The sequence below is a fragment of the Dongia sp. P2_B8 genome, from assembly GCF_056404715.1.
In genome coordinates, this window is sequence record NZ_JBFUDM010000004.1 from 112,528 (window position 1) to 170,198 (window position 57,671).

Sequence of the window (57,671 nt, forward strand, 5' to 3'; positions counted from 1 at the left end):
CGCCTTCGACCAGCAGCGCACGGATCTCCTCCGCCCCCTTGGTGCCACCGGGCTCGCGGGTCAGTTCGACCAGTTCGCCGGCCTGCCTGAGAACATCGGCCAGGAGCCGGATCTGGGTCGATTTTCCAGCGCCTTCGCCACCTTCAAACGTGATGAAGCGCAGCGGGGCTGCTGCCATGGCGGCTCAGTTCGACCCGAAGACGAAATGCTGCATGGCCGCGGCGATCCGGCCGCCGAAGCTGAGATCGCCGACGTCCTTGGCCGCCACGAGCTTGGCATGGGCCTGTGGCATGCCGGGGATATCGATCACCAACTCACCGATTTCCTGCCCTTTGGCGACTGGCGCTGCGATCGGGCCATTATAGACCGCCTTAGCGACGATTTTTTGCCGTTCCGAGCGCGGCAACGTGACCAGCAGATCGGATTCCACGGTCAGCGGCACGGTCTTCTCGGCGCCCATCCAGACCTCGGCTTCACCCAGCACGGTGCCCGGCGTCGCGATCGTGTAATTGCCGAACTCGCGGAAGGCCCAGTCGAGCAAACCGCCGGCTTCATCAGCACGTTCCTGCATGCCGTTGAGACCATGGACCACCATGATGATGCGGCGGCCATCGCGGATCGCCGAGGCGGTCAGGCCGAACCCGGCCTCTTCGGTATGGCCGGTCTTCAGCCCGTCAACACCCGAGCCGGTGCGATAGAGCAGCGGATTGCGGTTGCCCTGCTTGATGCCGTGCCAGACGAATTCATGCTCCGAGAAATATCGGTAATATTCGGGGAAATCATCCATCAGGCGCCGTGCCAGGGTGGCAAGATCCTTGGCGGTCATCAGATGGTTGGGGTCCGGGAGACCCGAGGCATTGACGAAATTGCTGTCAGTAAGGCCGATTTCCTTGGCCTTCTTGTTCATGCGCTCGGCAAAGGCCTCTTCAGAACCGGCAAGGCCCTCGGCCACGACCACGCAGGCGTCGTTACCCGACTGGATGATGATACCGCGCAGCAAATCCTCGACCTTGATCGAGGAATTGATCTCGACAAACATCTTTGAGCCCTGGGTCGACCAGGCTTTTTCGCTGACATGGAACGTGTCGGTCATCTTGACGTCGCCGCGCTTCAGCGCATCGAACAACATATAGATGGTCATCAGCTTGCTCATCGACGCCGGATGCAGCCGCTCCTCGGCCATCTTGTCGAACAGCACGGCCCCGGTCTGGTAATCGATGATGTAGGCATGCGCGGCATTGGTCGTGAGCGCCTCCGCCTGGGCCCCGCGGACGCCCAGTCCGGCGGTAGCAATGGCAAGACCGGCAGCGGCAATCACCGCGGCCATCATAAACTTCACCTGTCGACGCATATCCCGACCTCAGAATTCTTCATTGTATTCGCGCTGTTACGCGCTCGATATTGGAGTCGCGTGCCGCCGGCGCATCGGGCGGCAAATTGATCCTCAGACCCGGGGACGTCAAGCAACATCCAGCTCAATTGACGGCAATCCGGGCATCCGGATGACCGGTATCAATCAGTTTCTGAAGCAACTTGTCCGCTTCCTCGACTGAGGCGATCGGACCCAGCTGGACCCGGTAGAAGCGCTGCTGGTTGAGCATGAACTGGGTGATCCGGGTCTGCCCCAGGCTGCTCAGCTTCATTTGCAATTGCTGCGCATTCGCTTGGCGCAGAAAGGCGCCAGCCTGGATGAAAATGTTGGAGGCCTTGACCGGCACGACCGAAACCTGCCCGGTCACCTGCGGCGTCTGCAGGCTGCCGATGGCCGTCTGCGCAGCCGGCTTGACGGGGGCCGAGGGCGTTGCGGGAGCCGATGTCGCACCACCGCCCGGCGGCAGGGCCTGAGCCGTCACGGTGCCGGCCGGTGCAGCCGCCGGTGCCGGGCTGAAGGCATCACCGCCCTTTGACGAGGCCTTGGCAGCCAGCAGCATGCTCTCATCTTTCATGATCTCGACCCGGACCTTGGCGGTTCCGGTCTGCTCGAAGCCCAGCAACTGGGCACCGCGCCGCGACATGTCGATGATGCGATTGTTGACGAAGGGACCGCGATCGTTGATGCGCACCACGATCGAGCGGCCGTTTTCCAGATTGGTGACCCGCACCAGGGAGGGCATCGGCAGCGTCTTGTGGGCGGCGGTCAGGTCGTTTTCGTCATAAGTCTCGCCATTGGCGGTCGCCTGGGTGTGAAAACCCGGCCCATACCAGGAGGCGATCCCGGTCTCGTTGTAATTGTAATCGGCCTGGGGATAGTACCAGACACCCTTGACCTGGTAGGGCTTGCCGACCTTGTACGGTCCGGAAACGTCAGCGTCCTTGCGGGTCACAACCTTGGTCGTTTCGACCGCCAGATTGGTCTCGGCACAGGCCGTGATCAGGGTCAGCAGGCCCAAAACGGTCAAAAGACGTGAAAACCGACGAAACCGCTGCATCTGGACCGCCTGGACCCCTGAATCATCTAGATATTGTGGAGATTTGTGGGCCACAAGCTATCGGTCCAGGCTGTTTTAGGCAAGAACGTAAAGTGATTCCCTCAATCAAATCCAGGCGAGCCCGCTTGATTTAACAGGCGCCCCCCTTTATGCAGCGGGCTCCCGCCTCGAAAGATCGGGTCCGGAAGGGTGGCCGAGTGGTTTAAGGCTCCAGTCTTGAAAACTGGCGTGGGTGTAAGCTCACCGTGGGTTCGAATCCCACTCCTTCCGCCATCCTCCCCAATCGCAGCGCGGTTCAGCTTTCGAAATAGCGCGGGCGGTCGAGATCGGGAATGAGGCTTGGCTGCTTCGGTTGCCACCCCAGCAGTTCCCGCGTTTGCTGACTTGAGCTCGGGCAGTCGAGGGCTGCGAAATGGGCGAACCAGCCGAAATGGTTGGCTGCTTCCTCCGGCGCTTTGGCAACGACCGGCACATTCAAGCGCCGGCCGATCACGCCCGCGATATCCCGGAACGGCACGCCCTCCTCTGCAACCCCGTGGTATCGGGCTGCCGATCCTTTCTCCAGCACGAGCCTGTAAAGATGAGCGGCATCGAGCCGATGCACCGCGGGCCAGAGGTTGCGCCCGTCGCCTATATAGGCTGAAACGCCCTTCTCGCGCGCAAAGCCAATCAGCATCGGAACGAAGCCATGATCGCCGTCGCCGTGGACCGATGGCGGCAGGCGTACGACCGACACGCATCCGCCACGCCCCGCCACTGAAGCCGCGGCTTCTTCCGACGCTATGCGCGGAATCGAGGTCGCACTGGAAGCGGGCACATCGTCTTCGACCGCGAGACGCCCCAACGTCAGGAGCCCGGTCCCGGAGGTGACGATCAAGCGGCGTTTGGAGCCGGCGAGCGTGGCACCGAGAGTCTCGATTGCGCGCCTATCTGTCTCACAGCTTGCCTTGAACCTAGAGAAATCGTGGATGAAGCCCGTGTGAATGACGCCATCCGACATGGCAGCCCCGCTCTGCAGGCTTTCCAAATCTTCAAGATCACCACGGTGCGCCTTGGCGCCCGCCGCGATAAGAGACTTGGCGGCCATTTCAGAGCGCGCAAGACCGACCACCTCATGGCCCGCGTCAATAAGCTCCCGAACAATGGCAGAACCGATAAACCCCGTTGCACCAGTAACGAAGACGCGCATCACGACTTCTCCCTTGACGACCACGACCGCATTCGTGGGCCTGCTGCTATCGTGATAGGCGATTGGGAAAATACGATCTATGCTTTGCAGTCTGTATTTTCTTTGCAATCGTCCGGGATGGCTCATGGATCCGCTCTCTGATGTGCTGTCATTGCTGAAACCGCGCAGTCATATGTCTGCTGGCTTTGATGCTGCTGGGCCGTGGTCAATCCAATTCCCCGGCCAGCCGGAAAGCATCAAATGCGGTGCCGTTGTTTCTGGCTGCTGCTGGCTATCCGTAGAGGGTGTTTCCGAGGCCGTACGCTTGGAGACGGGAGACTGCTTCCTGTTGCCGAGCGGGCGACCTTTCCGCCTGGCAAGCGACATGAGCTTGACGCCCGTCGCCGCCACGACAATTTTCTCGGCGGCACGGGATGGCGGCATCGTTTCGCACAATGGCGGCGGCGATTTCTTTCTTGTCAGCAGTCGATTTGCCCTGACCGGCAATCACGCCGGCATCCTGCTGCGAATGCTGCCGCTCATCGTGCACATCAGGAAAGAAGCAGACCAGGCGGCGCTGCGCTGGTCCGTGGAGCGGATGATGCAGGAACTGCGCGACCGGCAGCCCGGCGCCTTTCTGGTCATACAACATCTCGCACATATGATGCTGGTTCAGGCCCTGCGGCTACATCTGGCAGAAGGGCCGCGAGGTGGCGTCGGATGGCTCTTCGCCCTGGCAGATAAGCAGATGGGCGCAGCCATCAACGCCATGCATGACGACCCGGCGCATCGCTGGACATTGCAGGAGCTGGCGGCGCGTGCCGGCATGTCGCGGTCGACCTTTGCTCTGAATTTCAAAGAGACGGTTGGGGCCTCGCCCATGGAATATCTAACAGGCTGGCGAATGCTGCTGGCTGGGGACAGGCTCACGAATACCGGTGATCCGATTTCCGTCATTTCCTTGTCACTCGGCTACGAATCTGAAAGCGCCTTTAGCACGGCTTTCAAGAGAGTCATGGGCTGTTCGCCACGGCAATACAGCCGTGGCCGCATGCCGGTTTCCATTTCACACGGCCCGGGGGAACCCACCCGCGCCAGCCGGCTCGAACCTAGCGCAGGTTGATGGGCCGCGTTGGCGGCTTCAGCTAAGGCCTCCCATGCGACGGGATGTCCGACGGCCTATTAGCTATTTACAAACCGTCTGGTCGGCTTTTATATTGTGGCAGCGCCGCGGACATTCTGCTTCCCGAGCGACTCCTCACCTGAAGGGAAACAATGTGTCCAAACGGCGCCTCCGCATCACCGTCCTCGATCTCGTCAGCAAGGGTCCGGCAAAGCGCGCTTTTCAACGGATCATGAATGCCAATCTCGCCAGCATCATGCCTCAAGCCATTGCGGCCTGGTGTGAAGAGCTCGGTCATGACGTGCGCTATGTTTGCTATACCGGCTTCGAGGACATCACTGGGGAACTGACCGACCCCTGCGACGTGCTCTTCGTCGGCGCTTTCAGTCGCTCTGCACAAACTGCTTATGCGATCAGCAACCTCTATCGTCAACGCGGTACCGTGACGGTGCTTGGTGGGCCGCACGCCCGCTGCTATCCGGAAGACGCGGCGCGGTACTTCGATTATGTCCTCGGCTTCACCGACAAGACGATGATTGATGACGTGTTGCATGATCTCGCACCGCATCATCGGGAAGGTCTTTGTCTCAGCGCCGACCGCCAACCGACCGAACTTCCGCCTCTGGCGCAGCGCTGGAAATTCGTCGCTTCCACACTGGCCAAGGCACCGTTCGTGAAATTCGTGCCAATGATCGGCAGCATGGGATGCCCCTATACCTGTAGCTTCTGCATCGATTCCACCGTCGACTACCAGCCGCTATCCTTCGAAGGGATCCGCAGCGACCTGCGATTTCTGCGACAGAAGATCCGGCGGCCGATCGTCGCTTGGCACGATCCGAATTTTGGCGTCCGCTTCAATGATTATATGACGGCAATCGAGGATGTGGTGCCAGCCGGCAGCATGCGCTTCGTGGCCGAAAGCAGCCTTTCGATCTTGTCGGAGCCGCACCTGAAGCGCATGCAACGGAACGGCTTCGTCGGCATTTTGCCGGGGATCGAATCCTGGCACGCGCTGGGCAACAAATCGAAGACCGGCACGGCCATCGGTCTCGACAAGGTCCGCCAAGTTGCAGACCACATCAACACGATCCTGCGATACATCCCCTATGTTCAGACCAATTTCGTGCTCGGGCTCGACTGCGACGAGGGGGATGGACCTTTCGAGTTGACCAAGCACTTCATTGATCTGGCACCTGGCGCGTATCCGGCCTTCTCCCTGCTGACCGCCTACGGTGCAGCGGCGCCACTCAATCTCGATCTTCAGCGCGCCGGCCGCGTCCTGCCCTTCCCCTTTCATTTCCTCGACGGCAATCATGCCATGAACGTGAGACCGCTCAACTATGGTTGGGAGGCGTTCTATGCCCGCGCCGAGGATTTGACACGCTATGCCTACGCACCAGCACGCCGACTGCGGCGTTTCGCTGCCAACGATGGTTGGGCGACCAAGGCGATGAACTTCATTCGAGCCTCATCCTCAGGGCGGGCCAAGTTCCAAGGAAAGGTCCGGACATTGCTGTGGGAGGATGACCAGGTCCGCCGTTTCTTCGCCGGCAGTACCGAAAGGCTGCCGGACTTTTACCGCAACCGGATCCGGCGCCAACTCGGGCCACTTTGGGACGCTTTGCCCGATGGTGCCCTGATGCATGACCAGAATGCCTATCTTAAGCGCCAGGGCTCCAACATGAGGTCGCTGGCAGCTGCCGTTTAGACCTGTCATTGACGATCTATTAGGTGGTGTAACGTTACCTGAGCAGTGTCATCCAAGTTTTTGATTTCGGCGCGTTTCTGCCGATCAATCGACGATGCCTCACCAACGCGTGGATTTTCCTGCATATGCCGCCAAACAAGGGCTGGGCCGCCATTGGCTGACGGGCGGCCAGTTGCTAAGCTGGTGCCAAGCACAACCTCAACAGGTGAGACGCTTTCATGGCTTGGACCACCTTGAAGCCGAACTGCGTCGGACGGCTTGCCGGAGCAATGCCGTATTATCGAACGGCCGGATGCCGGACCTTGGCAGCAGGTTATCTTGCCATGCAGGAGGCGGCGGGCGGCGCTATTCCCTCGAAGAACCATCTGGAGATGCAGACCTTCGTGCGCGCCATGCCGCATTTGGCACTGGTCGCAGTCACCAAGCCGGACAAATGCGTCTACCGCATCGCCGGCGAGCGGCTGAAGGAACGGGTCGGATTTAATCTGGTGGGTCGGAACTATTACGATTTCGTGCCGCCGGAACGACGTGCCTTCGCCGCACGTGCCATGCACATGGTCCTGGAAACACCCTGTGCTTTCCGCGCTGAGATTCAGCAGAGCTATACCGGCGGCGTGGGTATCATGATCGAGGCCACCGGCTTCCCGTTGCGCGCTGAAGAAAGCGGCGTCGATGGCTTCATCCTGTTCGCCGATCAGGCAATCGATCCTGCCGACGATTTCTTCGATGCCGATCCAAAGCTGCAAGGTGCAAATGTGACCCGCCGGGACCTGATCGATCTCGGTTTCGGTATCGACGAGGCCTTCGAAGATATGATTCAGACCACTTAGCGGGTCCTACGCAAGGCCGTGCAAGATATTGGCCAGCGGGACCTCGACATGAAGGTGGGCAAACTGGTTCCAGAACGGCTGGCCATCGCTCGACAGGAAGATGGCTCCTAAGATGCCCGTGAGCGTTTTGCCGTCTTCCGAAATCGGCAAGTTGAGCCGTGTGTAAGCCAGATAGTCCTTGGTATAGGACGTCATATGGTCGTGGCTGTATGTCACGATTCCCTTATCCACAATGCTGTAAGTCTCCGCGCTGGTGCGGTCGAACTCCGGATATCGTTCCGGGAGGACGTGGCGCTCACGGATTTGGGCCCGGGTAAGCCCGCCGGGTTCGAAGCCAAAGGCTTGCACGATCAAGCTGCCGGCAAGGCGATACCGCAGGTCGTCCGGCCCCTGTCCGGCATCCAGCAAATAGATATGCGACAGCATGGTTCGCAGTGCGACTGGGTCGATGTCCCGGCGGCGCGGCACGCAGCCATTATCCGACAAGCTACGCCAGTAACGGAATAAATTCTTGAGCGCCGGATGGAGGATAAACGTGTCGTCGCGCACAATCACTGTACCTGCGCCCCAAGAGGTGACCAAGGCACAGACAGTACACGCAATCCATTGCACGGCGAAACATGATCGACACTTCCGTCAAACAGCCTTGGTCTGACTTCCTGCCGGCAGTGGGCGGCGGCCGTTTTGCTTGCGCTTATTCCACAAACGATCAGCAGTTACCTGCAGCGGAATCATCGTCATCGTGACCAGCAGTACCCACCAAGCTGGACGGATATGTCCGAGATCGAAGGCCGCCCGCAAAACGCGCTCGCCACCGATCCCAGTTGCAAATTGATACCAGGCAGCTTCGCCGAGCATGGTCAGCACGCCAGCCGAGAACGCCAGACCAGCCAACTGCCATAAACTCAGAGCGCGTTCACCATTCCAGCGATAGGCCAGGCGGTAGAGCATCAGCCAGATGAACAGCCCGCTCATCAAGACCGGCTCTGACACGTTGATCTTCGACTGCATGAAGAAATGCGCCAGGCCCAACATCGTCAATGGATAGACGAGATAGTGCAGGCGCTGCCATTTTTTCCCGCCGAGGCGACGCATGGCGCTGTCGGTCGAGGTCAAGGCCAGCACCAGCAAACCCAACAGGGTGACAAAACCAATGGTGAGATAGATGCGCTGAATGATCTCGCTTGCCACGAAAAGGAACCGGTAATTCTGCTGCACAATGTAGAGAATGAAATGGATGGCGACATAGGAGAAGGCGGCAACGCCAATCATGCGCCGCAACGTCACCAGCCGCGGCCAGCCACCCAGGCGACGCAGTGGCGTGATCGCCAGCGTGATCAGCAGGAAGCGGACGGCCCAGAGGCCGATCTGATGCAAAGCCGCCGTCACCGGCATCGCATTCGTGCCGGAGGCGACAGCACCCAAAACGCCTTGCGCCGGCGCCACGGCGGGTTGCCCGAATGCCCACGCACAGGCGGCCCAGATGCCAGGCGCCAGGATCCCCAGAAAGATGCTCATCTTGAGCCAAGAAAACTGGCCGGCCCGATCTACCCATGGATACAAGATTGGCTCCCTCGCCGCCCGAAGGCGATCACAGCATGACAGTCTACGCCCATCCATTCGCGCGCTGGGCAAGATGTGTTACGGCGGTGTCGGCTGATTGGCCCACGATGCCAATCTACATTTTGTTATGTGAAATTAAAAAATAGAACAGCAGATTGACATTAAATCCAGCACAGCGCACAAGAAACCACCTTGAGCCAACCTATTGCAGATCATCATGAATCCGATCTTCGCGCAGACGGCCACCAGTGTTTTTGAGACCATGTCGCGCCTGGCGCGACAGTTCGATGCGGTCAATCTGGGGCAAGGTTTTCCAGATGATCCCGGCCCCGCCGATGTAAGGCAGAAGGCAGCGGACGCCGTCATCAACGGCTGGAACCAATATCCGCCGATGATGGGCATTCCCGAACTGCGCCAGTCCATCGCGCGGCACTATAAGCGCTTTCACCAGCTGGACCTCGATTGGGAAAACGAGGTGATGGTGACTTCAGGCGCGACCGAGGCATTGGCTGGCGCCCTTCTCGCCTTGATCGAACCGGGCGACGAGGTGGTGCTATTCCAACCGATGTATGACGCCTACCTGCCGTTGGTGCGACGCGCTGGCGGCATCCCTCGCTTCGTCACCCTGCGGCCGCCCCATTGGCGCATCGACGAGGATCAGCTGCGCGCCGTGTTCAACAAGAAGACCCGGGTGGTGCTGCTCAATAATCCACTTAATCCGACAGGCTCGGTATTCCTTCGCGAGGACCTCGAACTGCTGGCCCGTTACGTGGTCGAGCATGATTGCGTGGTGGTCTGCGACGAGGTCTGGGAGCATGTCTTGTTCGACAATGTCGAACATACGCCCCTTTTGACATTGCCCAATCTGCGCAATCGGGTGGTGAAAATTGGGTCTGCCGGCAAGATCTTCTCCCTGACCGGCTGGAAGGTCGGCTTCGTTTGTGCTGCGCCCGAAATCCTACGGGTGGTCGCCAAGGCGCACCAATACGTGACCTTCACAACGCCGCCGAACCTCCAGGCAGCAGTCGCCTATGGGCTGGATAAGGGCGACGACTATTTCCTGGGTTCACGCCGCGATTTCCAGGCCGCCCGCGATCGGTTTGCTGCCGGACTGGAAAAGCTCGGCCTGTCAGTCCTCCCCTCCTCCGCCACCTACTTCCTTAATGTCAATCTCACCCAAGGTCGCTTCAAGGGCATGAACGACAACGCCTTCAGCACCCGACTGGTCGAGGAAGCGCGCGTAGCCTCGATCCCGGTCAGTGCCTTTTATGCCGAAGAGTCCGTGACCTCGGTGGTGCGTTTCTGCTTTGCCAAAAGGTTCGAGACCCTGGACGAGGCGCTTAAGCGGCTCGGCGCCTTCATGGCCCGCCTGTAGCGGCGTCACTGCACTGATTCCTTTCAGGCGAATCGACTGTGCCTCTGCTAGGCTTTGATCATGTTCGAGATCGATCCTGCCCGGCTGGATTTAGCCAAGGAATTCAAGCGCAAGCCGTTCGGCCGCCACAGCGCTGATCTTCAGCGCGTGCTCAACCGGATGCGTTCCGAACCCTTTGAGGGTCACTATGTCCTGCTGCGCGACGGCCGCTTTGGCCCATGGAAGCTGGCGCAACTCGGGCGACGCCCACAGGACCCGATGACCCTGACCGGGCATGTGTTCGAAGATCGCCAGCAAGCTGAATGGACCGTTTTCAAGCTGCGCTGGCAGCGCCTCACGGGCCAAGAACTTCCCCTGGATTGATGGCCCCATGTTGACCGCATCATGTTGAAAATCGTCGGATACACCGACCGGCCCTCGGTGAGGCCCGGAGAACGGCTCGACTTCAGGGTCTCCTGCGAAGGTGGTGCGACATCTTTCGACGCTCGCATCGTGCGCCTGATCTGTGGCGACGACGGTCCCATTAGCCCCGGCTACAAGGCCCTGCCCATTGAGGCCAAGATCAACGGCACCTATCCTGGCCAGCAGCAGAAGATCGATATCGGATCCTATCTGTTGACCACCAAGCCAGTGAGCCTGTTGGCGTCGGCCGGTTTCACCATTGCCGCCATCGTCCAGGCGCATTGGATCGACAAACAGGCACCACAGACGGTGCTGGCTTGCCACCATCTGACGCAACCAGGCTCTTCCCGTGGCGTCGCCCTCGGCCTGGATCGCAGTGGCGCCGGGGCGGTGACCGTGGGCGACGGACGCGGCCAGATCACACTTGGCACAGGCCGGCCTCTGCTGCCCAAGCGATGGTATCTGCTGGCAGCAAGTTATGACGCCCGGGATCGACGGCTGATCGTCATTCAGCGGCCCCTGGACCGCCAGTTCGGCGAGCCTGAAATCAGCGACGGGTCTGCTGTCATCCCGTTCGCCTTGCCGGACATGATGGCCGCAACGGTGACGATCGGCGCCGCGTTGCAGCCCGGCCTCACTGGAAGGCGGCAATCGCAGCATCATTTCGACGGCAAGATCGAAGCACCGGCGATCTATGCCGGCTATCTCGACCCATCGAAGATCAGCCATCCCAGCTGGGCGCCCATTCCCTGCATCGCGCGCTGGGATTTCAGTCGCGACATGGCGGCCAAGATCGTCAAGGACCAGAGCGACAACGGCCATGATGGCGCGCTCATCAATCTGCCACACCGTGCCGTCACCGGGTCGAACTGGCACAGCGAAACCACCAATTGGCACGAGCGGCCGGATCTTTACGGCGCCATCCATTTCCATTGCGACGATCTCTATGACATGGGCTGGGCCACCGACTTTACCTGGGATCTGCCACCAGACCTGCCCAGCGGCATCTATGCCTGCGAGCTGACCACCAAGGATGGTGGCGAAGACATCCTGCCCTTCTTCGTGCTGCCGCCGCGCGGCAAGGTGACCGCGTCGGTCGCGTTCCTCGCTTCGACCTACACCTATCTTGCCTATGCCAATTCGCATCATGGCTATGAGGACGCGTTGTCCGAAGTCTGCTATGGGGCACTTCTGGAACTGGGTCCCACCGAGCAGTTCCTGAAAGAGCGACGTGATTTCGGCCTCTCGCTCTATGACCGCCATCGCGATGGGTCGGGCAGCTGCTATTCCTCCTGGCTGCGGCCGATCCTCAACACGCGCCCCAAACGCGCGATCTGGAATTTCAACGCCGATCTCCACATCGCCGACTGGCTGCAGGCGATCGGGCAGCCTTATGACATCATCACCGATGACCGGATACACGCCGAGGGCGTTGAGCTGTTGAAGGGCTATCGCTGCATCATCGCCGGGACACATCCCGAATATCACAGCACCGCGATGCTGGATGCGTTCGAGCGCTACCAGAGGGATGGCGGGCGACTGATGTATCTGGGTGGCAACGGCTTCTATTGGCGCATTGCCACCAATCCGGAATGGCCGGCGGCGATCGAACTGCGCCGGGGCGAGGCTGGCACACGCTGCTACGAGCTGCCACCGGGCGAGCGCTATCACGCCTTCACCGGCGAATTCGGCGGCCTGTGGCGCAGCCAGGGTCGGGCACCGCAGAAAATGCTCGGCGTCGGCTTCGTGACCGAGGGATTTGATGCAAGTTCCTATTACCTGCGTCTGGCCGACAGCTTCGATCCCCGCGCCGCGTTCATCTTCAATGGGATTGGACCTGACGAGCGGATTGGTGATTTCGGCATTCTGGGCGGCGCCGCGGGTCTTGAACTCGACGCCAGCGATCCGGAGCTGGGTACGCCATCACATGCCCTGATCCTAGCGTCATCGGTGGAGCATTCGAATACTTTCCTGCTGACGCCGGAGGAGTTGCTGGCCGGCTTTCCGGGCCTCGATGCCATCGAGAATGCGAAGTGCCGGGCGGAATTGGTATTCTTCGAAACCCCGTCCGGTGGCGCGGTCTTCTCGACCGGCTCGATCGGCTGGTCGAGTTCGCTCTGCCACAACAATTATGACAACAACGTGTCGCGGCTGACACTGAACGTACTGCGGCGGTTTTTGGATCCGAATCCGTTTGGGTGAGGTAGTGGTTCCCTTTCCATTTCGCCTCCCCCTCAAGGGGGGAGGGGAATTCTTCGTGGGCGTCTCGACCGCTCCACCCTTGCCATATCAGCCCCGGGCGAGGACAATATCGCCATGTTGCTGGAGATCTTCGCCGATACGGTCTGCCCCTGGTGCTATATCGGAAAGCGCCGGCTGATGCGCGCCTTGGCCAACCGGCCGCAGCCGGGCCTGGTGATCCGCTGGCGTGCCTTTCAGCTCAATCCGGGCATGCCGATGGCCGGCATCGACCGGGCGCAGTATATGACGGCAAAGTTCGGCAGCCTGGAGCGCGCGCAGCGGGTCTTTGACAGCGTGGCACGGGTCGGCCGCAATGAGGGCATTCATTTTGCGTTCGATCGCATCCAGCGGACGCCCAATACGCTGCGTTCGCATCGCCTGTTGCAGGCGGCAGCAAAGATCGGCCGCGAGGCAGCTCTCCTTGATCGGCTCTATGTCAGCTATTTCACGGAAGGCGTCGACATCGGTGATCCAGATAAGTTGATTGAGTTGGCCGCGGAAGCCGGCCTTTCCACCGAAACGGCCCACGCCGCAGTTGAGGGCATTCCGGAAATCGATTTGGCGCTTGCCGAGGATTTTCAGTCGCGCCGCCTCGGCATCACGGGCGTACCCTATTTCATCTTCAACGGCCGTTTCGGCCTCTCGGGGGCCCAGGAACCGGAAGTGCTTTATTCAATGTTCGATTTGGCCCGCGAGGATGACGGCGAACGCGCCGCCTCCTGAGCGTCACGCCGCCATGTCGGCGAGCTTGTCCATCAATTTCCGAACGCCGCTCACGCGCGCATCGGCATCCAGCCAATCCTGGCGGTAAACCAGTTTTTGATCCGGTCGTACCGACATGATGTCCGAGCGCTTTGAGATATAGTCGATCAGGCGGTCAGGCTTGGCATAACGGTTTTGCCGGAAGCTCAAGACGGCACCCTTGGGACCGGCTTCGATCCGTTCGATGCCGGCGGCACGGCACAGCCGCTTCACAGCCACGATCTTCAGCAAATTCTCGACTTCGTTCGGCAAAGGCCCGAAGCGGTCGATCATTTCCGCAGCAAAGGCTTCGGCCTCCTGATCGTTCTCCAACGTCGCGATGCGGCGATAGAGGCTGAGGCGGACTGAAAGATCCGTGACATAGGCTTCCGGGATGAGAACCGAAGTACCCAGATTGATCTGTGGCGCCCATTCCTGCTTCTGCTGGGCGCGCAGATCGCCGCGTGCTTCCGCGACCGCTTCTTCGAGCAGCTGCTGATAGAGCTCGACGCCCACTTCGCGCACCTGGCCGGATTGTTCTTCGCCCAGCAGGTTGCCGGCGCCTCGGATGTCAAGATCGTGGCTGGCCAACGTAAAGCCGGCGCCCAGCTGATCGAGCGTCTGCATGACATCAAGACGCTTCTGTGCCGTCTCTGTGAGGGTCTTGTTCGGTATCGTGGTGAGATAGCAATAGCCGCGCAGCTTGGAGCGTCCGATACGGCCGCGCAACTGATAGAGCTGCGACAAGCCGAGGATATCGGCACGGTGGATGATCATCGTATTGGCGCTGGGAATATCGAGACCCGATTCAATGATGTTGGTCGCCAGCAGCATGTCATAACTGCGGTCGTAGAAGGCCGTCATGGCCTTCTCCAAAGAAGTCGCCGACATCTGGCCATGGGCGGTAACGATCTTCACCTCCGGCACCAGCTTGCGGACCCGCTCTGCAACCGTCTCAAGATCCTCGATGCGCGGGCAGACATAGAATATCTGACCGCCACGGAACTGTTCCCGCAGGATCGCTTCCCGCACCACGACCGGATCGAAGGGCAGCACGAAGGTGCGCACAGCCAAGCGATCGACTGGCGGTGTGGTGATCAGGCTCATCTCGCGAATACCAGTCAGCGCCAATTGCAACGTGCGCGGGATCGGTGTTGCCGTCAGTGTCAGCACATGGATGTCGCCACGCAGCTCCTTCAGGCGCTCTTTCTGACTGACGCCGAAATGCTGCTCCTCATCAACGATCAGCAAGCCGAGATCGGCGAATTCGACCGATTTCGCCAGCAACGAATGAGTACCGATGACGATTTCGACCCGTCCGTCCTTGAGGTCGGCCTTGGTCTCCTTGGTTTCCTTGGCGCCCACCAGGCGCGACAACTGGCGCACCCGGACCGGGAAGCCGCGGAACCGCTCGGTAAAGGTCTTGAAATGCTGGCGGCAGAGCAAGGTCGTCGGCGTCACCACCGCAACCTGCTTACCGCTCATCGCCGCCACGAAGGCGGCACGCAAGGCAACCTCTGTCTTGCCGAAGCCGACATCCCCGCAGACCAGACGGTCCATCGGTTTGCCGGCTGCAAGATCGGTCAGCACGTCGTCGATGGCGCGCTGCTGGTCTTCGGTCTCGGCATAGGCGAAGCGGGCGCAGAATTCGTCGAAAGTGCCGGCAGGTGCTGACAGCGGATCGCTTTCGCGAATGGCACGCTGAGCGGCTACTTTGAGGAGATGCTGCGCGATGTCCTTGATGCGCTGCTTGACGCGAGCTTTCCGCGCCTGCCAGGCCGCACCGCCTAGTTTGTCGAGTTCGACCAGCGCATCCTCACCGCCATAGCGCGTGAGGACTTCGATATTCTCGACCGGCACATAGAGCTTGTCGTTGCCGGCATAGGTAAGGCGCAGACAGTCATGCGGCGCTCCACCGACATCAAGGGTTTCAAGCCCCTCGTACCGGCCGACGCCGTGATCGACATGGACGATGAAATCGCCGGCACTGAAATTGGCCAGTTCGGCGAGGAATGTTTCGGTCTTGCGCTTCCGGGTGACCGTCCGTGTCAGCCGGTCGCCCAAAATATCCTGTTCGGTGACGACCAGCAGGCCTTCGGCATTGTAGCCTTGATCCAGCCCAAGCACCGCGCGGCCCAACGTGTCACGCGGATAGGCCATAAACTCGGCCAGACTATCGACGGCAACCTGCTTCACCAAGCCATGTTCGTTAAGCAGATGGCCGATGCGCTCGACGGCACCTTGGCTGAAAGCGGTCAGCAGGACGCGCTTGCCGGCCTGCTGCTCAACGCGGATTGTCTTGGCCGCGGCGTCATAGACATTGATGTCAGGATTGATACGCGCTTCGGCGAAGTTGAGGCCGGGAGCACCCGTCGCCCGCAACGCGCCGTCCGTGCCCGCCCCGAAATGGTGGAAGGCGAAGATCGTATGGCGGCGCGCCAGGTTCTTCCAATCGGTATCGGTGAGATAGAGCTGATCGGGGGGTAGCGGCTTATAGACAGCAGCCCCTGATTCCCGCTCGGCCCGTTGCAGATCTTTGCGGGCACTGTAGAAATCAGTGATCGTGTCGAGGCGCGCGCGCTTGGCCTCGTCCGCCTGATGATCGAGCGTGATCACCGCCTGCGGCATGTAGCCATCGAGCGCCACCAGAGGTGCTCCGAACAACGGCAGCCAGTGCTCCATGCCGGGATAGTGGCGGCCGGCACTGATGGCCTCATAGAGCGGATCATCCAGACCACTCGCGCCGAATATCTCGCGGTATCCGGTGCGGAAGGCTTCGATTGCTGCCGGCGTCAGCGTGATCTCATTCACCGGCTTGATCTGGAATTGATCGAGTTTTTCCTGGCTGCGCTGGGTCAGAGGGTCAAACTGGCGGATGTCCTCGATCTCGTCGCCGAAGAAGTCGACCCGCAGCGGCTGCGGCGTTCCCGGCGGATAGAGATCGATGATTCCACCGCGGAGCGCGAATTCACCGGATTCAGTCACTGTCGCGTTGCGCAAATAGCCGTTGCCCAAAAGGTAGGTCACAACCTCCTCTTGGCTCAGCGTCTTGCCGCGCGCGAGGTCGAGGCCGCTGTTCTTAAAGGCCGCCGCCGCCGGAACCTTCTGCAGCAGAGCCGCCACCGTGGTAACGACAATCGGCAATGGCCGGCCGCTGGCACCCGCCTTGGCAAGCTCCGTCAGCGTTTCGATGCGTGCCGCCAGAATGTCCCGGTGCGGGGAGGAACGGTCATAGGGCAGGCAATCCCAGGCCGGGAAGGCCAGCACCTCAAGTTCGGGGGCCACGAAGCGCAGCGCGTCGATCATCCGGGCCATGCGCAGATCGTCGCGGGCAACATGGAGCAGGCCGTTGAGGGTGCGCACCCGCGCGATACCGGCGACCAATTGGGCATCATGCCCGTCCGGTACGCCGCCCACATCATGGCGGCCGGCCGCGGCCACGTCCTTTGGTAGGTCAAAAGGCAGGATCTGGCGCATCAGGGCTCACCCACTCCGGAAAGGCGCCGACGGCCAAAGGCCACCAGCCGGGCGGTCACAGGACTGCGCAACCTGTCCGGCAGGCTTTCGCGGCCGGACAGCCAATCATAGATATCGGGGTCGATTTCGCTCAGGAAGGCACTCAAATCGCGTAACTCGTCAGCATTCATGGTGGGCAGATTGGCTTCGGCAAAAGGCCCCAGAACCAGGTCAAGTTCCTTGGTCCCACGGTGGCGGCACTGGAACATCAGCCTTTTGCGCTGTCGCTCCACCTCCTCCATGCCGATACCCTTCCCTCTTTTACGTTTGGCGCATAGAGTCCCCCCGTTTCCAGCAGCAGCCGGACCCGGAATCCCTTGCGACCGCAAATCCTTTACCCGCTCTTTGCCCCGGTGACCAGCCTGCCCGGCATCGGGCCTAGGCTCGGCAAGCTGTTCGAGAAATTGACCGGCCCCAATGTGGCCGGCCTGCTGTGGCATTTGCCCACGGGATTGCTGGAACGCCAGCAGGAACCCCCCATCGATACAGTTGCGGACGGTGCCACGGTGACCTTGAAGGTCCAGGTAACGATCCATCTGCCGCCGCAGCGGCCGCGCCAACCCTACCGTGTTTCCTGCGTGAACGATTCCGGGGCGGTGGACCTGGTGTTTTTCAACCCAAGGGTCGACTACATCCAGAATTTGCTGCCGCCGGGCGAATGGCGCGCCGTCTCCGGGAAGGTCGAGCGCTATGCCGGCACCCTCAACATGGTGCATCCCGATTACATCCTGCCGCCGGAGCGCATGGATGAGATCAAGGGCCTTGAGCCGACCTATGGCCTGACTGCGGGCCTGACACCGCGCCTGGTTCTCAAGGCGGTCGCCGCGGCGCTCGACCGCGCGCCGGACATGCCGGAATGGATCGACGGCCATGTCATGAAGCGGCACAATTGGCCGAAATGGAAGCCGGCCATCGAAACCGTGCACCGGCCGGCGGGGACAACCGATCTCGAACCCGGCACGGTCGCGCATCAGCGCCTGGCCTACGATGAATTGCTGGCCAGCCAAGTCGCCCTGGCGCTTGTGCGGCAACATAATCGGCGGCTGGCTGGACGGCCTTGCGTTGCAACCGGCGCGCTGACCTCCCGCGTCAAGGCGCGGCTGCCCTATGACCTCACTGCCTCGCAGCGCCAGGCAATCGAGGAAATTGCCAGCGACATGGCGTCCCCGCAACGCATGCTGCGCCTGCTCCAGGGCGATGTCGGCAGCGGCAAGACGGTGGTTGCACTCTTTGCCATGCTGATCGCGGCGGAGGCTGGCGGTCAGGCCGCCCTGCTCGCCCCCACGGATATTCTCGCGCGACAGCATTTTGCCACCCTGGAGCCGCTGTTGCGGGCGGCCGGGTTGGAACTGCGCCTGCTGACCGGGCGCGACAAGGGCAAGGCGCGCGACCGCATTCTGGCCGACCTCGCCTCCGGTGAAACCAAGCTGGTCGTCGGTACGCACGCGCTGGTGCAGGAAACCATCGTATTCGACGATCTGCGCCTTGCCGTTGTTGACGAGCAGCATCGCTTTGGCGTGCAGCAACGTGTCGCCCTTTCGGAGAAAGGCAAGGGCGTCGATTTGCTGGTCATGACCGCAACGCCGATCCCTCGCACGCTGACGCTCACCGCCTACGGCGATATCGACGTTTCGCGCCTGACCGAAAAGCCGCCAGGGCGGCAGCCGATCGATACGCGCATCATCCCGCTGGATCGTCTGAACGAGGTAGCCGAAGGGTTGCACCGGGCAACGGCACAAGGGTCGCGAGTCTATTGGGTCTGCCCGCTGGTAGATGAATCGGAACTCATCGACCTCGCCGCTGCCACCGAACGGCACGAGATGCTGAAGATGCTGTTTGGTGACCGCGTCGGGCTGGTGCATGGTCAGATGAAGGCAATCGAGCGCGACAAGACCATGGCAGAATTCCAGGCCGGTGAAATCGATATCCTGGTGGCGACGACGGTGATCGAGGTCGGGGTCGACGTCCCGCAGGCCACCGTGATGGTGATCGAACATGCCGAGCGCTTCGGCCTTGCCCAGCTGCATCAGCTGCGTGGGCGGGTCGGCCGCGGGTCAGGCAAGTCGAGCTGCCTGCTGCTCTACCAGACACCTTTGAGCGAGACCGCCAAGGCGCGTCTCAACATCATGCGCGAAACGGAAGACGGCTTCCGCATCGCGGAAGAAGATTTACGCCTCCGCGGCGCTGGTGAGCTGCTGGGCACGCGGCAGAGTGGTCTGCCGGAATTCCATCTGGCAGACCTCGTCGCCCATGCCGACCTCATCCAGATCGCCCGCGACGATGCCCGTCTGGTGCTGGAAAAGGACCCGGAACTGGTCAGCGAGCGTGGCCTTGCGCTGCGCGTCCTCCTCTATCTTTTCGAGAAGGACGCCGTCGTCAAAACCATCCGATCAGGTTGACGGTTTCGCCTTTGACGCGTTCTTCGGAACGGCCTTGCCGGGCGCCACGATACCGCCAGACACAACCAGCTTGATCCCGTCCTCGACCGACATATCGAGATATTTCACATCCGTGCGCGGTACGAAGATGAGATAGCCCGACGTCGGATTGGGTGTCGTCGGCACGAAGATGGTGAGCGCATCGCCGCCAATGGCCGCAGCAACTTCCGGCGGCGTCGTGCCGGTGACAAAGCCCAGGGTCCAGGCGCCAGCACGCGGGAACTCCACCAACACGCAGTCACGGAACGCAGCCGATTGGTTGGCAAGGACGGTTTCCACGATCTGCTTGATGGCGCTGTAGATGCTGCGGATGATTGGCAGGCGATTGAGCACGCTCTCCATCAACTGCCGCGTCAGGCGCCCGAACAAGCCGGCCGTCACAGCGCCGATAAGGGTGAGCACGATGAGGACGATGATGAGACCGATGCCGGGGATGGAGAACGGCAGGTAGTTTTCGGGGTTGTATTCCGGCGGCACCAGCGGCAGCACCGTCTGGTCAACCCAGTTGATGAACAGCCATGCGATATAGACCGTGAGGCCGACCGGTGCCGTGATCAGGATGCCGGCCAGGAAATAGTTGCGCAACCGTACGCCGAACCCGAGCCGAATCCGTTTCGGCAGCAGATCTTCGGACGACAGATGGGGCGGCGGGGAGTCGGGGCCCGGCTGTTGCGGGTTATCCGGCTGGCTCATGATCCAACGTACCTTTTTGTGACCAAAATCGGCCCTATCAAATAGCACTGGCACCGCTGACGCAACTCCGGCAGAATCAAGCACAATTAGGGCATTACCCGGGATATCGGCATTGCGCATGGGTGAATTGGACTGGATCGAAGGGCTGGTTTGCTTCGCTGATCGCACCCGGATGGAGTCCGACGTCATCGCCGGTGTCGAAACTATCTGGGAAGACCTGCGCGGCGAGCGCCTGTTCCCAAGACGTGCTGAAATTGACCCAATCGCTTTTCGCAGCTGGCTGCCTTACCTCTCAATTATGGAATTGCATGATCAACCCTTCCGGGTACGCTACCGCCTGGTCGGAACTGAAGTCGCCCGCTTTGCCGGTGAGGATTTCTCCGGCACTTGGTTGCATGAGACCGGATGGACCGATCAGCATCAGGCTCTCAATCTGATGCTCTATCAGCGCCTTTATGAGACCAGGCAGCCAGTCTTCGGTTTTTCAAAGGTTGATTGGCAGGGCCGCTCCGATCATGTTTTCAAATGGGCCTTGTATCCGCTGGGCGAGACGGACGGCACCCTTACACACTGCCTCAGCGTCGACGATTTTACGCCGATCGCCGAACCGAGCGGCCTGTTGCGCGAGAGCACGAAAGAGTCCGAACCACCACATGACAATGAGAAGAACTGAGACATGATGCGATCTCTTTTGCCGACACTCTCCCGTCACGTATTGCCACTCGGCGTCGCGGTTGTTCTTGCGTTCGCAGCGCCCGCCCTGGCGCAAAGCGAGATAGATCCCGGATCCGCAGCGTTCATGCACGGCGATTATGGGCTGGCTCTTCAGGAATGGTCGAAGAAGGCACAGGCTGGCGATGCTGAAGCCATGAACAATATCGGTGTTCTCTATAACAAGGGTCTCGGTGTCGAGCAGGACGCGACAATGGCCGCCGGCTGGTATCGCCGCTCGGCGGAACTCGGTTTTGCCAACGGACAATTCAATCTCGCCAACCTGCTTTATACCGGGAATGGCGTGAAGCAGGATTTGAAACAATCGGCAGCCTGGTATCACGAGGCCGCAGAACGCGGTCATCTCGGCGCACAATATTTCCTTGGCCTCATGTACGCCGATGGCGAAGGCGTGGCACAGGACAAGATCGAAGCTCTGAAGTGGATCGTGAAATCAGCCGATGGCGGCAATGCGGTCGCGCAATATGAGGTCGGGCGCATGCTGGTAGCAGGCGACGGTCTGCAACCGGACCCCGTCAAAGGCGCGGAATACACGCTGAAGGCCGCTCATGCCGGCAATGCCAAGGCTGCCTTGGCAATGGCACAGCTTTATGCAGCCGGCAACGGCGCCGAGCAGAACGATCTTGAAGCCTATGTCTGGGCTCGCATTGCCATTGATCGCCTGAAACCGGGGCAGGATTTCAAGAAGGCAGAGGCCCTGGTGGACGAATTGGAACATAAGCTGGAGCCAGGTGCCATCAAGGCGGCCGAAAAGGTCATCCATATCCGCAATCCCAAGCCGGAAGTGGAAGGCGAAGCCGCCCCCCAGTAGCCACCTACTGATAGGTCGACGTGGCGTACATTTTCTGTAGGCGCGCCACGGTCTCATCGACCGGCAGTATTTGATCGGTTGGCGCCGGCTGGGCCACCAGATCCACCGTCAACACGGCGATAGCCTTGCCCTTTGCGGAACGGTTTTCCGAGCAAAGATAATCACCCTGCCATCCATAGTAGTTCCGGTAGCCGTAACCATAGCCATATCCCGGATAACCCCAGAAACCCGGTGGCCCCCAAAAAGGTGCCGGCCGGCAACGTGGATAGGATTGCACGTCGATATCGCTGTCGGTCTTTTCATTGACGATGCGAATGGCCTTGATACCGCGTTCCTGCGCGATCTGGGCGGCGCGCAACAAAGCCAGATCACGGACCTTTTCTTTTTCCGCCGTGACCCTGGAATCCGCTCGCGGCTCGCGGGCGGAAACCTGAACGTTGGCGCCACGATAAGTCACCTCGATCGTATCGGCATCAACGTCCCGTTCGCTAAAGCCGAAATTGCCGGCGACCGACAGCGGTTGCATGGCAGGGCGCGGCGGCGCGGGTGTGGTGCAGGCGGCAAGCGCCAGGGCCGCGACCACCAACATGTTTTTGGGAAACGAAAGTATCTTCATTGCCTAAATATAACACCCAGCCCTAACCTCGGCTCCGGGCGGGATGGCGCATTCAAGAAAATGTGATCGGATTCTTATCGCCACTCTGCGTCAGGATTTGAGAGCACGGCGGGGCTGAGGACTAGGCAATATCCCTTGTCTGCCCAGATTTTTTTGCAGGCTTTGCCGGCTTCTCCTTGCTCCAAGCCGACCAGGAGGCCCGAATAGCGGGTCATGCCCTCCCAGGTCCGCTGGATAATGGCCGGACGGCCCTTTTTGATCGTGCCGGTCAGTTTCTTTTTCATCTCGGCAATGATCGCTTCAGCCCGGCTCCTTTGCGGGAAGGCACCGAACACGATGCCCCAGCCGGAAATGCGAGCGGTCGACGTGATGGTCGAGTTGCCTTCTTCGGCAATCCGCTGGCTGCAATCGCCACCTTTGAGCAAGGTCGGCGGCGGCCCCTGTTCGGCGGCCGACACTTGGATCGGCATGTCCTTCAGTTTCGGCGCTGCATCCGGCGACAGGGCAAATCCGGCATTGAGCAGTTGCGTCATGAGCGCTGCGCGTTCGCCACGGTTGCTGCCACCCAGCACAACGCCGATCAGACGCCGGCCGTTCCGCTTGGCGGACGCAACCAGATTGTAGCCGGAGCCGCAAGTAAACCCGGTCTTCATGCCGTCCGCCCCCTGGTAGGACGATAGAATTCCGTTAACCGAGGGTTGTGTGCGGCCGGCGATGGTGACGGAGCGTGACCCGAAGAAATGATAGTGTTCCGGATAGTTTTGCAGAATGCGCATGGCGAGTAGCGCCATGTCGTGGGCAGTCGTCACTTGGGCAGCATTGGGCAGCCCTGATGCATTGCGAAACTCACTGCGAGTCATGCCGATGGCATGCGCAGTATGAGTCATCATGCTGGCGAAACTTTCCTCGTTGCCGCCGATTGCTTCGGCAAGGGCCACGGCGGCATCATTGCCCGACACCACAATCATCGCTGTAAGGGCTTGTTCTACCGTAATCTTTTGACCAACCTTAAATCCGAACTTGGTTGGTGATTGGCCGGCAGCGGTAGCCGAAATGGTGATCTTGTCCGAAAAGTGAAGTTTGCCGACTTTGGCGGCCTCGAACACCATGTAGGCCGTCATCATTTTGGTCAGCGAGGCCGGATACCAGAGCGCGTTGGCGCCGTCGGCCCGCAGCACAGCCCCGTCCTTGGCGTCGACCAGAACACTGACATTGCGCGCCATCGCGGGGGTCGCACCGCCGACGGCCCAGAGCGCAATAAACAGGGCCAAAATTGCCCAAAACCGACGCCTGAATGCCTGCAGCAACATACTTCCCTCAAATCCCAAAATGGGGTTGGATGTTAAGACATGAGTCTGCGACAAGTCACAAGCGTTTTAGGCATTGTTCCGGGGTTTTACGACGGTAAGGTCCCGGAATTGGAAGAGTTTTGGGGGTATCTGTGATCCGAATCACGCGCAATCTCATAGTCGGTGGCTTTCTGAGCCTGGCTGTCCTGGCAGGGACCAGTGTCTTTGCCGCTCTGCCCACTTGGGCCGACTATCAGACCGGCGTCGATGCTTATTACAAGGGCGATTTCAAGGCTGCCTATGATGCGTGGCTGCCGCTCGCCGAAGCTGGCGACGCGGTGGCGCAAAACAGCCTTGGCGCCCTCTACGATCACGGGCTGGGCGTCACGGAAGACAATGCCGAGGCAGCACGCTGGTATGAGATGGCCGCCCAGCAAGGCCTGCCGCTCGCCATGCGCAACCTGGGCAATCAGTATGCGACGGGCCACGGTGTCGCATTCGACCTGGAGCTTGCCAAGCAATGGTATGAGAAGGGCGCAGCTGCCGGCGATCAGCAGTCGGCAGCGCTTCTCAATCATCTCCGCCCGGCCAGCCCGCCGCCTTCTGATACCGCCGCCGCGGCCGTCGTGCCGACCTTCACGACGCCGAGTGTCACCGGCAATCTCGCCGAGCCGGTCGAAGGTGCTGCCGCCGCCCCAACCGCAAATGCGGAATCTTCCGACGACAGCAATCTTGTTATTTCTGGCGAACCGGCTGCTGCACCTGCACCCGCGGCTCCCGCTTCCGATGCACCGATCGCTCTCGATCTCGGTGGGAACACCGTGACAATGCCGGCAACTGGCACCGCCGCTGCCGCGACTGCCCCTGCACAGCCGGTCGCCGCACAGCCGGCGGCCATCCAACAGGCGGCGGTAACACCAGCTGCGCCCGCGCCGGCCCGCACCGACGGCAATTGGCTGGTCGGCCAGTGGCAGGGCCCGTCTCTCGGCTGCCCCACCGGTGGCGGCGTCGAATTCACGGATGCGGAGACTTTGAGCTGGTTCGACGGACAAGTCGCTGTTCGTCTCAGCTCAACCTACAAGATTTCCGGTGACAACATTGTGGTGACGGCGACCGGCGGCGATGGTGTGCCGCAGGAATACACCTATCAGCGCAGTGGCCCCGACAAGATGATCATCGTCAGCATTCCGCCGACGATGCCAAAATCCTTGCTGGGCATTGCATATCGCCGTTGCGGCGCAGCACCCGCGCCCACGCAATCCGCTGCCGTTGCGCCCACCGCACCAGCGGCTGCACCAGCAGTTGCAGAACCCTCGACGGTGCCGGCCGCGACACCGATCATCGCCGCCGCGCCGAGCACGGCAGCCGCCGGGACAGCGGCACCCTCGGGTTCATCCTATTCAATCGCGGAAGAGCCTGCCGGCAATGCTACCGCGCAGGCAGGTTGGAAGGCCTTCGAACAAGGCCAGTATGAACAGGCTCTCGGCATTTTCAAATCACTGGGTGAAGCCGGCGACACCAACATGCAGGTGATCGTCGGCAACATCTACGATTACGGCCAGGGGATCCCGCAGGACGACATCCAGGCCCTGCAATGGTATCTGATGGCGGCTGAGCGCGGAAACCCCAAGGGACAATACCAGGCTGGCGCCCTCTATTATCGCAGCCAAGGTGTCCCGCAGGACCTTATCGAATCCTATCGTTGGTTGACCTTGGCTGCAGAAGGTCCGTCGGCCGGCCTTGCATCGGACCCCAGCCAATCGACGACCTTGCAAGCGCGCAATTTGCTCAATCAGGTTGGCAGCGAAATGAGTGCCGCCGACGTCGCCAAGGCCAAGGCGCTGGCTAAGAAGTCCAAGAAGAAAAGCTGACGCCCCGCCTCTTTCCGGAGTTCCCCATGTCGACCAATTTCGCGTTTGATGCGGCCGACCTCGCCGCCAAAGACCGTGCGCATCTCATTCATCCCTGGGTCGATCTGGGCCTGGTCAAGGATACCGATCCGCTGATCGTATCGGCAGCCGAAGGCGCCTATGTCTACAACGTCCAGGGCCAGAAGATGCTGGATGGCATTGGCGGTATGTGGTGCGTCAACGCCGGCTATGGTCGCGGTGAAATCGCCGACGCCATGGCGGAGCAGGCACGCCGGATGGCGTATTTTTCACCGTTCGGTGTCATCGGCAACCCGCCTGCCATCGAATTTGCCCATCGCCTGACGCAGCACACGCCCGGCGATCTCAAGCACGTCTTCTTCACGACGGGCGGATCGACTGCTGTCGATTCAGCTCTGCGTTTCGTCCATTTCTACAACAACTTCCACGGACGGCCGAAGAAGAAGCACATCATCACCCGGGAATACGCCTATCACGGCTCGACCTACCTCACCGCCTCGGTCTCCGGCAAGCCCGCGGATCGCGGCAACATGGATCTCGAGACCGGCTTCATCCACCACATCTCGGCGCCCAATCCCTATCGCCGTCCGGACGGCATGTCGATGGAGGCGTTCTGCGATGCCAAGGTGAAGGAGCTGGAGGATAAGATCCTGGCGCTGGGACCTGACAATGTTGCCTGCTTCATCGCCGAACCCCTGCTCGCTTCCGGCGGTGTCATCGTGCCGCCGCCCGGCTATCAGCGGCGAACGTGGGAAGTTTGCCGGAAATATGACGTGCTCTATATTTCCGACGAAGTCGTCACCGGTTTCGGCCGATTGGGCCATATCTTCGCCTCGAAGACAGTGTTCGACATCGAGCCCGACATAATCACCTGTGCCAAGGGGTTGACCTCAGGCTACATCCCGCTGGGCGCGATGATCGTCTCCGACAGGCTCTATTCCACTCTTACCGACAAGGCCGGCCGTGGGCAGACCTTTGCCAATGGCTATACCTATTCCGCGCACCCGGTTTCCTGTGCCGCTGGCATGGCCAATCTCGACATCTTCGAGCGCGAAGATATTTGCGGCCATGTGCGCAAGACCGGACCCTATTTCCGCGATCGGCTGGGCGAGCTCGCCGATCTCGAGATGGTCGGCGACGTGCGTGGCAGCCATTTCATGGTCTGCGTTGAATGCACCTCGGACAAGAAGAACAAGACCGTGCCTCCGGCTGATTGGAATGTCGGCAAGCGCATTTTCGAGAAGTGCCAGGAGAAAGGTTTGCTGGCGCGGCCGATCGGCCATCTTGTCGTCATGTCGCCGCCATTGATTATCAATCGCAGCCAAATCGACTTCGCGGTCGAGACATTGCGCCAGGGCATTGTCGAGGTGATGGATGATCTGAGACGCGAAGGCCTGTGGCGGGCCTGAGCTATTTCAACCAGATTTCGGCACTGGCGGATTTGCCCCCGGAATCGATGACGGTGACGCGCTGCGCGCCCTTCCCGTCCGGATCCCATTGCGCCTGACGGAGATAGGGCGGCGAGCTTACAGGCTTGCCATTGACCAGCCAGCGCAGGGGCAGATTGCCGCCCTCGGCCTTTAGGACCAGCGGCATCGGTGTTTCGCTTTCCGGCAGAGGCACCGTCGATCCATCCAAGGGAAAGGCGATCCGCAGCTTGTCCTGCTCCTTCCGCGAAGCGGCCAAGGCCGGACCAGAATCGAAGCGCCGCAAATTGGCCGGCAACGCGGTATTGCCGACTAGCAGGACGCCGGCGGGCGGTGTCCCGGGCAAGGCGCTGTCGCTCGGCGGCAGTTGGTCGAAAGCTTCGAACAACAAAGGTGCTGCCGCATCGCGCCCCATGCGGCCACCGGAGAAAGACCCATCGGGGCGCCCCACCCAGATGCCGATCGTGTAATCCTTCGTATAGCCAATGGCCCAGGCATCCCGATAGCCATAGGAGGTGCCGGTCTTGTAGGCGATCCGGCTCGCTTGCCGGCGGTTGGCCGACGCAAGCCACGAGGCCGGCGGCGGCGTGTCTTCCAGGATGCTGGTCACGTAATAGGCGCCAAGGGGACCGATAAGTGGTCGCGCCGCCGCCGCCGGGGTATCGGCCAGGAAATTCAGTGCCCGCACCTGCCCCTCTTCGGAGAAGGATGCATAGAGGGCCACCATCTGCTCCAGGGTCACACCAACACCGCCAAGCGCTATGGGAAGCCCTGCCCGTCCCCCGGCGTCTTTCGGCAGATAGAGTGGAAAACCGGCATCGGCGAGCTTCTGTGCAAAGGGCGGCGCGCCGATTGCATCCATCAGGCTGACGGCTGGCAGGTTGAGCGACAGCTGCAAGGCTTCACGTGCCGAAATTTCGCCACGGAACAGATGATCGAAATTCTCTGGCGCCCAATCGCCAAAGCGCATGGGCTGATCGACCATGATCGTGTCCGGATGCACCACCAGTTGATCGAAGGCCATGCCATAGATGAAGGGCTTCAGTGCGGAGCCTGGTGAGCGCACCGCTTCCACCATGTCGATCGGCCCGAACTGGCGCCGATCGAAATAATTGGCTGACCCCAGATAGGCCAGCACCTTGCGTCCATCATTTGCAACGACAAGGGCGGCCGTGGTGGCGCCTGGCTCCAGATTGACTGAGCGGCGCATCAACAGGGATTGCAAGCTGCGCTGCAGATCGTGATCGATGGTCGTGTGAATCACGGCAAGGTCCGGCATGTCGCGCCGCAGACGCTCAGCAAGATGTGGCGCGTCGCTCAAAGCGGGCATGCGGCGGGTCGGAATCGGCTCTGCCAGGGCCGTGTCATAGGTGGATTGGTCGATGTCGCCGTCCGCCAGAAGGCGCGCAAGGACCTTGTCGCGGGCGCGCTTGGCGGCCTCAGGAAAGCGGTCTGGCCGCAGTCGTTCCGGGCTTTGCGGCAGGACCACGAGCAAGGCGGCCTCCGCCTCCGTCAAATGCAGGGGTTCCTTGCCGAAATAGCCAAGGCTTGCCGCACGGACGCCTTCGAGATTGCCGCCATAGGGTGCCAGCGTCAGATAGATGTCCAGAACACCATCCCGGCCCAGCCGCCAGGTCAGTTGCAGCGCCCGCAGCGTTTCGATCGCTTTGGCCTTCAGGCCGCGCGGTCGCGGCTCCAGCAACCGCGCTGTCTGCATGGTGAGGGTCGAGGCACCGGACACGACCTCCCCCGCCACCATCGCCTGGAAACCAGCGCGGACGATAGCCAGGGGATCAACACCGGGATGCCAGCCGAAACGGCCATCCTCGAAGGTCTCCAGATAGCGTAGGAATTTCGGATCGACCGACCGGGTATCCGCTGGAAAACGCCAAGCACCATCCGGCGTCGCAAAGGCGCGGAGGACACTGTCATCCGCCGCCAGGACCAAGGTCGAATGATCGCGCAGGCGGCCCATGAAGGGCGGATACAGCGCATCGGCCACCCAGCCGGCAACCATCGCCAGCAGGACGAGCCCACTGGCGACGGCAGCAATCCGGGTGACGCGATGGCGTAGAACCTTCACGGCCGCTCCGTCAGTAGGCCAACACCGTCAGCTGATCGCGGCCACCGCGACCGCGGACTTCCGGCGCATACATGTCCTCGATCTGCACGGCCGGCACGGCATAATCGCCCGGCGTCACCGCGCGGACCATATAGGCCAGGGCGAAATTGCCGCTCTCGGTATCGGCGTCAACATCGAGCGCCCCAATGTAACGATCATCCAGGAACTCGCTGTAGTTGACGTTCGCCAGCGGTGGCAGCCACGAGAGATCGCCCGTCCGGCGCGTGTCGGTCAGGCGTTCGTTCTCGATCTCCAGTCCTGCCGGCAACAGATCGACCACGAGGGCGCGGCGATAGTCCGCTGCCTTCACCGTCCCTTTGATAACGGCGACCAGGACATCATTCTGTCGCACCTTGGTGAGGTCAATGGGGTCACCGGTCAGCGTGAAGAAGGTCCGGGTGATCTCGAAACCGCTCTGCTCCGGCGGCAGATCGGCAATCGGCACGCCACTCACCGTCGCCTTGGCATAAACCGGTTCCGATCCCTTGTTGGTGAAGATCGAGCCACTGCCGATTTGATCGGCCACCAGATGCAGGAAATAGGGCTTCGTCTGCTTGACGTCCGCCTCGGCATCGCGGGCGATGTTGACTTCGGACGCTGACGAAGCCGTCGTCGCCTTCGCCGCCATCAGGATCCAGGCCTCTTCCTGGGTGCTGAGATAGCTGCGGCCGGACTGCAGATTGGCCAAGGTATCGAGATAGATCGTCGGGTCGCGACCCGGCAGCTTGGCTTCAGTCAGCAAGGTGATGATCGCGGCCAGATCCCGGAGATCCGAGCCGTAATCGAGCATATGCCGGCGCGCCCGATTCACCGCCAGAAGGGCAGCATCAAACGCGCTGTTGGCGCGGGCGATATCACCATTGAGGGCGAGAGCCGTACCAAGTTGGGCCAAAGCGAGGCCTGTCGGCATGCGGTCGAGGTAATTGTCGGCGAGATAGCGCAGCTCGCTGAGCTTTGCCTGCTTCGCCTTTGCCAGCACATAGACCGCATAGGCGCGGGCTGCGAGATTGTCGGCACTGTCATTGTTGTAGTCGGTCGCTACATATCGCAAGCCGTCGAGGCCATGATTATAGGCCACGTCCGACACCTCGTAGCCACGCTCCCGTGCCTGGGTCAGGAAATCCATGGCAAAGCCCGACAGCCAGTTTTCCGGTGAACTGAAGCTGGTCCACAGGCCAAAGAGGCCGTCACTGCGTTGGCGTTCCAACGCCCGGCCGATCGCCTTCTGCACTTCTTTCGGATCGCTGGTGGCGTATTTGTTTTCCAGCGACCAGATTTCCGCCACCTCATTGGTGAAGAGAAGCGGAAACGCAACGCTCGTGGTCTGTTCCAGACAGCCATAGGGATAGTGATAGAGGTTGGCCAGCACGCTCTGTACGTCCAGGTTCGGGTGCTGGCTGAAGGACAGGCGCAGATCCGCCGTCTCGGGCAGGAAATCAGCCAGGGCATTGGCTGAGACCTTGAGCGGTGCGCCAGGCAACAGGCGCTCTGTCAAGGTCTGGCTGATGGCTGCCTGTGCCGGCCGTACCGGCAGATTGACCTTGCGCGTGAGGGCAAAGCCGTCCGGTCCCTTCATGGCGATATCCACACTGCCCTCGCCCACCGCCAGACCCTGAATGCCGACGCGCCAATCGTGACTGGCGCCCTTGGCAAGATCGACGCTGAGATGCGTGTCACCTGTTAGCCGCAGATTGTCGCTGGCCGTGAGGTCGATCTCATAGGTGCCAGCAGCTCCTTCCACGTTCTGCATCGAGAGCGAAACCGCACTATTGTCGCCAGGTGCCAGGAAGCGGGCAGCCGAAGCCAGGGCCACGACCGGATCGCGGACGATCAGGCCAGCCTCCGCAGCGCCGACATTCTGGTCGTCCCACGCAATCGCCATCAGCCGCAGGCGACCGTTATAGTCCGGCACCTCAAACTTGATGACCGCCTTGCCGGCCGCATCCAGCTTCACGATGCCGGAGAACAGCGCCACCAGCTTGATCTCCTTTGGCGCACCGCGCTTGGCCAGGCCCTCGCCATCGCCACCGGAGCGGATGGTGCCGCGCTTGCCTTCCTTGCCATCGATCAATTGGCCATAGAGATCGCGGATCTCGACGCCCAGACGCCGCTTGCCGAAATAATGATCGAGCGGGTCGGGTGTCGCGAAATCGGTCAGTTGCAGAATGCCTTCGTCGACGGCCGCCAAGGTAATATAGGCGTCCTTGCCGGCGAGATTGGTGACGGTCATGGGGATTTCCACCGATTGCCGCGGCTTCATCGTTTCCGGCACGGTCATCGAGACCTGCAGCGCACGCGGCTTCGGATCAATCGCGAGCCAGGTCAGGCCGATGGCACGGCCCGGGCCATGCTCGTTGCCCTTGCCGGCGCGGAAGGCGTTCACCAGCACATAGGCGCCGGCACCCCATTTCTTGTCGATATCGATCTTGATCGTTTTGCCATCCTTCGGCACCGAGACAGGATAGCTGTCGATCACATGATCGGTCGCGATCGTGACCTGGGCTTCGCCGGCGAAGGGTGCACTCAGGCGGATTTCAGCCGTGTCCTTGACGCCATAGAGTTCCTTGTCGGCAACGACCTGCATCTTGTCAGGTGTGCCGCCGGTACCCGGTGCCGACCACCAGCCGGCATAGAAGCGCACGGAGCTCGCCGTGCCGCTGGCCGGGTCGAAGACCTCGAGGCGATAGCGGCCCCAACCGACCGGCAAGCTCAGCTTGGCCGGCTGGTCCGCAGCCACGGTGACGGCTCCAGTCGAGGATTCCGCGTCGCGGACGACATAATCATAGTCCCAGCGATTGTCGCGGTAGTACCAGACATAGTCCCAATCTTCCCGCACCAGACGATAGGACAGGTTCGACTGCGCCTTGGTCTTGCCGTCGCGGCCCACAGCCAGAACTTCGAACTCGGCCGGCGAGCCCTCCTGCGCCTGATCGTCGGAGAAGAGCGGCTTGATGCCGAGATAGAGGTCCTTGTTGCGGATCGGCCTGGTGATCGTCTCGATCACCGGGCGGCCACCAAATTCATAGACCTCGACCCGCAACGTTGCCGCCAGCGGCACTTGCGCGTCCGGGACCGCGTCAAACGACATATCCAGTTCGAGATGTCCCTGATCGTCGGTCGTCGTATCGTCATAGGCGAGGCGCTCTGCTTCGACCTTTTCATCGGCAAGGCCAAAACGATAGCCATTGAGGTCGGCAAACGGCTTGGGGTCAGCCGCGATGACCACTTCGGCCTTGACCGCCAGATTGGCGGCCGGCGCGCCGTAGAGATATTTGGCGTCGATCTGGACCGGCAGCGGTTCCGGCGGGGTCAGTACGTCGGCTGCCGCCGTGAGTTTGGCTTCGATGCGTGCCGGAACGACATCTTCGACAAGGAACTGCGTTGAACTCAACGCATCGCCTTCCGGATCGAGATAGGCTTCCAGCGTCCAGGGACCGGTCCGTGCCGAGCTGGGCAAATCAACATCGACGCTGTACCCGCCGCCGATATCTGCCACATCAACAAAGCGCTTGGCCTCGATACCGTCCGGCCGCAACAGGCGGAAGGTCAGCTTCTGGCCTTGGAGGGCATTGGCCGACGGGTCGCGCGACAGTGCCATGACATGGGCCGTCTCACCGGGACGATATACGCCGCGGTCGGTATAGAAGAAGATGTCGAGATCGTCCGGCATGGTCCGGCCGCCGACGCCCCGGTCAGAGAGATCGAAGGCCGGGCCACTGACATCCAGGAAGCTGAAATCGCCATCGCGGCGGAAAGCCATGACCGCCGTCGCCGTGCGGCCACCGGCGCCGCGCAACAGGCCGGGATCAAAATGCGCCATGCCCGCGGTATCGGTGAGCGCCTTGGCCAGCACCTCGTTATTGCGCGCAATGAGGCGCAGCTCCAGCCGGTGCATCGGCCGGCCGGTCTCCAGGGAGCGGGCCTGCACATTGAGCCCGTCGGTCCCGTTGAAAGCGGTCAGGCCGACGTCGGACACCACCAGCCATTGCGTCGATTGCGGCTGCCAGCGCCAGGAGTAATCGTCCTGGGATTCTTCGTCGGCGGCATTGTGGGCGATCAGGATGTAGATGCCTGGCTTGGTATCCGGCACCACTTCATCAATCGGAAAGGCCGTGACGACGCGCTTGTTGCGGTCGTTCGCGATGTCCATTTCGCCGGTCCAGATTTCCTCGCCCGACTTTTCGGCAATGCTCTCGCGGTCATACTCCTCGAGATTATTGAGGAAACGCCCCTGATAGAGCTCGTTGATCAGGTTACGGTCGTTGATGCGCATCAGGCGCATCTTGGCCTTGTCGACATTGACGGTGATCAGCGGCACGCCCGTGCTGCCGATCTTGGGCAGCACATAAGCTTGGTTGCGGAAGCCGATGCTGGGTGCGCGGTCGCCCACGGAGAACGCCCATTCCTCGTTCTCCGTCAGCTTCTGGCCATCGAGTGCCGGCAGACCTTTGAGCACCGTAATCTTGTAGGATTCACCAAAGCCCAGATTGCCGACACAGAGCTGCGGGCCGGAAACGCGATAGGTCGCCTTCACATCCGGCTCGATGCGGACATAATCCTGGTAGTTAACGGCGTCCGGCGTGGTGAGATCGCCGCGGAATTCGAGGCAGGCTTCCGGCGTCTCGCCTTCGGTGTTGAGCTTGGTAGTCGTCAGCGAAAAAGCCAGCATCTGCCGGATCTGTTCGGCTCTTGCCGACGCTTGATCATCGTAATTGTAGCGCTGCGCCGCTTCATAAGCGGCGAGTGCCAGACGTTTCTCATCGAGATTATCGAATTGCTTCGCCACCATGTTGAGCGACGCAGCCTGCAATTCATACTGGCTGGTTTCGGTGAAGGCACGATAGGCGGCCAATGCCGCCTGGCGCTTTTCGCCAGCACCTTCCAACAGGCTGGCCAGCGTGATCCAGCTGTCATAGCCCTCGTCGCCCAGACCAATGGCCCGGGCACGCAGGGCCGCGGCCTCGCGGAAGCGGCGCGCATCGGCTTCCGATTTCGATTGGCTCACAATGAGGTCGATGCGCCGTGGATCATCGCCCTTGGCCGCAGCCTGCAGTTCGGCGCGGTAGGCAGCCGCCTCGCGTGCCACGTCCGTGAGATCGGCGGCGCTGGCAGACTGTGGGATCAGGAATTGGCAAACGAGAAGGAGGAGCAGGCCGAGACGGCAGATGGGCGCACGCATGTCAATTTTCCCGCATGAACGAGTTTGTCTGGAATTTGGTATCGGTGTCTTCGCGTCGCAGCGTGTCCCGTACTTGCCCGTCCCGCAAATACACGCCGCGACCAATTATAGCGCCGACAGATTGATTTGATACCCGATGATTGCGACAGGATTTGGGCGTCCCGCCATGTCGCTCAAATATTTTCGTCGCCTTGGCGCTTGGCGATTCGATTGCTAATGTCCGCCGGCCATGACCGACCCGCAGACAAATGCCACCACGCCGCCCCAAGCGTCGGCACCCCAGGCCTCCTCGCCGCGGGCCTCTGTCCCTCTGACATGGCTCCTTCTCGGCGAGCGCACAGGCGACAACGCCCAGGTCCTGGCGCTGGGCCGCGCCCTCGGCTGGCCCGGCACGCCAAAGCAGATCCGCTATGACGAGGCTTGTCCTGTCGACTTCAAGGACCGCGGCGCCAGTCTGACCGGTATCGACATCGCCGGCAGCGATCCTCTGGGCCCGCCCTGGCCGGATGCGATCATCGCGATCGGCCGTCGCTCTGTCCCTGTGGCGCGCTGGATTCGCGCGCAGTCGGAACGCCCTATCCTGCACATTCATCTCGGTCGGCCACGGGTCGATCTGGGGTTGTTCGATCTTGTCGTCACCACCCCTCAATACAATCTGCCGGCCGCGGCGAATGTGATAGAAATCACCCTACCCTTCGTTTTCGTTGATGGGGACGAATTGGGCCGGGCCACGGCACTCTGGCACGAGCGTTTTGCCGCCCTGCCACGGCCCTGGACAGCCGTCATGGTCGGCGGGCCGACGCCGCAATTGGCGTTCGGGCAACCGGAAGCGGACCGGATGCTGGCTGAACTCCGCCAGTTTCAGGATAAGGTTGGGGGCAGCCTGCTGGTCACCACCTCGCCCCGCACCGAGCCTGACACAACCGACACTCTCAAAAGAGGATTGCTCGACCTGGCGCCAGGCAGCCACTTGTTCGCCCCCTTCGACGCCGCTGGCGACAATCCCTATAAGGCCATGTTGGCGCTGGCCGACCATTTTGTGGTGTCGGTCGACAGCGCATCGATGGTGGCGGAAGCCGCTACGCGGCAGAAGCCGATCTATCTTTTCCACTTGCCCAAGATCCCACCCAAGATCAAGCCGGGCCTCAAATCAGCCTTGTCGCGCAACTGGCGCCTGAGGCGGAAGGCCCGCCAGGATGCCGAGCAGCCCGCCGATCCCCTGGACAAGCTCTATGATTTCTGGACGCGGCGCGGCAAGGCGCGACCGCGACGCGATATCGACCAGCTGGAAAACCGGCTGATTGCCTTGGGTGTCGCGCGGCCGCTGGGCGACGTGCCGGCCGGCACCCAGCCATCATTCACGGAATTGCGGCAGGAGATCGACGGCGTACTTGCCCGAATCCAAGACCTTTGGCGACAGCGCCAATTGAAGTAGGGGATTATTATCCTATATCTGCGTCGCTGTGGCCGAATGAGCCAGGGCACAACGCTTGAGGGGGGCGCAACCCGCGTGATATGACGCCCCATGAAAATTCCGCAGGAATCCCGATAACATGCTGGTTTGGATAGATGCTGCCCTGTGCGGGCGGATTCCGAAGATCTTTGGCCTGACGCTGGTTGAACGGCACCTCCAGGCCTTGAAGCGCTCCCTACCGCGACCCACCCGGATTGTCGTCGATCTCGGCCCGGACGGGGTAAAGCCCAAGATCGATAGTAGCCTGGATGCGGTGTTCCCGATCGAATGGCGCCAGGGACAGGGCGATTTCGCCGCCCGGCTACAGGCCTTCCTGGGCGAGGCCGGCAATGCGCCGGTCCTGCTGCTGGATGGCGCCACCCTGCCCGACGCCCGCCTCCATGCATCACTGACAGGCCTTGCCGATTCCGTCGCCGTGCTGGCACCCAAGGAGCAGGAGCGGGCCGCCATGATCCGTCTGGAGCCGGGCCGGCTCAGCGGCCAGACGATCATTGCCGACGATCTATATGCGTTGGCGGAAAAATGGGTCGCGGACAAGGTTGTGCGACCCTATGAACAGGGTGAGTTCAACGGCTTCATCCGCAAGCTGCGCCGAACGATCCCCTACTACATGTTCCGGGTCGAAACCGCCGACAAAGCGGCCAAGGTCGAGAAATTCATGTTCTGGTCGAACTACAAAGGGTCGACCGACTTCTTCACCCGCTATGTCTATCCACCACTGGTCTGGGTGTCGGTTGGGCCCCTGGCACGCGCCCGCGTACATCCCAATACAGTGACCATCTTCAGCATCATCCTGGCGCTTGGCGCCATCCCGATCTGGGCGATCGGCGAGCCCTGGTCCTTCTGGACCGGCTTTGCCATGGCCTACGGCATGAGCGTCCTTGATTCCGTCGACGGGAAGCTGGCACGTCTTACCTTCACCGATTCACGTCTGGGCAATTTCCTCGATCATGGTCTCGACATGGTCCACCCGCCCTTCTGGTATCTGTCCTGGGCCTATGGCATCGGCCTTGGCACGCTCGGCTGGGGATCTGCCTTAGGCATCGCCACCATTCTTGTGATGGTGTTCTACGTCGTCGACCGGTTGATCCTGAAGGTCTATCCGACCTTCTTTAAACGCGCCTTCCACACCCATTCGAAGCTCGATGGGCGCATGCGCACCTTCATCGCACGACGCAACATTACCTTGCCGATGTTTATCGCCGGCTATGCGTTGGGGCTGGCGACTGAAGCCTTTTACCTGATCGTCGCCTGGCAGATTTTGACGGCTGCCTATCACGGTGTCCGCACCTTCTGGATCATTGCCATTGACCGCGCCCATCTCAAAGACGGGCGGCCAACCGATGTCGCCAGCGCGTTGAAACAGGTCGACTAAAGAAAAAGGCGCTGCCTGTTGACTGAGGCAGCGCCTTCATTCTTTCAGCCGGACGGCTCTAGTATTTTTCGTCCTGGACAGCGTCGCGCACGTCGTTGGCATACCATAGGCGCTGCAGCCTATTCAGCTGCTTGGGCTCAAACGCTTTGAACGGCAGTTCGGCGATGAAGTTGATATAGCGGCGCGGCAACTCCGTGACGCCGCGCGGACTGACGCCATGCACCGCGCGCTGCGAGTTCACAAAGCAGGCATAGGAGTTGGCCGAATAAGGCAGCGTCTTCACCAATTCCACATCACGGTCCATCGAGCGATGCTTGATGAAGCGCGGATCACGGCGCCAACGATAGATGTCGAAATCACCGCCGTCGACCAGGTCCGCCGGATCACGGAAATAGAACAAGGCCGAAAAGATCTTGTCGCACAGATCGACATGCGGGGTCTTGACGCTGGTCATTTCCCGTACCGGCGTGTTCATGACGAATTGGCAGTCGAGACGAATGTCGGCATCGCCGGCAAAGCCGCGCGGCACCACGCGCCAGTCTTCGAACCGCTTACCAACGCGTTCCTCAAGTCCGGGAAATGCGTTGCGCAGATGGTCGCCAAACAAGCCCGTCACATCACGCCAATAGTCGCCCGATGTATGGTATTCAAAGAATTCGCGCCACAAGGGCGAAATGCGCCGATCGCCCAGGACCTGCTTGACCGTCAGCCGCACGGCGACATTGCTGCCGGTTTCTGGCCGGCCATTGAGGATCGTTTCCAGGCTGGGAAACTCAGCTTCCAACTGCTGATAGATTTCGGCCGGCACAGCGTTCTGACGGGCGTGATGAGCATAGGGCTCGGCGATGACCGCTGCCTTGGCGACGCCCTCAAGCATATGCGGCGCGCGCCGTTCGACCGAAACTGCCAACATTGACCTTCTCTCCGATTCTGCTTCGCCCACGATTTGTCCCCGGGCTTGCTGCAGTGTCCTACCATGGCCTTTTGGGCTCAATCCGGCATCCCGCCGCAGCGACGTTCGGTCGCCATCAACCTACGCCGCCAATCGGCGACAAAGGTCCAACGCATCGTGACGGACATGATTATTGGCCATTTCACGCTCAACCAGCGCCACGTCGATAATGCCCTTCTGCAGCATTTCCGCGAGCAGATTGAAGAACAGCCGTTCCTGGTTGGGGTCGGGATGCGGCTGATAGAAGCCATCCTTGACCGCCCGCGGCTTTGACACGCCAACGGATTTCTTCAACATCTTGACCAGACTTCCAGCCAAAGAGCCCGGCTTTTGGGGCTTTTCACGGATCGAGAAGTCAATCGGCAGGCCGGTTTTCCACGGCTGAGTCCGCCGATAGGTCGTGTGCAGAATCTTGGTGGCGGAGGTCAGCCGGTCAAAGTCGTTCCATTCCGGCTCCAGCAAGCCGACATTGGAATCATCCTCGTATTCCAGCTTGATCCACTTCAGATAGTCCTTCTTGAACTCGAACAGTTCATTGAAGGTCTGCTCGGCATCCCAATGCCGCAGCTTGGCATTATCGAGCAGCATGACACTGGACGCACGATAGGGCGGCATCTCTTTGAGGCCCGGGCGCATCCGGCACATGACCCCAGTTCCCTGCATGTCGCGCGTGAACAAATCCATGATATCGGCGGTCGCAAAGCAATCGGGGTCGATGACGACGGCGCGCCCCTCATAACCCATGGTTTTGGGCGGTGTGAAGCGCACCGGGGTAAAGGACTGCAAATCCTCATCCGTCCAGACCCGGTGCTCAAGCCCGCGCAGGAATTTCTGGCCAACCTTGGCCCGCAGCCAAGGAAAATCGCGGAAATGCATGATCTCCACGTCGAAGGCATCCGGCTGACGACTATTGCGTTTGGCCGCATAACTCGCGACCAAGGCCCCCAGATACTGCTCGTCGTTGGACTGGATAAAGAGCTTGTAAGCCACGAATCTGCCCCCTCGCACCAAACTGCGGCGTCCCGATCCACCGCCCTACCTGTCGCCGCAGATGATAGACATCTTGGGCCGGACCAGCAACCGAACCTATTGATAATGCGCCGATTTGCCGCAAACTGTGCAGGGTTAATATAGGACAGTAAATGCTTGGCGGGAATTGACTTCCCGCGCCCGAATGTTATCACAACGAAGCTGTCGATCCCCATCCGGTCGACCCGCCCAGAAAAGACGGCATAGCGAAGGCTTACCCATTGGTTGCACCCGATAGCATGGTCAAAATCCACAACGACCCCAAGCAGACACCCTCGCCGCTCGCCAACGCGTTTCGGGTCATCCGTAAGCATGGCCTGTGGCGCCAGGTACCGGTCATGATCGGCGTGATGGCCGCCAGCCTCCTTGAAGGCCTCAGCGTCGCCAGCCTGTTTCCAATCCTCACGATTGTTTCGGGCGATCCCACCGAAAAGCCGAACAAGGTCGAGCGGGCCATTTTGGCGGCACTGGAGTTCCTCAATCTTCACCCCAGCCTCGGTTTCCTGATCCTGCTATTGAGCGGATTTGCCATTTTGAAGGCAGTCATTTCGCTCAATGTCAGTCGCTATGTCGGCTTCCTGGTCGCCGAAATCGCCACCGAAATGCGCTCTCGCATGATCGATGCCATGTTGGGCGCGCGATGGTCTTATTACACGGTCAATCCGATTGGCCGGTTCGCCGGCGCCATCACGACCGAGGCCAATTGGGGCGCCGCCATCTACCGCACCTCGCTCAATCTGATGATCGCCGCGATGCAGGCCTTCGTTTTTTCGATCGTCGTCTTCGTGGTCGATTGGCAGGTTGCCCTCATCGGTTCGGCCATGGCGGTCGTCGTCGGCATGATGATGCGTTTCCTGACCCGCCGCTCGCGCCTGTTTTCGCGCCAGATGCTGATGACGAGCCGGACCATTGTGACCGACCTCAACGATGTCGTCGTCAGTTTCAAGCCGATGAAGGCAATGCACCGGCACGAGGCCTTGATCAAGGAGCTGCAGCATGAAACCAAATCGCTGCGGCAGTCGTTGCGCGAGTTGGTGCTGCTGGAGCAGTTCGCCGGACAATTGCCTGACCTCCTGATCATCATGATGCTGACCGCCGTCGCCTATGTGGCCGTCAGCATCCTGCACCTGGATTTGTCCAGCATGCTGGTGTCCGGACTCCTCATTCTCGGACTCACGCGATCGGTGGTCAAAGTCCATCGATCGGTACGTGAATCGGTCAATGCCGAGGTCGGCTACTGGTCGTTCATGGATACTTTGCGGGAAACCGAAGCTGCCGCCGAAACGTTCAAAGGTCGGTTGACACCCAGCTTGACCGTCGCTTGCCGGCTCGAAAACGTGACCTTCTCATACGGCCGTGCGCCCGTATTGAAGAATGTCTCTATCGAGCTCCCGGCCGGCACCATCACGACACTGGTCGGCGAATCCGGTTCCGGCAAGACCACAATGGCGGACTTGATCCTCGGTCTCTTCGAGCCGCAGCAAGGCCGCGTCACGTTGGATGGCGTTGCCATGCAGGAAATCGATATCGGTCGGTGGCGCAGCCAGGTTGGCTATGTGCCGCAGGAGATTCTTCTCTTCAATGATACGATCCTGGCCAATGTCACATTGGGCGATCCAGGCATCAGCGAAGCAGCAGCTGTGCAGGCGCTGGAAACGGCGGGAGCAATGCGTTTCGTGGCTGAACTGCCGAAGGGCTTGTTCACGACGGTGGGCGACCGTGGCGTGCTGCTCTCTGGCGGTCAGCGGCAACGGATCGCGTTGGCGCGCGCGCTGGTGACAGAGCCCACTCTTTTGATTCTGGACGAGGCAACCAGTGCCTTGGATCCAGAGACGGAAGCCGAGATTTGTGCTGCAGTTGCCCGGCAGCGCGGCAAGCTTACGGTCCTTGCCATCACCCATCAACCAGCGTGGGTGGATATGGCCGACCGGGTCTATCGCATTGATCAGGGAAATGTCGTCAACGATAACAACCAGACGGCCGGTGAGCCTCAGGCAGGCCCGGCTTCAGTGACTGGCGCAGTGGTCACCTTTCCATCACGAATCTCGTAAACTCTGTCCGCCGCGTCAACCCAAAGGGCCTGGTGCGTGATCGCCAGGATCGTTCGGCTGCCGCGCAACGCCTTTGCAGCCCGGCTGATCTCTCGTGCCGTCTTGTGATCGAGTGCGCTGGTCGCTTCATCAAGGATGAGAAACTTCGGATCGCCAATCAGGGCACGTGCAATCGCAAGGCGTTGGCGCTGTCCGCCAGAGAGCAGGCCGCCTCGCACACCGATGGTGAACTGCATCAGCCCTGGCAGTTTCGCGACGAACCCCCAGGCGTCTGCAGCCTTGAGAGCAGCCTCAACTTGGGCCGGCGTGATGGTCGGATCGCCAAGGGTGACATTGTTGTGAATGCTGTCATTGAACAGAATGCTGTCTTGCGGAATATAGCCGAGCTGCCGCCGCCAAGCGGCCATATCCAAATCCGCAAGCGGCGTACCGCCAACGCGGATCGTGCCTTCGGACGCGGTGTGGAGACCGGCCACAAGATCGGCGATAGTCGTCTTACCGGCACCTGAAGGACCGATAACGGTCGTCAGTTCACCGGCTTGCAGCGATATGTCCGCGTTTTTCATCACACGCTTGCCGGGATACGAAAAACCAACCCGATCAAATTCGATCGCGGCCGGGAGGGACGGCAACGCACCGGTTGCCAGGATCTCCCGGTTGTCTCTCACCTCGGCGAGCAGGTTCTGCAGCTGCCAGTAAGCAGGGCGCTCAAGAATGATCCTTTGATAGTTCGAACGAACGCTGCCGATGGCATCGGCAACGCGCTTTAAGAGCAACGTGGACCCCAACATGACCCGAAGGTCCATGCCGAGGACCGAGTGGCCAATGTAGAGCCCACCCAGGATCAGCACGGTAAACATCGGCTCCTGAACCGCTCTGACGGCGCTGGTACTATAGGTTTCCGCCTGGGTGGCGCGGCGCAGCCGATCGACATGCACAGCGAAGGTGTGACCGATGAAGCCGTGGCGATTCATCGCCTTCAGGGCTTTGACATTGGTCAATGCGTCGGTCACGGAATGGAGCAAAGCGAGATTGTGCTTTGATTTGCCACGCCCAGCTTTCTTGGCCATGCGCATATAGCGGCCGACACCCAACCACAACACCACAGATACGCCGACGGCGCCGAGGAAAAATGGCCACGACACAAACAACGCCATCACCATCAGCACGACCGTCTGCATCAACCCCGCCAGGCACAACCCCGCGGACTTAAACGCCATGGCCGCGCGGTCAGCATCTGAGTTGATCGCCGCTGTGTAGCGAGCGACCGGCTGCGCCACGAAGTAGCTCCACTTCGCATGTACGATGGCGTCGATCAGCTGCAGGCGGACATTGATGCCAAAATTGGCGACCGACCGGCCGACAAAGATCGAACCTGCGGTCCCGAAAATGAAGGACACGGTCGCTGCGCAAATGATCACCAGCAGCAATGTCTCGATGGTCAGCGGCAGACCGACCTCCATCAGTCCCCAACGGACATATTCATCGATGACATGCGACTTGGCATGGCTTTCCCCGCCGATCAGGCCGACAATCGGCCACAGCGTCGCAATGCCGATGATCTCCACAATACCGGAGACCAACAATGCCACCAGAATCAGGACCGGCTGGCGCCAGCCGGTATCAAAGAAGATTCGAAATACGTCTCGCACTGGGTTAACTCGTCGCTTCTTTTATGGCGCGGATCAAGGCGCCGGGGACGTCACCGCCGACAGCGACCGCACGCTGGGCAAAGGCCAAGTCGATATGGGTAATCCGTGCCGAAACACTTGGCAACTCAAGTATTTGGGCGGCGGCCATGCGGTGCGTGCCGCGCCGGACGTGGATAATCTCCCCGTCTTCGCCGATACCCAGGCAGATTTCATCATCACCGCTGTACCGATACCCATCCCGCTGCATCGACCGGTAAAGCTCCAGATAGACCCGGCAGTAGGCGTCGATGCTGGAATCGCTGTCAAAGACTTGCCCGCGACCCGCGACCGGTCGTCCGGCCGACCGGCTGGCCTGCAGCCACTTGTATAGACGAGTAGACGGCAAATCGTCGCCATATCGTGCGATATCGGCCATGTCCATGTAGGTATAAAGATCCTCAATCCGCTCCGACGGCAGGCTGCCCAATGCCGGCACCAGAAAGCGGTCCTTGATCGGCGCCACCGCCGGTGCGGCCAGCTTCCGCAGCACCCGCTTCGGATTGACCGAAACCTGGAGTGCGCCTCCCAACGCAGCTGTGGCGGCATCGGCATAGGACCAGGCCGGATTGCCGAGCCCCGGCCACAGCCTGATAGCAATCGGCGCGAGAGCCCGACCGATCCCTTCCCCCCATTTACCCATGCCGGCTCAGTATCCCCAGAGATGCTGAACGCCAACGGCACCTTGAGGCGACAGGCCGATGACATGCGCGGTCAGGTCGGCATCCGCCGATTTCACCTGCAAGGCTGCGATGCCGGTTTCGCCTACATGCTCTTTCAGCGTCGGCAATACGTCGTCCAGCCAGACGATCTCGGCACCGAAGGGCGGCAGGGTGAGCATATGGCTCAGGCGATCGCCAGCATGATTGATGGCCGAAATCTCGATACGGGCCTTCATGCCATAATTGAGATTGCCGCTGGCATTAGCGACGAAGACGCCGGTCCGGAAACCGCCCCGTGTCCGCACACGGCCGATCACATTGGTACGTCCCATGATGCCGATCGAAGGATGCAGCCAGTGCGGCAAAGTCGGAATATCTGCACCCACATTGCGCCAGGACGATTGGAACTCCGTGAAATCCTGATCACCTGTCACGCGATGCCGGACCGCCATATCTGAGGTGGTCACCAAGCGCTGCGGTGCCAGGCCGGTCTTAAGGTGGTCCGGGCACACAAGTGCCATGGTGATTTCGCCTTTGCGCGGATGCGCGAAACCCACCAGCACGTCGTCAAGGAAGGCCGGGCCGACAAAATCCTTGTGATAGCGCATCTCTCCCACAAAGCCGCCGTCGCGGTCATAGAAGCGCAGCCAGTAATCGTCGAACGGCGGGTTCGAAGCATCGAAATTGAAGCCGAAGGACAAGGGGTGGTTGGCGTTGGTCACCGGCAGGCAGCATGGATGGATCATGAAGCCGGCCTTGATCGCCGTTTCGACGATCACACGCTCCTCCGGCTTGAACAGGATATCGTCGCGGTTATCGACGCCGACGCGACACAGATGGTTGGCGGCGATCGAGGCGATCTTGCCTGGCTGCTGCGAGAAACCCTGATCAAGCGCATACCAGAAGGATGTGCCGTATCCCGCATAGGATGCGRCAAAATAAGTGCGGTCCGTGGAAGGCTGGCCACTACGCTTGAAATGTACTTCTTCGACCGGCCGTTGCCGCGACCGCTTGACACTGGTCTTCGCGCTTCCCGTGCCGATCTTCACCTCGTCATCACTGCCCATATCGAGATCGTAATTCGGCACGGTCATCACGACCTCGCCATTGCGGACAACGGAGTCGATCAAGCGGAACGGCTGCACCTTGTTCGGATTCTTGAAGAATTGGTGCGATCCATGAATGATCGTGAAACTGTCCTTCCAGAACACGTCGCCACAAACCCGGAAACGGTAGTGCCGCCCACGGGTCAGGAACGGGTGTGCCACGAATACTTTCATGCACACGGCACCCTTGCGCTCGGGCAGCAAGGATCTGAGGTTGAGATTGACCGACTGGCTCGGGCCCAGCACCAGATAGGAGCGGCGGGTTTCTCCCTCGGCGATGATCTCGAAGCGGAACTGGATCGGGTCCTTGATGCCGAAGAATTCTTCAAAATGATTGAATGCCAGTGCATCGACATCGTCGATCTCGAGCGGAATGGCTGCTGTTCCGGCACAGAATTCCCAATTTTGCGCCACCCAATGCACCGGTTTGGTTGGTGCATGAGCCTGCATCAGGCGCAGGCTGTAGCGATACTTCGTCGCCGTATCGGGCCCACCGACGACGACGGCATCGCAGTCGGCGATCGTGGCCGCCGTGACGGGCTTGGCGCCCTTCGGCTGGTCGCTGATGATGTCGGTCGACATCCAGATCGTCTCAATCCCGGCTGCTTCGCCACGAAAGGACTCGTAGAAGGCCGGATCGCCATGAACGGCCACGCGCCGGATGCCGTCAGCCTTCAGCAGGGCCAGAACATCTGCCACGGATTGGCTGACCTTGGTCTTGGTGTCGACAGTGGGGGCGCTCGGCGGGGTGCCTGCCTTGAATTTCTTCTTCTTGGTCTTGGATTTCGGCAGAAGCCAGTCGAACAACCCGGAAAGGCTGGTTTTATGGTCCGATTTACTGTCCCGGCTGCCGGATCGTTGTACCGCCGACAGTTCCAGATCCGAGGTCTTCATTAGGTAACTTCCCTAAAACTGAGGCGCTTCACCCATCGTCCACGCCATGCGTCCAATGTGCAATGCCTTGTCCGCGGTCCGGACATTTGCTATGGACCGCAAAATCCTAAGGACCGCGAGGGCGCCGCGCAATTCATCCGTCTGCGACCTAAGGTCCCACGAAACTTGGATTTATTCTAAGCCCATGACCTCATTTTAGCCCAGTGCCAATGACCCTGAAACCGACCGCGACCACAAATACCGGCCTGAAACACCGCCGCAGCACCTTCGATACGCTGTGGGAGGCGCTGGATTATGCCGCCGGCGGCGTGACCGGGCTGAACTTTTACACGGCAAAAGGCGATCTCCACAATGTGCTGACCTACGCCGAATTGCGTGATCGGGCCCGCGACTTGGCGCAGCGATTCGCCGGGCTTGGGCTGGAGCGCGGCGCGCGCGTGGTCCTGATCGCCGACACCGATGCCGATTTCGTGACCGCCTTTTTTGCCACGCAATATGCGGGATTGCTGCCGGTACCGGTGGCCATTCCGACCAGTCTCGGCGGCCGCGACTCCTATATCAGCCAGTTGCGCCAGCAGCTCTCGGGCTGCGAGGCCAGTATCGCGATCGGCCCGGATGCCCTGATGGGGTTCCTGACGGAAGCCGCAGCGGGCCTTCCGCATCTGCGCATGACCGGCACCGTCGCCGATTTCGCTGCTTTGCCTGCCAACAAGGCGGCAGCCAAGCCGTTTGCGGCCGACGAGCCGAGCTATTTGCAGTTCTCGTCCGGTTCGACGCGCTTCCCCAAGGGCATCGAGATTCATCAGCGCGTGTTGATGGCCAATGCCCATGCGATCACCCATAACGGGCTTGCGATCATGGAAGTCGATCGCTGCGCGTCTTGGCTGCCCTTCTATCACGATATGGGCCTGGTGGGATTCCTGCTGGTACCGGCGACGGGCCAGGTCTCGGTCGATTACGTCGCCACGCGCGACTTTGCGCGCCGGCCCCTCACCTGGTTGAAGTTGATTTCGGAGAACCGCGGCACCCTCGCCTACTCGCCCACCTTCGGCTACGAACTTTGTGTCAAGCGGATGCGCGGCGACACCGATTTTTCGGGTGACTTGTCCAGTTGGCGCGGTGCTGGCATCGGTGGTGATATGGTGCAGGACACCATTTTGCATCGTTTCAGCGATACTTTTGCGCCGTTTGGCTTCCAGCACAAAGCCTTCGTGCCGAGCTACGGCATGGCGGAAACCACGTTGGCCATGAGCTTTGCCCCGCTCGACGTCGAATATACCGTCGACCATGTCGATCGCGCTGCCCTGGAAACCCAGATTGCAGAGCCGACCGCGCCAGGCAAAGCCGCACGCGCCTTGGTCGCTTGTGGCCCGGCCTTGCCAGGACATGCTTTCGACGTTCGCGACGAAGCCGGCCAAAGCCTGCCGGAACGCCGTATCGGCCGCATTTTCTTCAAGGGTCCCAGCGTCATGACGGGCTATTTCCGTCTGCCTGAATTGACCAGCGAAGCACTGAGCAGCGATGGCTGGCTCGATACCGGCGATCTTGGCTATCTGCTGAAGGGCGAGATTGTCATCACCGGCCGCGCCAAGGATCTCATCATCATCAACGGCCGCAACATCTGGCCGCAGGATTTGGAATGGACGGCGGAAACGCTGCCGGACCTGCGTCGTGGAGACGCCGCCGCCTTCTCGATCGTTGGCGATGATGAGCAGGAGCAAATTGTCGTGCTGGTTCAGTGCCGCATGAGCGATCTCGCCGCACGCACCAAATTGAAACAGGACGTATCCGGCCTGCTGCAGCGCTCGATGGGTGTCGAGGCGCGTGTTGAGCTGGTACCGCCCAAGGGCCTGCCGCAGACTTCGTCCGGCAAGCTCTCGCGTGCCAAGGCCAAGGCCAATTACCAGCAGGGTGTCTATGCCGACGCCGATCTGGGCATCAGTGCGTAGCACAATCGCGGCTGAACTCTGATGGCCGGAACCGTCGCCGTTACCGGCGCCACCGGCTTTGTCGGCGCGGAAACCGTTCGTCATTTGGCGCAGGCTGGTTGGCAGGTCCGGATCCTTACCCGACGCATGCCGCAGGCGGCGCTGATGCCGGATCACCGGATCGAGATCGTGCTGGGTGACCTTGACGACCAGGCCAGTCTGGAACGGCTGGTGAGTGGTTGCGATGCGATTGTGCACAGCGCCGGCCTGGTACGGGCCCTGCGACCCCTTGATTTCTTCCAGGTCAATGAAGGCGGCACGGTCAAACTGCTGCAGGCCGCCGCGAAGGCCGCACCTGCAGCCCGCTTCGTCCATATTTCGTCACTCGCCGCCCGTGAGCCCGGGCTGTCGCCCTATGCGGCCAGCAAGCGGGCGGCCGAGGATAAGTTGCCGGCCCTGGCCGGTACCCGCGACTGGATCGCCCTGCGGCCAGCCGCCGTCTATGGCCCGGGTGACCATGAATTGTTGCCCCTGTTCAAGGCCGCAAAGCTGGGTGTACTGGCCTATCCCGCCAGCCTGGATGCGCGCGTTTCGACCATCCATGTCGCGGACCTAGCTGTCGCAATCACCGTGTTGCTGGCGACATCAGCCTGGCCGCACCGGATCGTTGAACTGGATGACGAACATCTTCGCGCCCACGGCTGGCCGGAAATTAACCATATTCTGGGCGTCTGCTTCGGTCGGCAACCGCTGAGCTACCGCCTACCGCGACCGCTGATGGCGGCTGTCGCCGGCGGCCTGACACTGATATCGGGCCTGACCAAGCAGCCCCAGGTGCTGTCCAGCGACAAGGTTGCCGAGCTCTATCACGCCGATTGGGCCGCTGCCGGCCCTCGTTTTTCCGAGTTTACTGCCTGGCGGCCTCGGTTCGATCTTGCCAAAGGCTTCGCCGATACCCTCGCTTGGTATCGCGCCCAGGCTCTTTTGTGAGATTAGATTCCGGCCCTAAAGGGCTGGATTCGCTTACTTGTTACATTCGGTAACAATTCGTCATTTAACTTTAGCTGCAAAATTTACGACAACCTCACTCAGGAAGTCGGCGCGAGTCGATTCCTGTCTAAGGGGTTCCCACAGTTAACAGATTCGATAACAAGAAAAGATTGGTCTGACATCGTGACGGCGAGTGCTGCGCAAGTTTCCGGTTTTTCTCTGAATGACGTCGTGGCGGAAATCGCCACAGCGCTGGTGCCGTTCAAGAAGTCCGATATCGAGATCACCGCGGCGACGGATATCGCCCGTGACCTCAACATGGATTCGCTGGCAGTCATGGATCTGCTGATGGAGCTCGAAGACAAGTTCGACGTCTCCATCCCGCTCAACATGGTGCCGGAGATTTCCACGGTCGGACAGTTGGCACAGACCGTGATTGATTCGAAGAAGGGGGCGTAAGATGGGCTTGATGGATCGTTTTAAGGCGCAGCGCGAGTTGCATGCCGCCGTGAAGACCTGCGGCGCCGACCCGTTCGGTGTGAAGATGGACAAGATCCTGTCCTCGACCGAAGCGTTGGTCGAAGGCCGCCGTACCATCCTCTGTGGCTCCAACAATTATCTCGGCTTTACCTTCGATGCCGATTGCATCCAGGCTGCCAAGGACGCGCTTGATGCCTGCGGTACCGGCACGACCGGCTCGCGCATCGCCAATGGCTCCTATCACGACCACAAGGCGCTCGAAGCCGATCTCGCCGACTTCTACGGCAAGAAGCATTGCATGGTCTTCACGACCGGCTATCAGGCCAATCTCGGCGCCATCTCGACCCTCGCCGGTCCGGACGATTTCCTGATCATCGACGCCGACAGCCATGCCAGCATCTATGATGCCTGCAAGCTGGGTTCGGCAACCGTGATCCGCTTCAAGCACAATGATCCGGCCGATCTTGACCGCCGCCTCGGCCGCTTGGCCGATCAGCCCGGCAACAAGATCGTCGTGGTCGAAGGCATCTATTCGATGTTGGGCGATCATGCGCCGCTCAAGGAATTCGTTGCCGTCACCAAGAAACACAACGCCTACATCCTGGTCGATGAGGCCCATTCGATGGGCGTCATGGGCAAGACCGGCCAGGGCGTGGTCGAACATGATGGCGTACTCGATGACGTCGATTTCATTACCGGCACCTTCTCGAAGAGCATGGGCGCTGTCGGTGGCTTCCTCGTCTCCAACATGGAAGATTTCGACGTCCTGCGTGTTGCGTGCCGCCCCTATATGTTCACGGCCTCGCTGCCGCCTGCGACCGTCGCTTCGGTGCGCATGTCGCTGGCGAAGCTGCGCGCCAATCCCGGCCTGATGGACAAGCTGTGGCAGAATGTCGACACGCTCTACTATGGCGCCCAGAACGCCGGCTTCACGGTCGGCAAGCAGAAGGGGCCGGTGGTTGCCGTGCATCTTACCGATCCGGCACTGGCGGCGCGTGCTTGGCGTGCGCTGCTGCTGAGCGGCGTCTACGTCAACCTGGCCCTGCCGCCGGCAACGCCGTCCGGCACCGCCCTCCTGCGCTGCTCGGTTTCGGCTGCGCACAGCACAGAGCAGCTTGAGCAGGTCGTTGCGACCCTGACCAGGATCGGCAGCGAACTTGGCCTCATCAAATCGCCGGCCCACGCGGTCGCTGCAGAGTAATTACCTAAGAGAGAGCCTCTCGTTTCCTGTCTAACAGGGCCGGTGCCAACGCACCGGCCCTTTTGTTATCTCCGCTCAAGCCCCCGCCAGATATCTTCTTCCCGCCAGCCAAGTTCGGCAAAATCCTCGCCATGGAATGCGGCGTCGCTTTCTGCGAAAAATTCATCGAGCTGCGGCGGCGCCACATGCGTGCCGGCCAGCATGGCGTGCACCTGCCCTCGGTGATGGATCTGGTGTTCGAAGACGTGCAGTAGAATGCGGTCGGCGCGATCTATCTGCACGCGGTCAGCGCGATGCATGTGTACGGGCTGTGCCAGTCTGGCGTCATCCTGCATGTCGCAGAACTTGATCAGCCGCTGATCAACCGCGGTCTGCGCGGCGCGCAGCCCCGCGAAATCCGGATGCGGCAGCTCGTCCTGCCAGGCTTTGGGACCTAGCGTGCCACCTTCCATCGCATCGACATAAAACCAATCGACCACCAGGATATGGTTGAGGGTTGCCATGATCGATGGGAAGAAGCTGGTGCGCTCGGCAACAAGCTCCACCGGGCTCAATTGCGCACAGGCTTTCAGCAAGCGATGATTGGCCCAGGCATTGTTCCGCGCCATGGCGAGAAAATACAGTCCAGCTCCCGTCGCCATAACACCTCTCCTTCGCTTGCCACATGCTCGCTATCTGAATGCACCGCGCCGATAGAGTTTCCACGCCAACCCAGGTGCTGCCAGGAGTGGATGGCGACGTTGCCAGTCGCTCACCGGCAACACAACGCCGGAATGCCGGCGCACCTTCCACATGACATAATCGACACCACCGTCGAAGGTGAAAGCCGCCTTGATCAGTCGCAGGTAGTTAAGCGCCTTGCCAAGCGTGCGGCGGCCGCGCCAGCGTTGCAAGGCTTCTTCATGCGACAAGGCCTGCGCCTGTGCTTCGGGCAAAAGAAGCGCGCCGATCTGCGCATAGCGTCCTTCATCCGCGGCAACGATCGACAGCGCCCGCTCGCCGGATTCAGATCGCAATTCGGCAGCATAGGTTTCCATGAAACCACGCCGCCAGACGGCCAGCGGATCCGCCCGGCGATCTTGCTCCAGCAAGGGCAACGCATTGCCGAACATCGTACGGCAGGCCTCGGCCAATGCGGCGGCGAGCGCAGTGTCGATAGCCGGCCCCTGCGACCAGATCAATCTCGCGGGTTGGCAGAAACGTGCCCAGATCGATACGTTGCGAGCCGAACTGGCGCAGCCGGCTGCAAACTGTTGCAGCGACATCACAGCATATTTTGCCCGCAATCCACTACCCTGCCAGGGCAGTTCGACATAGAAAACGTTGGGTGGCAGCAAGGCGTTGGCCCAGGTCAGCACCCTATTGTCATAGGCAGACGCGTAGTCATCGACGATAACGTAAAAATCCAGCAACGCCTCAGTCAGCGCCTGATCGGGCTGGCGCAGGCAAGATCCATAGAACAGAACGCCGACTGCCGCTTTGCCATGGCGCTGGCGGCAATGTTCGGCCATGGCGCGCGCCGCCGGCCCCACCGGAATATGGAGTTCGTCGGCGATCAAGGCGGCAAGTGCATCCGGCGCCATGTTTTCGCCCATCTCCTTCAGGACCGGCTCGTTCAGAACCTGTGAAACTGCATCACGGGACCGGCCGTGACGATAATGCGACCGCTGGCCGGCGGGTCAAACTTCTCACCATCAATCATCACCGGCGTGCTGATTTCAAGCTCCAGCCTTTCCACACGGCGGCTGAGATAACCAGCCTCCGCCATCCAGGGCTTTGGTTTGCCGCGCAACACGGCGATGGCGGCGACCGCAAAGCGCTTCGGTGGCGCATCGATGGTGGTCAGCTGCAGGCGGCCTGGCCCTTCGCCCCAGAAGGGCGTCACACCCGGCAAGACGGAGTTCAACGTTGAACCGAGGAACATCATGCAATCGCGCCGTTCCGCCCTCCCGTCCAAGGTCAGGCCGATATTTTCGCCATGAAAGCCCGATCGAGGGCCCGGCCCGAACATCAGGATTTTCACGATCGACCAGGCAATGCCGAGTTTGGCGGCAAATGTTTGCTTGGCACCCAGCGCGTGAATGTCGCGGCGCACCAGTTCGGTACCTTGATAGAAACCGACGCCGCCGATCAAAAAGCCACGCTCGATGATGCGCCCATCGCCGAAATCGACGGAGAGAACCGGCCGCTCCAAGAGTTCGCCAACCTCACCCGCTTCAGCACGCAGCACCAGTCGCTTCAGCCCTGTCGCCGGCAATCCCGGCTGACCGACTTCATGGGCGATGACATTGGTCATGCCGGCGGAAAGCAGGCTGAGGCAGGGCTGTGACTTGAAAGGGCTGTCATTCAACAGCGCCGAAACGACGGCCAGCACCGTGCCGTCGCCACCGCTGATCGCAAGATGCGTCACCTCTGCTCTGGCCATCTCGGCCAAGCATTCCGGCAATTCCTGGATATGCTGGAAACTGCGATGTAGTACCTGCGGATGTTCCGCCAGCAAGGTGTGGATCTCGCGCATCGATATCTTGTTGCGCTTGCTATGCGCATTGCTGATGACGCCGATCCGTACCCTGCCCGCCAGCGCCATGATCAGGCGGCCTCAGTCAGCCAGGATTGTAGACGTGCACCGCGCGCGCGGGCCACGAAGGCTTGTGCGATGCGCAGGCAATGGAAAGCAAAAGAAAGGATGGTCCACCAGGCGACGATCTCAAAGCCGGCATCAGGCGCGCCTGCGATCACGGCGGCACTCAGGATCAGCAAATTCGGGTTGCGCCGCGCCGTGATCTGGCGGAACGCGGAATCCAATGGCCGCCAGATATGCATCTCGATGCCGAACTGCCAGATGAACAGGCCTTCCTGGCCACGCCCCAGTATGTAACCGGCGATGATCACCCAGAAAGTCCAGGGGGCCACGGCTGCAGCACCGCCCAGCCCTTCATACCAAGCCCAATACCAGAAGGGTGGATGCACCAGATCGGTGCCATGATCGAAAACATTGCCCCATTTGCTGGAGGTCAAGGTAACCCGGGCCAGCTTGCCGTCGACCGTATCGAGAAAACACATCGCCCAAGCTGCCAGCAAGCCAAGTCCAAACGCACCAACCGCGAACGCCCAGGTGGCAAGGAGCACGCAGATGAAGCTGACCAACGTGACCATGTTCGGCGTGATGCCAAAGCGCGCACAGAACCGCGTCACATAAAGTGCCGGCACCGGCCAGACATGCTTTGTCACCACATCCGTGACGCCCTTATATGATTCCATATACATCCGGCGCTCGATATCAGCGGCCGGCAGCCGCCCGAGCTCGAAAAGATAGGGCGCCCCCTTGCGCCGCAACGCCTTGTTGTAATTGCTGGCAAGGCCAGCAGCGTCGACGAAGGCCAGCCCCGCCGGGACGAGGTGCGGGTCACCCGCTTCGATCGCGACTTTCAGTGCTGCCAACAAGGTTAGGTCGGCGACATGACCTGCCATCGGCTGCCCACGATCATTGGTTAGAACCTTGCCCGGCTGCTGCAGCAGGGCTGTGACCAAGCTTTCATGGAAAATGACATCGGCGCGAAAGACCAGGCCGTCCGCAACAAGTGTGCCGGCCGTTTCTGCGCGCGCCAAAGCGCGTTCCAGACGCCGGCGCGGCGTCATGCCCCAAACAATCTCGGCCGACTCGTTGACGAACGCCGGTGATGGCCTTCTATCTGATTGATTTGTCATGTGTTTTTATTAATAATCGCGACCTGCCTGGGCCTTGTTAGCCCTGATTGGGTCATGTCGTCTACCCAAATCGGCCGCGTCCCCTCCGAACTGGGCGGAATAGGCGTTAGAAGCTTGACCAAGCGAGATTATCGGCCCAGATAAGGCGCCCCTAGATCAGGCGCCGCCCTCCGGCGCCACGTGCAAGGAAATCGGCCAAGGAACTCGGCGTGACCAGCTTTACTCTGGCGCATTTCAGCGATCCGCATCTCGGTCCCCTGCCCCAGGCAGGTTGGCGGGAGTTGGCGAATAAGCGATTGTCAGGTTTTTTTTCCTGGACACGTAACCGCGTCAACATCCATAAGCCAGCCGTCCTCAAGCTGCTGGTAGAGGATCTGAAGGCACAGGCGCCGGATCACACCGCCATCACCGGCGATCTTATCAACATTTCGCTGCCGGCGGAATTTGCCGCCGCGGCCAAATGGCTGGAAACCGTGGGAACGCCGGACCGCGTGACGATCATTCCTGGCAATCACGACGCCTATGTCAACATGCCCTGGGCGCAATCCCTGGCCCTGTGGGCGCCATATATGCTCGGCGCACGGCAGGCAGATCGCAACGAAAGCCTGCCCACACATGCTGAGGACTTTCCTTTTATCCGTCGGGTCGGGCCGATCGCCTTGGTCGGCACCTCGACCGCCGTGCCCATGCCACCTTTTATCGCAGCCGGCCGTCTTGGGACGAACCAGTTGGCGCGCCTGCGCGACCAATTGCAGCGGCTTGGAAATGAAGGGCTGTTTCGTGTCGTGCTGATTCATCATCCACCTTTCGGCGGCGGTGCCTATAAGAGGAAATCGCTCCTGGATGCGCAGTCTTTCCAGGACGTATTGGCCGATGCCGGTGCCGAACTGGTGCTTCACGGACACACCCATGTCTCTGGGCTCGGCCGCATTGCCTCGCCCAGGGGGCCGATTCCTGTGATCGGCGTCCCGTCGGCATCGGCCATTGCGGACGGTCACAAGGATCCCTCCCGCTATCACCTCTATCGGATCAGCCGCGGAGCGGATTCCTGGCGCCTGGACGTCGATATCAGGGGTCTTAATGCAACCCAGGATGCTTTCGCGCAGCAAGGGAGTATGGTGCTAGAGATTCCGCTGATATCATCCGGCCCACATGCCGCCACTGGAGCGGCAGCCTGATGTTCACCCGCGCCGTTCCACTGGCTTGAGGCAAACGCCGTCTCATGACGTTTCTTCGTATTGACTATTACATCTTAAAGCGCGTGGCGCTGCCCCTGGCGGCGACGGTCGGGGTTGCCATGGCCGCCTTGCTGCTTGAGCGCCTGATTCGGCTGCTCGACCTTTTCGCCAATCGCGGCGGGCCGATAAACATCGTCCTCAAGATGCTGGCCAATCTGGTGCCGCATTATCTGGGCATCGCCGTGCCGGCGGCACTTTTCGTCGGCGTGCTCTATGCCAGCATGCGCCTTTCGTCGGACAGCGAGCTTGACGCGATGCGCGCCAGCGGCCTGTCTCTCCGGCGCCTGATGGTGCCCATCCTGGCGCTGTCCGTTGTTCTGGTCATTGCCAGCGCCTATATCATCGGCTTCCTGCAGCCCTATACCCGCTTCGGCTACCGCGCCCTAGTGCACCTCGTCGTCGAGACAGCCTGGGATTCCGCCATCGAACGCGGCGCCTTCTTCACCGGCTTCGGCGGCAAGACGATTTTGATCGGCGACATTTCCGAAGGCGGGCATCGGCTGGCGCAGATCTTCGTCAAAGAGGTCAACGAAGACGGCCAGGATGTCGTAACAACGGCCGAAACGGGGCGGCTCGATCGTGGCGGGGATTTGTCGCTCATCCTCACCCTATACAATGGCGTGCGCACCGAAGTGACGCCCGGGACCACAGAGGCAACCGCGGTTGATTTCACCGAGCTGAAACTTCCCATGGAATCCGTGACGCCAGAGCCTTTCCGTGCGCGTGGCGAACGCGAGAGTGAGCTCGATTTCATCGAGTTGCTGCGGGTCTTCTTCGATACCCCGGCGACCCTCAAAATCGAAGACATCAAGGCCGAATTAAACAGCCGCCTGGTCAGAACCATTTCGATCGTCTTCCTGCCGCTCCTTGCCATGCCGATTGGCGTCTCGTCGCGCCGGACATCGAAAGGCCTGCGCCTGCTGGTCGGCATCCTGTTCCTCGTTGCTTATTTCCAGGTTCTGCAATTCGGCCGTGATGCCGTCGGCAGCGGCATCAGTGGTCCGCTCATGGCCCTGTGGGTACCCTTCTTCGTCTTTGGCATCATCAGCATGTGGCTGTTCCATCTGGCGAACTCCCGCCCCGGCGCCGATCCGCTCGCCCATGTGTTCGAATCTCTCTCGGATGGCGTCGACTGGATCGTGCGCCAAGTGCGGCGCCTGATGCCACGGCGGTCACCCGGCGAGGCTGCGGAATGAACACTTTTGGCCGCTATGTCCTGCGCAGCTTTCTGTGGCAATTCCTGCTTTTGCTGATCGGCTTCACCGCTCTGCTGCAGCTATTCGACCTGCTCAACAACAGCACCGATATTCTTGAAGATCATGCCGGGCAGATGAGTGCCGTCGCCGAATATGCGCTGCTGCGCCTGCCGGAGATCGCCTCGTTCCTGACGCCTTTCGTCGTGCTGATGGCGGCCCTCATTACCCTGGGTCGGATGGAACGCTCCAACGAGATCCTCGCCTACAAGGCGGCCGGCGCGCCCTATTTCACCGTGCTATGGGCCTTTCTGCCAGCGGTCGGCATTGTTGCTGTCCTGCATTTCTTTCTGGCTGACCGGATCGTGCCAATTTCCATTCAGACGCTGATTGCACGCGATCTGACAGTGGAACGCACGAAAGCGAAGAACGAGGCAAAGGAAGATCCTCTGTTCGTGCAAGACGGCAATATGGTGGTCGAGGCCGGTGCCGTCGGCCAGGACGGTGCTGCACTTAGCCATCTGCGCATTTTCCAACGGGACGAAACCGGCAAGCTGGTCAGGCAAGTGTTTGCAGATGACGCGCACTATGACGCAGCCGCCGAAAAATGGCATCTGGATCACGTCTGGACGACGCTCATTCCAGCTGGCAAGGCTGCGGAAACGACCTATGTGGAAAACGCGGACTGGACGACCCAGCTGACACCTGCCGAATTCTCTGATCTGGTCGAAAGGCCGCAGGCAATGACCTTGGGCAAGATCTGGGGTTTCGTCACGTCAACCCAGGTTGGCGTGCGGCCGACCTATTTCTACGAGACCTGGCTGCAGAAGCGCATTGCCCTGCCGGTCAGTTCCATCCTCATGATCCTGCTGGCGGCACCTGTCGCGCATTCGCTGCATCGGCGCGAACGGGGACTTGCGGCGGGCATGACGATCGGTTTTGGCCTTGGCTTCCTCTATTTCCTGACCGACGGCTTGGTTTTGTCTCTCGGCGAATCCGGCGCAGTGGCGCCGTTCTTCGCAGCTTGGCTGCCGATCCTGCTATTTGCCGCCATTGGTGGCGCCTGGCTGATCAAGCAAGAAGGCTATTAGGCCATGAAGTTATGGATCGACGCCGGGCGCAGCAGCGCCGAGCGCGTCTTTGGCATGAGCCTGATCGAACGCCATTTGAAGGCCGCACGCCACCAGAAGCTGGCGCTCAGCGAGGTTATCATCGATGTCGGTGATGCTGCCGTTCCGGCCTGGGCGGAAGATGCGCGCCTCGCCTGTCCGGTCCGGGTCGAAACCGGTGCCGGCGATACTGGCGATCGACTGCGGCATGCCCTGGCCGCCGGCGAGAGTCTGCTGGTGACAGATGCTGCGAGCCTAGCCGATGCCAGGCTCTATCGTTATCTCGCCGATTGCAGCGGCA

45 protein-coding genes and 1 tRNA gene (2 of these 46 only partly in view) are annotated in these 57,671 nt (G+C 60.8%); 24 read left to right on the forward strand and 22 right to left on the reverse strand.

Going from position 1 to position 57,671, the window contains the following annotated elements:
- From tmk to AC1DWZ_RS14375, 3 genes are all read right to left on the reverse strand, one after another.
- Positions 1-178 carry the start of a dTMP kinase gene (tmk, locus tag AC1DWZ_RS14365; RefSeq protein ID WP_477169599.1) on the reverse strand. Its footprint begins 452 nt before the window's first position, so the window shows 178 of its 630 coding nt (coding positions 1-178); its start codon is at positions 176-178; its stop codon lies off the left edge, out of view.
- 6 nt (positions 179-184) lie between these two features.
- A complete protein-coding gene (locus tag AC1DWZ_RS14370; protein WP_477169790.1) occupies positions 185-1,330 on the reverse strand; it encodes a D-alanyl-D-alanine carboxypeptidase family protein in 1,146 nt (381 codons plus the stop codon).
- Between the two features lie 145 nt (positions 1,331-1,475).
- Positions 1,476-2,429, reverse strand: coding sequence for a septal ring lytic transglycosylase RlpA family protein (locus AC1DWZ_RS14375; RefSeq protein ID WP_477169600.1), 954 nt, complete (start codon positions 2,427-2,429; stop codon positions 1,476-1,478).
- 183 nt (positions 2,430-2,612) lie between these two features.
- Here AC1DWZ_RS14375 and AC1DWZ_RS14380 point away from each other — a divergent pair.
- Positions 2,613-2,702, forward strand: a tRNA-Ser gene (locus tag AC1DWZ_RS14380).
- Positions 2,703-2,724: 22 nt separating this feature from the next.
- Here the strand turns inward: AC1DWZ_RS14380 and AC1DWZ_RS14385 are convergent.
- Entirely contained in the window at positions 2,725-3,618 is an 894-nt protein-coding gene (locus AC1DWZ_RS14385; RefSeq protein WP_477169601.1) for an SDR family oxidoreductase, read from the reverse strand.
- 124 nt (positions 3,619-3,742) lie between these two features.
- Between AC1DWZ_RS14385 and AC1DWZ_RS14390 the strand changes: the two genes are divergently transcribed.
- From AC1DWZ_RS14390 to AC1DWZ_RS14400, 3 genes are all read left to right on the forward strand, one after another.
- Entirely contained in the window at positions 3,743-4,720 is a 978-nt protein-coding gene (locus AC1DWZ_RS14390) for an AraC family transcriptional regulator (protein WP_477169602.1), read from the forward strand.
- 154 nt (positions 4,721-4,874) lie between these two features.
- Positions 4,875-6,428 (forward strand): B12-binding domain-containing radical SAM protein, encoded by a 1,554-nt coding sequence (locus AC1DWZ_RS14395; RefSeq protein ID WP_477169603.1) that lies wholly within the window; start codon positions 4,875-4,877, stop codon positions 6,426-6,428.
- Positions 6,429-6,730: 302 nt separating this feature from the next.
- Positions 6,731-7,258 (forward strand): PAS domain-containing protein, encoded by a 528-nt coding sequence (locus AC1DWZ_RS14400; RefSeq protein WP_477169604.1) that lies wholly within the window; start codon positions 6,731-6,733, stop codon positions 7,256-7,258.
- Positions 7,259-7,264: 6 nt separating this feature from the next.
- Here the strand turns inward: AC1DWZ_RS14400 and AC1DWZ_RS14405 are convergent, their stop codons facing one another.
- Complete coding sequence (locus AC1DWZ_RS14405; protein WP_477169605.1) at positions 7,265-7,807, reverse strand: PAS domain-containing protein; 543 nt, start codon at positions 7,805-7,807, stop codon at positions 7,265-7,267.
- An 87-nt stretch (positions 7,808-7,894) separates the two neighbouring features.
- Positions 7,895-8,776 carry a protein-methionine-sulfoxide reductase heme-binding subunit MsrQ gene (locus tag AC1DWZ_RS14410; RefSeq protein WP_477169606.1) on the reverse strand — a complete coding sequence of 294 codons (882 nt, stop codon included), beginning with the start codon at positions 8,774-8,776 and terminating at the stop codon, positions 7,895-7,897.
- 262 nt (positions 8,777-9,038) lie between these two features.
- Here AC1DWZ_RS14410 and AC1DWZ_RS14415 point away from each other — a divergent pair, with 262 nt between their 5' ends.
- The 4 genes from AC1DWZ_RS14415 to AC1DWZ_RS14430 all read left to right on the forward strand — a co-directional run bounded on the left by AC1DWZ_RS14415 (position 9,039) and on the right by AC1DWZ_RS14430 (position 13,562).
- Positions 9,039-10,196 (forward strand): aminotransferase, encoded by a 1,158-nt coding sequence (locus AC1DWZ_RS14415; RefSeq protein WP_477169607.1) that lies wholly within the window; start codon positions 9,039-9,041, stop codon positions 10,194-10,196.
- A 60-nt stretch (positions 10,197-10,256) separates the two neighbouring features.
- Complete coding sequence (locus AC1DWZ_RS14420) at positions 10,257-10,559, forward strand: N,N-dimethylformamidase alpha subunit family protein (RefSeq protein ID WP_477169608.1); 303 nt, start codon at positions 10,257-10,259, stop codon at positions 10,557-10,559.
- 21 nt (positions 10,560-10,580) lie between these two features.
- The gene (locus AC1DWZ_RS14425; RefSeq protein WP_477169609.1) at positions 10,581-12,800 is read left to right on the forward strand and encodes a N,N-dimethylformamidase beta subunit family domain-containing protein; all 2,220 of its coding nucleotides are present in this window, start codon (positions 10,581-10,583) and stop codon (positions 12,798-12,800) included.
- Between the two features lie 114 nt (positions 12,801-12,914).
- Positions 12,915-13,562 (forward strand): DsbA family oxidoreductase, encoded by a 648-nt coding sequence (locus tag AC1DWZ_RS14430; RefSeq protein WP_477169610.1) that lies wholly within the window; start codon positions 12,915-12,917, stop codon positions 13,560-13,562.
- Between the two features lie 3 nt (positions 13,563-13,565).
- Here AC1DWZ_RS14430 and mfd read toward each other — a convergent pair whose 3' ends face one another.
- Together mfd and AC1DWZ_RS14440 are read right to left on the reverse strand one after the other, a co-directional pair.
- Positions 13,566-17,057 carry a transcription-repair coupling factor gene (gene mfd, locus AC1DWZ_RS14435; RefSeq protein ID WP_477169611.1) on the reverse strand — a complete coding sequence of 1,164 codons (3,492 nt, stop codon included), beginning with the start codon at positions 17,055-17,057 and terminating at the stop codon, positions 13,566-13,568.
- Positions 17,057-17,338, reverse strand: coding sequence for a succinate dehydrogenase assembly factor 2 (locus tag AC1DWZ_RS14440; RefSeq protein WP_477169612.1), 282 nt, complete (start codon positions 17,336-17,338; stop codon positions 17,057-17,059). Before AC1DWZ_RS14440 ends, mfd begins: the two co-directional genes overlap by 1 nt.
- A 75-nt stretch (positions 17,339-17,413) precedes the next feature.
- Here AC1DWZ_RS14440 and recG point away from each other — a divergent pair, with 75 nt between their 5' ends.
- Positions 17,414-19,495, forward strand: a complete 2,082-nt coding sequence (gene recG / locus AC1DWZ_RS14445; RefSeq protein ID WP_477169613.1) for an ATP-dependent DNA helicase RecG — start codon at positions 17,414-17,416, stop codon at positions 19,493-19,495.
- Here recG and AC1DWZ_RS14450 read toward each other — a convergent pair.
- Positions 19,487-20,227: a DUF502 domain-containing protein gene (locus tag AC1DWZ_RS14450; protein ID WP_477169614.1), complete on the reverse strand. Its 741-nt coding sequence runs from the start codon at positions 20,225-20,227 to the stop codon at positions 19,487-19,489. The genes recG and AC1DWZ_RS14450 overlap by 9 nt on opposite strands.
- A 118-nt stretch (positions 20,228-20,345) precedes the next feature.
- Here AC1DWZ_RS14450 and AC1DWZ_RS14455 point away from each other — a divergent pair, with 118 nt between their 5' ends.
- Entirely contained in the window at positions 20,346-20,900 is a 555-nt protein-coding gene (locus tag AC1DWZ_RS14455; protein WP_477169615.1) for a PAS domain-containing protein, read from the forward strand.
- 3 nt (positions 20,901-20,903) lie between these two features.
- Positions 20,904-21,770 carry a tetratricopeptide repeat protein gene (locus tag AC1DWZ_RS14460; protein ID WP_477169616.1) on the forward strand — a complete coding sequence of 289 codons (867 nt, stop codon included), beginning with the start codon at positions 20,904-20,906 and terminating at the stop codon, positions 21,768-21,770.
- Between the two features lie 4 nt (positions 21,771-21,774).
- On the opposite strand, the gene AC1DWZ_RS14465 is transcribed toward AC1DWZ_RS14460, so the two are convergent.
- Complete coding sequence (locus AC1DWZ_RS14465; RefSeq protein WP_477169617.1) at positions 21,775-22,386, reverse strand: hypothetical protein; 612 nt, start codon at positions 22,384-22,386, stop codon at positions 21,775-21,777.
- A 74-nt stretch (positions 22,387-22,460) separates the two neighbouring features.
- A complete protein-coding gene (locus AC1DWZ_RS14470) occupies positions 22,461-23,657 on the reverse strand; it encodes a D-alanyl-D-alanine carboxypeptidase family protein (protein WP_477169618.1) in 1,197 nt (398 codons plus the stop codon).
- A 170-nt stretch (positions 23,658-23,827) separates the two neighbouring features.
- Here AC1DWZ_RS14470 and AC1DWZ_RS14475 point away from each other — a divergent pair, with 170 nt between their 5' ends.
- Both AC1DWZ_RS14475 and AC1DWZ_RS14480 read left to right on the forward strand, forming a co-directional pair.
- Positions 23,828-25,546 carry a tetratricopeptide repeat protein gene (locus AC1DWZ_RS14475; protein WP_477169619.1) on the forward strand — a complete coding sequence of 573 codons (1,719 nt, stop codon included), beginning with the start codon at positions 23,828-23,830 and terminating at the stop codon, positions 25,544-25,546.
- A 26-nt stretch (positions 25,547-25,572) separates the two neighbouring features.
- Positions 25,573-26,973, forward strand: coding sequence for an aminotransferase (locus AC1DWZ_RS14480; protein ID WP_477169620.1), 1,401 nt, complete (start codon positions 25,573-25,575; stop codon positions 26,971-26,973).
- 1 nt (position 26,974) lies between these two features.
- Here AC1DWZ_RS14480 and pbpC read toward each other — a convergent pair whose 3' ends face one another.
- Entirely contained in the window at positions 26,975-29,074 is a 2,100-nt protein-coding gene (gene pbpC / locus AC1DWZ_RS14485) for a penicillin-binding protein 1C (protein ID WP_477169621.1), read from the reverse strand.
- A 10-nt stretch (positions 29,075-29,084) separates the two neighbouring features.
- The gene (locus AC1DWZ_RS14490) at positions 29,085-34,292 is read right to left on the reverse strand and encodes an alpha-2-macroglobulin family protein (RefSeq protein WP_477169622.1); all 5,208 of its coding nucleotides are present in this window, start codon (positions 34,290-34,292) and stop codon (positions 29,085-29,087) included.
- Between the two features lie 229 nt (positions 34,293-34,521).
- On the opposite strand from AC1DWZ_RS14490, the gene AC1DWZ_RS14495 reads away from it, so the two are divergent.
- Together AC1DWZ_RS14495 and AC1DWZ_RS14500 are read left to right on the forward strand one after the other, a co-directional pair.
- Positions 34,522-35,727: a mitochondrial fission ELM1 family protein gene (locus AC1DWZ_RS14495; protein WP_477169623.1), complete on the forward strand. Its 1,206-nt coding sequence runs from the start codon at positions 34,522-34,524 to the stop codon at positions 35,725-35,727.
- A gap of 118 nt (positions 35,728-35,845) precedes the next feature.
- Positions 35,846-37,141: a CDP-alcohol phosphatidyltransferase family protein gene (locus AC1DWZ_RS14500; protein ID WP_477169624.1), complete on the forward strand. Its 1,296-nt coding sequence runs from the start codon at positions 35,846-35,848 to the stop codon at positions 37,139-37,141.
- A 58-nt stretch (positions 37,142-37,199) separates the two neighbouring features.
- Here AC1DWZ_RS14500 and AC1DWZ_RS14505 read toward each other — a convergent pair whose 3' ends face one another.
- A complete protein-coding gene (locus AC1DWZ_RS14505) occupies positions 37,200-38,054 on the reverse strand; it encodes a hypothetical protein (RefSeq protein WP_477169625.1) in 855 nt (284 codons plus the stop codon).
- Positions 38,055-38,174: 120 nt separating this feature from the next.
- On the reverse strand, positions 38,175-39,083 hold the full coding sequence (locus tag AC1DWZ_RS14510) for a hypothetical protein (protein ID WP_477169626.1): 909 nt from the start codon (positions 39,081-39,083) through the stop codon (positions 38,175-38,177).
- A 278-nt stretch (positions 39,084-39,361) separates the two neighbouring features.
- Between AC1DWZ_RS14510 and AC1DWZ_RS14515 the strand changes: the two genes are divergently transcribed.
- Positions 39,362-41,173 carry an ABC transporter ATP-binding protein gene (locus tag AC1DWZ_RS14515; RefSeq protein WP_477169627.1) on the forward strand — a complete coding sequence of 604 codons (1,812 nt, stop codon included), beginning with the start codon at positions 39,362-39,364 and terminating at the stop codon, positions 41,171-41,173.
- Here AC1DWZ_RS14515 and AC1DWZ_RS14520 read toward each other — a convergent pair.
- From AC1DWZ_RS14520 to AC1DWZ_RS14530, 3 genes are read right to left on the reverse strand one after another with little or no spacing between them, the layout of a single operon-like run.
- Positions 41,113-42,825 carry an ABC transporter ATP-binding protein gene (locus tag AC1DWZ_RS14520; RefSeq protein WP_477169628.1) on the reverse strand — a complete coding sequence of 571 codons (1,713 nt, stop codon included), beginning with the start codon at positions 42,823-42,825 and terminating at the stop codon, positions 41,113-41,115. The two genes, AC1DWZ_RS14515 and AC1DWZ_RS14520, sit on opposite strands and share 61 nt — an antisense overlap.
- 4 nt (positions 42,826-42,829) lie before the next feature.
- The gene (locus AC1DWZ_RS14525) at positions 42,830-43,504 is read right to left on the reverse strand and encodes a hypothetical protein (RefSeq protein WP_477169629.1); all 675 of its coding nucleotides are present in this window, start codon (positions 43,502-43,504) and stop codon (positions 42,830-42,832) included.
- A 6-nt stretch (positions 43,505-43,510) separates the two neighbouring features.
- Positions 43,511-45,523 (reverse strand): hypothetical protein, encoded by a 2,013-nt coding sequence (locus AC1DWZ_RS14530; protein WP_477169630.1) that lies wholly within the window; start codon positions 45,521-45,523, stop codon positions 43,511-43,513.
- Positions 45,524-45,732: 209 nt separating this feature from the next.
- Between AC1DWZ_RS14530 and AC1DWZ_RS14535 the strand changes: the two genes are divergently transcribed.
- The 4 genes from AC1DWZ_RS14535 to spt all read left to right on the forward strand — a co-directional run bounded on the left by AC1DWZ_RS14535 (position 45,733) and on the right by spt (position 50,122).
- Positions 45,733-47,472 (forward strand): fatty acyl-AMP ligase, encoded by a 1,740-nt coding sequence (locus AC1DWZ_RS14535; RefSeq protein ID WP_477169631.1) that lies wholly within the window; start codon positions 45,733-45,735, stop codon positions 47,470-47,472.
- Positions 47,473-47,493: 21 nt separating this feature from the next.
- A complete protein-coding gene (locus AC1DWZ_RS14540) occupies positions 47,494-48,441 on the forward strand; it encodes an NAD-dependent epimerase/dehydratase family protein (protein ID WP_477169632.1) in 948 nt (315 codons plus the stop codon).
- A gap of 183 nt (positions 48,442-48,624) precedes the next feature.
- The gene (locus AC1DWZ_RS14545; protein WP_477169633.1) at positions 48,625-48,900 is read left to right on the forward strand and encodes an acyl carrier protein; all 276 of its coding nucleotides are present in this window, start codon (positions 48,625-48,627) and stop codon (positions 48,898-48,900) included.
- A 10-nt stretch (positions 48,901-48,910) separates the two neighbouring features.
- On the forward strand, positions 48,911-50,122 hold the full coding sequence (gene spt / locus AC1DWZ_RS14550; protein WP_477169634.1) for a serine palmitoyltransferase: 1,212 nt from the start codon (positions 48,911-48,913) through the stop codon (positions 50,120-50,122).
- A gap of 65 nt (positions 50,123-50,187) precedes the next feature.
- On the opposite strand, the gene AC1DWZ_RS14555 is transcribed toward spt, so the two are convergent.
- From AC1DWZ_RS14555 to AC1DWZ_RS14570, 4 genes are read right to left on the reverse strand one after another with little or no spacing between them, the layout of a single operon-like run.
- Entirely contained in the window at positions 50,188-50,763 is a 576-nt protein-coding gene (locus AC1DWZ_RS14555) for a DinB family protein (RefSeq protein ID WP_477169635.1), read from the reverse strand.
- A 30-nt stretch (positions 50,764-50,793) separates the two neighbouring features.
- The gene (locus AC1DWZ_RS14560) at positions 50,794-51,705 is read right to left on the reverse strand and encodes a hypothetical protein (RefSeq protein WP_477169636.1); all 912 of its coding nucleotides are present in this window, start codon (positions 51,703-51,705) and stop codon (positions 50,794-50,796) included.
- 32 nt (positions 51,706-51,737) lie between these two features.
- Complete coding sequence (locus AC1DWZ_RS14565; RefSeq protein WP_477169637.1) at positions 51,738-52,709, reverse strand: diacylglycerol/lipid kinase family protein; 972 nt, start codon at positions 52,707-52,709, stop codon at positions 51,738-51,740.
- Positions 52,710-52,711: 2 nt separating this feature from the next.
- Positions 52,712-53,761 (reverse strand): CDP-alcohol phosphatidyltransferase family protein, encoded by a 1,050-nt coding sequence (locus tag AC1DWZ_RS14570; protein ID WP_477169638.1) that lies wholly within the window; start codon positions 53,759-53,761, stop codon positions 52,712-52,714.
- Positions 53,762-54,039: 278 nt separating this feature from the next.
- Here AC1DWZ_RS14570 and AC1DWZ_RS14575 point away from each other — a divergent pair, with 278 nt between their 5' ends.
- The 4 genes in view from AC1DWZ_RS14575 to AC1DWZ_RS14590 are tightly spaced (at most 44 nt apart) and all read left to right on the forward strand, a layout consistent with a single transcriptional unit that may run on beyond the window.
- Entirely contained in the window at positions 54,040-55,008 is a 969-nt protein-coding gene (locus AC1DWZ_RS14575) for a metallophosphoesterase family protein (RefSeq protein ID WP_477169639.1), read from the forward strand.
- 44 nt (positions 55,009-55,052) lie between these two features.
- Entirely contained in the window at positions 55,053-56,264 is a 1,212-nt protein-coding gene (lptF, locus tag AC1DWZ_RS14580; RefSeq protein ID WP_477169640.1) for an LPS export ABC transporter permease LptF, read from the forward strand.
- A complete protein-coding gene (gene lptG, locus AC1DWZ_RS14585) occupies positions 56,261-57,352 on the forward strand; it encodes an LPS export ABC transporter permease LptG (RefSeq protein ID WP_477169641.1) in 1,092 nt (363 codons plus the stop codon). Before lptF ends, lptG begins: the two co-directional genes overlap by 4 nt.
- A 3-nt stretch (positions 57,353-57,355) precedes the next feature.
- Positions 57,356-57,671: the beginning of a CDP-alcohol phosphatidyltransferase family protein gene (locus AC1DWZ_RS14590; RefSeq protein ID WP_477169642.1), read on the forward strand. Its footprint extends 896 nt past the window's final position; the window shows 316 of its 1,212 coding nt (coding positions 1-316); the start codon lies at positions 57,356-57,358; its stop codon lies beyond the right edge, outside the window.

What these genes read in the sequence shown, in the direction of transcription:
- AC1DWZ_RS14560 (WP_477169636.1), bottom strand. Translation starts at nt 51,705, where the DNA reads ATGGCGCCGGATGCACTTGCCGCCTTGATCGCCGACGAACTCCATATT.
- AC1DWZ_RS14555 (WP_477169635.1), bottom strand. Translation starts at nt 50,763, where the DNA reads ATGGCGACGGGAGCTGGACTGTATTTTCTCGCCATGGCGCGGAACAAT.
- AC1DWZ_RS14385 (WP_477169601.1), bottom strand. Translation starts at nt 3,618, where the DNA reads ATGCGCGTCTTCGTTACTGGTGCAACGGGGTTTATCGGTTCTGCCATT.
- AC1DWZ_RS14455 (WP_477169615.1), top strand. Translation starts at nt 20,346, where the DNA reads ATGGGTGAATTGGACTGGATCGAAGGGCTGGTTTGCTTCGCTGATCGC.
- AC1DWZ_RS14425 (WP_477169609.1), top strand. Translation starts at nt 10,581, where the DNA reads ATGTTGAAAATCGTCGGATACACCGACCGGCCCTCGGTGAGGCCCGGA.
- AC1DWZ_RS14390 (WP_477169602.1), top strand. Translation starts at nt 3,743, where the DNA reads ATGGATCCGCTCTCTGATGTGCTGTCATTGCTGAAACCGCGCAGTCAT.
- AC1DWZ_RS14490 (WP_477169622.1), bottom strand. Translation starts at nt 34,292, where the DNA reads ATGCGTGCGCCCATCTGCCGTCTCGGCCTGCTCCTCCTTCTCGTTTGC.
- AC1DWZ_RS14505 (WP_477169625.1), bottom strand. Translation starts at nt 38,054, where the DNA reads ATGTTGGCAGTTTCGGTCGAACGGCGCGCGCCGCATATGCTTGAGGGC.
- mfd (WP_477169611.1), bottom strand. Translation starts at nt 17,057, where the DNA reads ATGCGCCAGATCCTGCCTTTTGACCTACCAAAGGACGTGGCCGCGGCC.
- spt (WP_477169634.1), top strand. Translation starts at nt 48,911, where the DNA reads ATGGATCGTTTTAAGGCGCAGCGCGAGTTGCATGCCGCCGTGAAGACC.
- AC1DWZ_RS14415 (WP_477169607.1), top strand. Translation starts at nt 9,039, where the DNA reads ATGAATCCGATCTTCGCGCAGACGGCCACCAGTGTTTTTGAGACCATG.
- lptF (WP_477169640.1), top strand. Translation starts at nt 55,053, where the DNA reads ATGACGTTTCTTCGTATTGACTATTACATCTTAAAGCGCGTGGCGCTG.
- AC1DWZ_RS14535 (WP_477169631.1), top strand. Translation starts at nt 45,733, where the DNA reads ATGACCCTGAAACCGACCGCGACCACAAATACCGGCCTGAAACACCGC.
- AC1DWZ_RS14465 (WP_477169617.1), bottom strand. Translation starts at nt 22,386, where the DNA reads ATGAAGATACTTTCGTTTCCCAAAAACATGTTGGTGGTCGCGGCCCTG.
- AC1DWZ_RS14450 (WP_477169614.1), bottom strand. Translation starts at nt 20,227, where the DNA reads ATGAGCCAGCCGGATAACCCGCAACAGCCGGGCCCCGACTCCCCGCCG.
- lptG (WP_477169641.1), top strand. Translation starts at nt 56,261, where the DNA reads ATGAACACTTTTGGCCGCTATGTCCTGCGCAGCTTTCTGTGGCAATTC.
- AC1DWZ_RS14410 (WP_477169606.1), bottom strand. Translation starts at nt 8,776, where the DNA reads ATGAGCATCTTTCTGGGGATCCTGGCGCCTGGCATCTGGGCCGCCTGT.
- AC1DWZ_RS14525 (WP_477169629.1), bottom strand. Translation starts at nt 43,504, where the DNA reads ATGGGTAAATGGGGGGAAGGGATCGGTCGGGCTCTCGCGCCGATTGCT.
- AC1DWZ_RS14480 (WP_477169620.1), top strand. Translation starts at nt 25,573, where the DNA reads ATGTCGACCAATTTCGCGTTTGATGCGGCCGACCTCGCCGCCAAAGAC.
- AC1DWZ_RS14540 (WP_477169632.1), top strand. Translation starts at nt 47,494, where the DNA reads ATGGCCGGAACCGTCGCCGTTACCGGCGCCACCGGCTTTGTCGGCGCG.
- AC1DWZ_RS14570 (WP_477169638.1), bottom strand. Translation starts at nt 53,761, where the DNA reads ATGACGCCGCGCCGGCGTCTGGAACGCGCTTTGGCGCGCGCAGAAACG.
- AC1DWZ_RS14565 (WP_477169637.1), bottom strand. Translation starts at nt 52,709, where the DNA reads ATGGCGCTGGCGGGCAGGGTACGGATCGGCGTCATCAGCAATGCGCAT.
- AC1DWZ_RS14420 (WP_477169608.1), top strand. Translation starts at nt 10,257, where the DNA reads ATGTTCGAGATCGATCCTGCCCGGCTGGATTTAGCCAAGGAATTCAAG.
- AC1DWZ_RS14460 (WP_477169616.1), top strand. Translation starts at nt 20,904, where the DNA reads ATGATGCGATCTCTTTTGCCGACACTCTCCCGTCACGTATTGCCACTC.
- AC1DWZ_RS14500 (WP_477169624.1), top strand. Translation starts at nt 35,846, where the DNA reads ATGCTGGTTTGGATAGATGCTGCCCTGTGCGGGCGGATTCCGAAGATC.
- AC1DWZ_RS14430 (WP_477169610.1), top strand. Translation starts at nt 12,915, where the DNA reads ATGTTGCTGGAGATCTTCGCCGATACGGTCTGCCCCTGGTGCTATATC.
- AC1DWZ_RS14495 (WP_477169623.1), top strand. Translation starts at nt 34,522, where the DNA reads ATGACCGACCCGCAGACAAATGCCACCACGCCGCCCCAAGCGTCGGCA.
- AC1DWZ_RS14440 (WP_477169612.1), bottom strand. Translation starts at nt 17,338, where the DNA reads ATGGAGGAGGTGGAGCGACAGCGCAAAAGGCTGATGTTCCAGTGCCGC.
- AC1DWZ_RS14370 (WP_477169790.1), bottom strand. Translation starts at nt 1,330, where the DNA reads ATGATGGCCGCGGTGATTGCCGCTGCCGGTCTTGCCATTGCTACCGCC.
- AC1DWZ_RS14375 (WP_477169600.1), bottom strand. Translation starts at nt 2,429, where the DNA reads ATGCAGCGGTTTCGTCGGTTTTCACGTCTTTTGACCGTTTTGGGCCTG.
- AC1DWZ_RS14515 (WP_477169627.1), top strand. Translation starts at nt 39,362, where the DNA reads ATGGTCAAAATCCACAACGACCCCAAGCAGACACCCTCGCCGCTCGCC.